General features: G+C 60.9%; 64 protein-coding genes and 1 pseudogene. 50 read left to right on the forward strand and 15 right to left on the reverse strand.

The genetic code is table 11. The annotated features are described in order from the left end of the window. The 8 genes from QZS13_RS01105 to QZS13_RS01140 form a co-directional block, all read left to right on the forward strand. Positions 1–646: threonine/serine exporter family protein (locus tag QZS13_RS01105; protein ID WP_295584409.1), on the forward strand; the 646-nt coding region annotated here is incomplete at its 5' end. Positions 647–661: 15 nt separating this feature from the next. Further along, positions 662–1126, forward strand: a complete 465-nt coding sequence (locus QZS13_RS01110) for a threonine/serine exporter family protein (RefSeq protein WP_295584411.1) — start codon at positions 662–664, stop codon at positions 1124–1126. Next, positions 1123–1824: a YjjG family noncanonical pyrimidine nucleotidase gene (locus QZS13_RS01115; protein ID WP_295584413.1), complete on the forward strand. Its 702-nt coding sequence runs from the start codon at positions 1123–1125 to the stop codon at positions 1822–1824. The genes QZS13_RS01110 and QZS13_RS01115 overlap by 4 nt, the downstream gene beginning before the upstream one ends. Before the next feature lie 22 nt (positions 1825–1846). Then, entirely contained in the window at positions 1847–2743 is an 897-nt protein-coding gene (locus QZS13_RS01120; protein WP_295584415.1) for a GDSL-type esterase/lipase family protein, read from the forward strand. Continuing rightward, positions 2740–3210 carry a DUF4358 domain-containing protein gene (locus QZS13_RS01125; RefSeq protein ID WP_295584417.1) on the forward strand — a complete coding sequence of 157 codons (471 nt, stop codon included), beginning with the start codon at positions 2740–2742 and terminating at the stop codon, positions 3208–3210. The genes QZS13_RS01120 and QZS13_RS01125 overlap by 4 nt, the downstream gene beginning before the upstream one ends. A 149-nt stretch (positions 3211–3359) precedes the next feature. Next, positions 3360–4301, forward strand: a complete 942-nt coding sequence (locus tag QZS13_RS01130) for a GDSL-type esterase/lipase family protein (RefSeq protein ID WP_295584421.1) — start codon at positions 3360–3362, stop codon at positions 4299–4301. A gap of 18 nt (positions 4302–4319) precedes the next feature. Then, on the forward strand, positions 4320–4811 hold the full coding sequence (locus QZS13_RS01135; protein ID WP_295584423.1) for an RNA polymerase sigma factor: 492 nt from the start codon (positions 4320–4322) through the stop codon (positions 4809–4811). Then, on the forward strand, positions 4808–5677 hold the full coding sequence (locus QZS13_RS01140; RefSeq protein WP_295584424.1) for a DUF3298 and DUF4163 domain-containing protein: 870 nt from the start codon (positions 4808–4810) through the stop codon (positions 5675–5677). Before QZS13_RS01135 ends, QZS13_RS01140 begins: the two co-directional genes overlap by 4 nt. A 53-nt stretch (positions 5678–5730) precedes the next feature. Here the strand turns inward: QZS13_RS01140 and QZS13_RS01145 are convergent, their stop codons facing one another. After that, positions 5731–6474: a zinc ribbon domain-containing protein gene (locus QZS13_RS01145; RefSeq protein ID WP_295584426.1), complete on the reverse strand. Its 744-nt coding sequence runs from the start codon at positions 6472–6474 to the stop codon at positions 5731–5733. A gap of 500 nt (positions 6475–6974) precedes the next feature. On the opposite strand from QZS13_RS01145, the pseudogene QZS13_RS01150 reads away from it, so the two are divergent. The 3 genes and pseudogenes from QZS13_RS01150 to acrA all read left to right on the forward strand — a co-directional run. After that, positions 6975–7364, forward strand: a pseudogene (locus tag QZS13_RS01150) (acyl-CoA dehydrogenase family protein); the annotation flags it as partial. Positions 7365–7382: 18 nt separating this feature from the next. Further along, positions 7383–8183, forward strand: coding sequence for an acryloyl-CoA reductase electron transfer subunit gamma (gene acrB, locus QZS13_RS01155; RefSeq protein ID WP_119347165.1), 801 nt, complete (start codon positions 7383–7385; stop codon positions 8181–8183). A 21-nt stretch (positions 8184–8204) separates the two neighbouring features. Further along, on the forward strand, positions 8205–9317 hold the full coding sequence (gene acrA, locus QZS13_RS01160) for an acryloyl-CoA reductase electron transfer subunit beta (RefSeq protein WP_295584430.1): 1113 nt from the start codon (positions 8205–8207) through the stop codon (positions 9315–9317). Between the two features lie 85 nt (positions 9318–9402). Here acrA and QZS13_RS01165 read toward each other — a convergent pair whose 3' ends face one another. Beyond that, a complete protein-coding gene (locus QZS13_RS01165; RefSeq protein ID WP_295584432.1) occupies positions 9403–9945 on the reverse strand; it encodes a putative ABC transporter permease in 543 nt (180 codons plus the stop codon). A gap of 152 nt (positions 9946–10097) precedes the next feature. Here QZS13_RS01165 and QZS13_RS01170 point away from each other — a divergent pair, with 152 nt between their 5' ends. From QZS13_RS01170 to QZS13_RS01180, 3 genes are all read left to right on the forward strand, one after another. Beyond that, positions 10098–10499: a Mini-ribonuclease 3 gene (locus QZS13_RS01170; protein WP_295584434.1), complete on the forward strand. Its 402-nt coding sequence runs from the start codon at positions 10098–10100 to the stop codon at positions 10497–10499. Positions 10500–10501: 2 nt separating this feature from the next. Then, positions 10502–12253: an NFACT family protein gene (locus QZS13_RS01175; protein ID WP_295584436.1), complete on the forward strand. Its 1752-nt coding sequence runs from the start codon at positions 10502–10504 to the stop codon at positions 12251–12253. A gap of 185 nt (positions 12254–12438) precedes the next feature. Then, positions 12439–13725, forward strand: a complete 1287-nt coding sequence (locus QZS13_RS01180) for a cation:proton antiporter (protein WP_295584438.1) — start codon at positions 12439–12441, stop codon at positions 13723–13725. A gap of 45 nt (positions 13726–13770) precedes the next feature. On the opposite strand, the gene QZS13_RS01185 is transcribed toward QZS13_RS01180, so the two are convergent. Then, a complete protein-coding gene (locus tag QZS13_RS01185; protein ID WP_295584440.1) occupies positions 13771–13995 on the reverse strand; it encodes a DUF378 domain-containing protein in 225 nt (74 codons plus the stop codon). Between the two features lie 144 nt (positions 13996–14139). On the opposite strand from QZS13_RS01185, the gene thrH reads away from it, so the two are divergent. The 5 genes from thrH to spoIIR all read left to right on the forward strand — a co-directional run bounded on the left by thrH (position 14140) and on the right by spoIIR (position 18027). Next, positions 14140–14739 carry a bifunctional phosphoserine phosphatase/homoserine phosphotransferase ThrH gene (gene thrH, locus QZS13_RS01190; RefSeq protein ID WP_295584442.1) on the forward strand — a complete coding sequence of 200 codons (600 nt, stop codon included), beginning with the start codon at positions 14140–14142 and terminating at the stop codon, positions 14737–14739. Positions 14740–14766: 27 nt separating this feature from the next. Continuing rightward, on the forward strand, positions 14767–16041 hold the full coding sequence (locus tag QZS13_RS01195) for a DUF1015 domain-containing protein (RefSeq protein ID WP_295584444.1): 1275 nt from the start codon (positions 14767–14769) through the stop codon (positions 16039–16041). 137 nt (positions 16042–16178) lie between these two features. Beyond that, a complete protein-coding gene (locus QZS13_RS01200) occupies positions 16179–16334 on the forward strand; it encodes a hypothetical protein (protein ID WP_295584446.1) in 156 nt (51 codons plus the stop codon). A gap of 105 nt (positions 16335–16439) precedes the next feature. After that, positions 16440–17312 (forward strand): 4-(cytidine 5'-diphospho)-2-C-methyl-D-erythritol kinase, encoded by an 873-nt coding sequence (gene ispE, locus QZS13_RS01205; RefSeq protein ID WP_295584448.1) that lies wholly within the window; start codon positions 16440–16442, stop codon positions 17310–17312. A 79-nt stretch (positions 17313–17391) separates the two neighbouring features. After that, complete coding sequence (gene spoIIR, locus QZS13_RS01210) at positions 17392–18027, forward strand: stage II sporulation protein R (RefSeq protein ID WP_295584463.1); 636 nt, start codon at positions 17392–17394, stop codon at positions 18025–18027. 48 nt (positions 18028–18075) lie between these two features. On the opposite strand, the gene QZS13_RS01215 is transcribed toward spoIIR, so the two are convergent. The 6 genes from QZS13_RS01215 to QZS13_RS01240 form a co-directional block, all read right to left on the reverse strand. Further along, positions 18076–18471: a thioesterase family protein gene (locus QZS13_RS01215; protein ID WP_295584465.1), complete on the reverse strand. Its 396-nt coding sequence runs from the start codon at positions 18469–18471 to the stop codon at positions 18076–18078. A gap of 73 nt (positions 18472–18544) precedes the next feature. Next, entirely contained in the window at positions 18545–19624 is a 1080-nt protein-coding gene (locus QZS13_RS01220) for a PotD/PotF family extracellular solute-binding protein (protein ID WP_295584467.1), read from the reverse strand. A 60-nt stretch (positions 19625–19684) separates the two neighbouring features. Then, positions 19685–20551: an ABC transporter permease gene (locus QZS13_RS01225; protein ID WP_295584469.1), complete on the reverse strand. Its 867-nt coding sequence runs from the start codon at positions 20549–20551 to the stop codon at positions 19685–19687. After that, positions 20548–21429, reverse strand: a complete 882-nt coding sequence (locus tag QZS13_RS01230; protein ID WP_295584471.1) for an ABC transporter permease — start codon at positions 21427–21429, stop codon at positions 20548–20550. The genes QZS13_RS01225 and QZS13_RS01230 overlap by 4 nt, the downstream gene beginning before the upstream one ends. Then, a complete protein-coding gene (locus tag QZS13_RS01235; protein ID WP_295584473.1) occupies positions 21419–22606 on the reverse strand; it encodes an ABC transporter ATP-binding protein in 1188 nt (395 codons plus the stop codon). Before QZS13_RS01235 ends, QZS13_RS01230 begins: the two co-directional genes overlap by 11 nt. Before the next feature lie 150 nt (positions 22607–22756). Then, the gene (locus tag QZS13_RS01240; RefSeq protein ID WP_295584475.1) at positions 22757–23719 is read right to left on the reverse strand and encodes an RluA family pseudouridine synthase; all 963 of its coding nucleotides are present in this window, start codon (positions 23717–23719) and stop codon (positions 22757–22759) included. Between the two features lie 102 nt (positions 23720–23821). Here QZS13_RS01240 and QZS13_RS01245 point away from each other — a divergent pair, with 102 nt between their 5' ends. The 7 genes from QZS13_RS01245 to QZS13_RS01275 all read left to right on the forward strand — a co-directional run bounded on the left by QZS13_RS01245 (position 23822) and on the right by QZS13_RS01275 (position 28612). Further along, complete coding sequence (locus tag QZS13_RS01245; protein ID WP_295584478.1) at positions 23822–24124, forward strand: hypothetical protein; 303 nt, start codon at positions 23822–23824, stop codon at positions 24122–24124. After that, a complete protein-coding gene (locus QZS13_RS01250; protein WP_295584480.1) occupies positions 24121–24594 on the forward strand; it encodes a hypothetical protein in 474 nt (157 codons plus the stop codon). Before QZS13_RS01245 ends, QZS13_RS01250 begins: the two co-directional genes overlap by 4 nt. 86 nt (positions 24595–24680) lie before the next feature. Then, positions 24681–25178 (forward strand): DUF177 domain-containing protein, encoded by a 498-nt coding sequence (locus tag QZS13_RS01255; protein WP_295584482.1) that lies wholly within the window; start codon positions 24681–24683, stop codon positions 25176–25178. Positions 25179–25238: 60 nt separating this feature from the next. Then, positions 25239–25433 carry a 50S ribosomal protein L32 gene (gene rpmF, locus QZS13_RS01260; protein ID WP_295584484.1) on the forward strand — a complete coding sequence of 65 codons (195 nt, stop codon included), beginning with the start codon at positions 25239–25241 and terminating at the stop codon, positions 25431–25433. 134 nt (positions 25434–25567) lie between these two features. Beyond that, the gene (gene der / locus QZS13_RS01265) at positions 25568–26893 is read left to right on the forward strand and encodes a ribosome biogenesis GTPase Der (protein ID WP_295584486.1); all 1326 of its coding nucleotides are present in this window, start codon (positions 25568–25570) and stop codon (positions 26891–26893) included. 4 nt (positions 26894–26897) lie between these two features. Next, positions 26898–27611 carry a glycerol-3-phosphate acyltransferase gene (locus QZS13_RS01270; protein ID WP_295584489.1) on the forward strand — a complete coding sequence of 238 codons (714 nt, stop codon included), beginning with the start codon at positions 26898–26900 and terminating at the stop codon, positions 27609–27611. After that, positions 27608–28612 carry an NAD(P)H-dependent glycerol-3-phosphate dehydrogenase gene (locus QZS13_RS01275; RefSeq protein ID WP_295584492.1) on the forward strand — a complete coding sequence of 335 codons (1005 nt, stop codon included), beginning with the start codon at positions 27608–27610 and terminating at the stop codon, positions 28610–28612. Before QZS13_RS01270 ends, QZS13_RS01275 begins: the two co-directional genes overlap by 4 nt. Positions 28613–28738: 126 nt before the next feature. Here the strand turns inward: QZS13_RS01275 and rpmB are convergent, their stop codons facing one another. Continuing rightward, positions 28739–28927: a 50S ribosomal protein L28 gene (rpmB, locus tag QZS13_RS01280; protein ID WP_295584494.1), complete on the reverse strand. Its 189-nt coding sequence runs from the start codon at positions 28925–28927 to the stop codon at positions 28739–28741. A 290-nt stretch (positions 28928–29217) separates the two neighbouring features. Here rpmB and hprK point away from each other — a divergent pair, with 290 nt between their 5' ends. From hprK to QZS13_RS01325, 9 genes are all read left to right on the forward strand, one after another. Further along, the gene (gene hprK, locus QZS13_RS01285; protein ID WP_295584497.1) at positions 29218–30162 is read left to right on the forward strand and encodes an HPr(Ser) kinase/phosphatase; all 945 of its coding nucleotides are present in this window, start codon (positions 29218–29220) and stop codon (positions 30160–30162) included. Between the two features lie 16 nt (positions 30163–30178). Further along, positions 30179–31102: an ROK family protein gene (locus QZS13_RS01290; protein ID WP_295584500.1), complete on the forward strand. Its 924-nt coding sequence runs from the start codon at positions 30179–30181 to the stop codon at positions 31100–31102. Between the two features lie 20 nt (positions 31103–31122). Further along, positions 31123–32043: a UDP-N-acetylmuramate dehydrogenase gene (murB, locus tag QZS13_RS01295; protein WP_295584502.1), complete on the forward strand. Its 921-nt coding sequence runs from the start codon at positions 31123–31125 to the stop codon at positions 32041–32043. A 14-nt stretch (positions 32044–32057) separates the two neighbouring features. Beyond that, positions 32058–32921, forward strand: a complete 864-nt coding sequence (rapZ, locus tag QZS13_RS01300; RefSeq protein ID WP_295584505.1) for an RNase adapter RapZ — start codon at positions 32058–32060, stop codon at positions 32919–32921. Positions 32922–32934: 13 nt separating this feature from the next. After that, positions 32935–33990, forward strand: coding sequence for a gluconeogenesis factor YvcK family protein (locus QZS13_RS01305; protein ID WP_295584508.1), 1056 nt, complete (start codon positions 32935–32937; stop codon positions 33988–33990). Positions 33991–34020: 30 nt separating this feature from the next. Continuing rightward, the gene (gene whiA, locus QZS13_RS01310) at positions 34021–34923 is read left to right on the forward strand and encodes a DNA-binding protein WhiA (protein WP_295584512.1); all 903 of its coding nucleotides are present in this window, start codon (positions 34021–34023) and stop codon (positions 34921–34923) included. A 27-nt stretch (positions 34924–34950) separates the two neighbouring features. Further along, positions 34951–35406 carry a C-GCAxxG-C-C family protein gene (locus tag QZS13_RS01315; RefSeq protein ID WP_295584514.1) on the forward strand — a complete coding sequence of 152 codons (456 nt, stop codon included), beginning with the start codon at positions 34951–34953 and terminating at the stop codon, positions 35404–35406. 33 nt (positions 35407–35439) lie between these two features. Continuing rightward, a complete protein-coding gene (locus QZS13_RS01320) occupies positions 35440–35742 on the forward strand; it encodes a hypothetical protein (protein ID WP_295584517.1) in 303 nt (100 codons plus the stop codon). Positions 35743–36529: 787 nt separating this feature from the next. Further along, positions 36530–40006: a DNA polymerase III subunit alpha gene (locus tag QZS13_RS01325; RefSeq protein WP_295584519.1), complete on the forward strand. Its 3477-nt coding sequence runs from the start codon at positions 36530–36532 to the stop codon at positions 40004–40006. Between the two features lie 73 nt (positions 40007–40079). Here QZS13_RS01325 and QZS13_RS01330 read toward each other — a convergent pair whose 3' ends face one another. The 5 genes from QZS13_RS01330 to QZS13_RS01350 all read right to left on the reverse strand — a co-directional run bounded on the left by QZS13_RS01330 (position 40080) and on the right by QZS13_RS01350 (position 43512). After that, positions 40080–40631 (reverse strand): DUF4364 family protein, encoded by a 552-nt coding sequence (locus tag QZS13_RS01330; RefSeq protein WP_295584522.1) that lies wholly within the window; start codon positions 40629–40631, stop codon positions 40080–40082. A gap of 145 nt (positions 40632–40776) precedes the next feature. Continuing rightward, positions 40777–41616, reverse strand: coding sequence for a hypothetical protein (locus QZS13_RS01335; protein WP_295584524.1), 840 nt, complete (start codon positions 41614–41616; stop codon positions 40777–40779). 110 nt (positions 41617–41726) lie between these two features. Further along, the gene (locus tag QZS13_RS01340; protein WP_295584526.1) at positions 41727–42806 is read right to left on the reverse strand and encodes a DUF3048 domain-containing protein; all 1080 of its coding nucleotides are present in this window, start codon (positions 42804–42806) and stop codon (positions 41727–41729) included. A gap of 89 nt (positions 42807–42895) precedes the next feature. After that, the gene (locus QZS13_RS01345) at positions 42896–43312 is read right to left on the reverse strand and encodes a hypothetical protein (protein ID WP_295584528.1); all 417 of its coding nucleotides are present in this window, start codon (positions 43310–43312) and stop codon (positions 42896–42898) included. Then, positions 43309–43512, reverse strand: coding sequence for a helix-turn-helix transcriptional regulator (locus QZS13_RS01350; RefSeq protein ID WP_295584530.1), 204 nt, complete (start codon positions 43510–43512; stop codon positions 43309–43311). The genes QZS13_RS01345 and QZS13_RS01350 overlap by 4 nt, the downstream gene beginning before the upstream one ends. A 154-nt stretch (positions 43513–43666) precedes the next feature. On the opposite strand from QZS13_RS01350, the gene QZS13_RS01355 reads away from it, so the two are divergent. The 15 genes from QZS13_RS01355 to mmuM all read left to right on the forward strand — a co-directional run bounded on the left by QZS13_RS01355 (position 43667) and on the right by mmuM (position 54274). Further along, positions 43667–44578, forward strand: coding sequence for a stage III sporulation protein AA (locus tag QZS13_RS01355; protein WP_295584532.1), 912 nt, complete (start codon positions 43667–43669; stop codon positions 44576–44578). Beyond that, complete coding sequence (locus tag QZS13_RS01360; protein ID WP_295584534.1) at positions 44575–45072, forward strand: stage III sporulation protein AB; 498 nt, start codon at positions 44575–44577, stop codon at positions 45070–45072. The genes QZS13_RS01355 and QZS13_RS01360 overlap by 4 nt, the downstream gene beginning before the upstream one ends. Positions 45073–45084: 12 nt before the next feature. After that, positions 45085–45279 (forward strand): stage III sporulation protein AC, encoded by a 195-nt coding sequence (gene spoIIIAC / locus QZS13_RS01365; RefSeq protein WP_295584536.1) that lies wholly within the window; start codon positions 45085–45087, stop codon positions 45277–45279. Between the two features lie 2 nt (positions 45280–45281). Further along, the gene (locus tag QZS13_RS01370; RefSeq protein WP_295584538.1) at positions 45282–45671 is read left to right on the forward strand and encodes a SpoIIIAC/SpoIIIAD family protein; all 390 of its coding nucleotides are present in this window, start codon (positions 45282–45284) and stop codon (positions 45669–45671) included. Continuing rightward, positions 45668–46750, forward strand: coding sequence for a stage III sporulation protein AE (locus QZS13_RS01375; RefSeq protein ID WP_295584540.1), 1083 nt, complete (start codon positions 45668–45670; stop codon positions 46748–46750). Before QZS13_RS01370 ends, QZS13_RS01375 begins: the two co-directional genes overlap by 4 nt. Further along, positions 46747–47226: a stage III sporulation protein AF gene (locus tag QZS13_RS01380; RefSeq protein ID WP_295584543.1), complete on the forward strand. Its 480-nt coding sequence runs from the start codon at positions 46747–46749 to the stop codon at positions 47224–47226. The genes QZS13_RS01375 and QZS13_RS01380 overlap by 4 nt, the downstream gene beginning before the upstream one ends. Before the next feature lie 34 nt (positions 47227–47260). Beyond that, positions 47261–47722, forward strand: coding sequence for a stage III sporulation protein AG (locus tag QZS13_RS01385; protein WP_295584546.1), 462 nt, complete (start codon positions 47261–47263; stop codon positions 47720–47722). A gap of 23 nt (positions 47723–47745) precedes the next feature. Continuing rightward, positions 47746–48348 (forward strand): SpoIIIAH-like family protein, encoded by a 603-nt coding sequence (locus QZS13_RS01390; RefSeq protein WP_295584548.1) that lies wholly within the window; start codon positions 47746–47748, stop codon positions 48346–48348. Between the two features lie 97 nt (positions 48349–48445). Continuing rightward, positions 48446–48823, forward strand: coding sequence for an Asp23/Gls24 family envelope stress response protein (locus tag QZS13_RS01395; RefSeq protein WP_295584550.1), 378 nt, complete (start codon positions 48446–48448; stop codon positions 48821–48823). A 45-nt stretch (positions 48824–48868) separates the two neighbouring features. Further along, positions 48869–49315, forward strand: coding sequence for a transcription antitermination factor NusB (nusB, locus tag QZS13_RS01400; RefSeq protein ID WP_295584552.1), 447 nt, complete (start codon positions 48869–48871; stop codon positions 49313–49315). Between the two features lie 77 nt (positions 49316–49392). Beyond that, positions 49393–50631 (forward strand): exodeoxyribonuclease VII large subunit, encoded by a 1239-nt coding sequence (xseA, locus tag QZS13_RS01405; protein ID WP_295584554.1) that lies wholly within the window; start codon positions 49393–49395, stop codon positions 50629–50631. After that, entirely contained in the window at positions 50606–50839 is a 234-nt protein-coding gene (gene xseB / locus QZS13_RS01410; RefSeq protein ID WP_295584558.1) for an exodeoxyribonuclease VII small subunit, read from the forward strand. The genes xseA and xseB overlap by 26 nt, the downstream gene beginning before the upstream one ends. 1 nt (position 50840) lies before the next feature. Continuing rightward, a complete protein-coding gene (locus QZS13_RS01415; RefSeq protein WP_295584560.1) occupies positions 50841–51722 on the forward strand; it encodes a polyprenyl synthetase family protein in 882 nt (293 codons plus the stop codon). A 158-nt stretch (positions 51723–51880) separates the two neighbouring features. After that, a complete protein-coding gene (locus QZS13_RS01420; protein WP_295584562.1) occupies positions 51881–53317 on the forward strand; it encodes a sodium:alanine symporter family protein in 1437 nt (478 codons plus the stop codon). Further along, positions 53318–54274 carry a homocysteine S-methyltransferase gene (gene mmuM / locus QZS13_RS01425; RefSeq protein ID WP_295584564.1) on the forward strand — a complete coding sequence of 319 codons (957 nt, stop codon included), beginning with the start codon at positions 53318–53320 and terminating at the stop codon, positions 54272–54274. The last annotated feature ends 79 nt before the right edge of the window (positions 54275–54353 follow it).

The following is a 54353-nucleotide window of genomic DNA, read 5'->3' on the forward strand; positions in this document are numbered from 1 at the left end:
GCCGCTGATCTCCGGCGGGATGGGGCGGTGCCGGGCCGTGCTGGTCTGCGCCGCCACCGGGGCCCCCACGGTGCTGGGGGCGGCGGCGGGGTACTTCCTGGGAACCCTGGGGCCCCGGGCGCTGTCCCTGGCGCTGAGCTTCGCCTCCGGCGCCATGCTGTACGTGGTGTTTGGGGAGCTGCTGCCCGAGGCGGGGGAGATGTGGAAGTCCCGCCTGCCCGCCCTGGCGGCGGGGGCCATGGAGTCCGTGGGCAGCATGCTGGGCCCCATCAGCATGATCATCATCGGCATGCTGATGGCGGGCGTGGACCTGAAGCGGGTGATCCGCATTCCGGGGGTGTGGAAGGTGACGCTGCTGCGGCTGATTGTCTACCCGCTGGTGATTCTGCTGGTGCTGAAGTACAGCGGCATCGCCTCCCTGCTGTCTCTTCTGCTGGTGCGGGCGGGTCTTGGGACCAATGTGGACCTGGTGACCATCGGCGTCCTGATGCTGCTGGTGCCGGGCGTGGCCCTGACCAACGCCATGCGGGAGATTGTGGCCGGCGACACCTACTCCGGACTCAGCCGGACGGCGGAGGCCATTCTGATCGCCATGGGCATCGCCCTGGGGGCCGCCGTGGGCCTGGGCATCGGGTACATTCTGTAAAGGGGATCTGCTTTTATGGATATCTGGTCTCAATATGTTCTGCCCTGCCTGTGTGCTTTCGCCGGCTGCATCGGATTCACTCTGGTGTTCAATATCCACGGCCCCGGCAAGCTGATCGCCGGCTGCGGCGGCGCTCTGGGATGGCTGGTGTATCTGCTGGCCGGCAAGACCATCCTGGCAGGCTTTTTCGCCGCCATGGCCATCAGTCTGTTCTCGGAAGTCATGGCCCGCATCCGCCGCTGTCCCGTCACCGGCTACCAGCTGGTGGCCCTGCTGCCCCTGGTGCCCGGCGGCGGCATCTACTACACCATGGAGCACGCCATGAGCGGGGAGACCTCCCTGTTCCTGGAATCTCTGCTCCACACCCTGGGCCTGGCCGGGGCCCTGGCGGTGGGCGTGCTGATGGTGGCCTCCCTGGCCCGTCTGGTCACCAACTACCAGAACCACCGGCGGTCCCTTCCCGGAGGAAAACAACCATGAAACGCTACGATTTCGTCCTGCTGGACGCGGATAATACCCTGTTCGACTTTGACCGCTCGGAGCATGAGGCCCTGCGCCTGGCTCTGGAGTCCTGCTCCATCCCCTGTCCCCCGGAGACCGAGGCCCTCTATGTGTCCATCAACAGCGCCCTGTGGGCCATGCTGGACCGGGGGGAGGCCAGCCGGGAGTGGCTGGTGGTGGAGCGCTTTGCCCGGCTCACCGCCGCCCTTGGGGTGGAGGCCGACCCCGCCGCCCTCAACCGCACCTACCTGGACCGGCTGGGGGAGCAGGCCTTCCTTCTCCCCGGCGCGGAGGAGGTCTGCCGGACCCTGGGGAAACACTGCACCCTGGCCATCCTCACCAACGGCGTGGCCCGGGCCCAGCGGGGCCGGTTTGACCGCTCCCCCCTGAAAGAACTCATTCCCCATCTTTTTATTTCGGAGGAGGTGGGGGCCTCCAAGCCCAGCCCCGCCTTCTTCCGCCCGGTGCTGGACGCCCTGGGGGTCACCGACCTGAGCCGGGCCCTGATGGTGGGGGATAACCTGACCTCCGACATCGGCGGCGCCGCCGCCATGGGGCTGGATACCGCCTGGTACAACCCCCGCCGCCTGCCCAATCCCGGCCCCGTTGCCCCCACCTGGGAGCTGACCCGGCTGGAGGAGCTGCCCCCTCTGGTGCTGGACGGCCCTGATCTCTAAACTTCAAACGAGGTGTTTCACTTTGTCCCGCTCCCTCTATTCCCAGCTCACCAAAAGCCCCCCGCCGCCCGCCCGGCGGCGTCTGCCCCTGGTGCTGGCAGCCATTGCGGTAGGCGTGGTACTGGTCACCGTTCCGGTGCTCAGCCGGTCCCCGGCCCAGGGCGCCGACCCCATCCCCACCGCCACCGTCACTCCCATCCCCACACCCGCGCCTACTCCCACGCCCATTCCCGCCTTTGACTTCACCCAGCCCGCCCCCAAGACCCAGCCGGTGGACATGGACTACTTCTCCGACGCCCTGTTCATCGGCGACTCCCGCACCCAGGGGCTGGAGCTGTACAGCGGCGTCAAGGGCGCCACCTTCTACGACCACACCGGACTGACCGTCTTTGGGGTGAACAACCCCGGCCTGGTGACGGTGGACGGCCAGGACTATTCCATTGTGGAGGCCCTGGAGAAGGGGCCCCAGTTCGGCAAGATCTACATAGCCTTCGGCATGAATGAGCTGGGTTATTACAATGAGGAAAACTATTTGCACACCTTCGGCGTCTTTATAGAGGAGGTAAAGGCCCTCCAGCCGGGCGCTGTGATCTATCTGCAAAATCTGGCCCCGGTGGACGAGGCCAAATGCAAGATCTACGGTCAGGCCTCCTGCATCACCAACGCCCGGGTACAGGTCTTTAACCAGCTCTTTGCCCAGCTGGCCCGGGAGCATCAGGTGGTGCTGGTGGACGTGTACAGCGCCCTGATGGGCGACGGCGATACCCTGCCGGAGGAGGCCACCTCCGACGGCATCCATTTCACGCGTCCCTTGTATGAAACATGGCTGACCTGTCTGATGGAGCACACCGTGGACCCGGCGGTCTATCAGGCCGGTCAGACCCATGCGGATGATATGGAAGGAGATAGAGAACCATGAAGAATCTGTTGAAGCGACTGCTGCCCGGCGTGCTGGCCCTGTGCCTGTGCCTGAGCGCCTGCGGAGGCGGCTCAAGCGCCAAGAGCTACGACCCCGCCGCCACCGCCAAGGCCCTGCTGGAGTCCACCGCCTTCAGCGACACCCTGGACACCCTGGACAAGGACACCGCCGCCGCCATGTACGGCATCGACCCCGCCACCATCACCGACTGCGCGGTGTACGCCTCCCTGTCCATGGGCGCGGAGGAGATCGCCGTGCTCACCCTCACCGACGCTGACGCCGCCAAGACCGCCAAGGAGGCCCTGGACAAGCGGGTCAGCGATCAGATCACCGCCCTGGAGAGCTATATGCCCGGAGAGGTGGACAAGCTCAACCACGCCATCGTGGAGCAGACCGGCAACACCGCCCTGCTGGTGGTGGCCGCCGACGCCGACGCCGCCAAGAGCGTGCTGGACGGCCTGAACTGAGTCCTACCCAAAAACGCCGGGGATACCCCGGCGTTTTTTCTGAAAAAATAAACTGCTACCCCTCAACTTTTCATTGACCCCCGCCGTCTAACAGATGCAAACACAAGACCCCCGGCCGGGTCCAGTTTCTACAGATTGAGGTGTCTTCATTGTCCCAGTCCTATCGTCCCAAACGGGTCAAAAACAACAGAAAAGGCCCCGGGGCCACCCTGCCCCTGCTCATTGCCGCGGCAGCGGTGTGCGTCTGTCTGCTGCTCATCCCCTCCGCGGGCAAAAGCGCCCCCCCGGCCGCCGCGGTCACCCCCTCCGTGCAGCCGGAGGTCAGCCCCTCCCAGGCCGTGACCGAGCCCTCCGCCCCTCCCTCGGAGTCTCCCGCCGCGGAGGCCACCCCCGAGCCCACTCCCACTCCCGCCGCTTCTCCCGCCGCCGTCTTTGACTTTACCCAGCCGGTGCCCCAGTCCGAGCCGGTGGAGATGGACTATTTCTCCGACGCCCTGTTCATCGGCGACTCCCGCACCGACGGCCTGCAGATCTACAGCGGCATCAAGGGCGCCACCTTCTACTGCTACAAGGGCCTGAACATCTTCGACATGAGCAAGCGCCAGGTGGTGGAGATGAACGGCGGCAAGTACACCGTGGTGGAGGCCCTGGAAAAGGGCCCCCAGTACAAGAAGATCTACATCTCCCTGGGCGTCAACGAGCTGGGCTATCCCGGCACCGACAGCTTCTACAAGGCCTTCAAGTCCTTCCTGGAGGAGGTCAAGTCCGCCCAGCCCGACGCCATCATCTACCTGCAGAACCTGGTTCCCGTCAACCCGGAGATCTGCGCTCAGAAGAAGCAGCCCTCCTATGTGAACAACGACCGGGTGGCCGACTTCAACGGCGTGTTCCCCAAGCTGGCGGAGGAGTGCCAGGTGGCCCTGGTGGACGTCAAAACCGCCCTCAGCGATGAAAACGGCATCCTGCCCGCCGAGGCCACGGTGGACGGAGTCCACTTTACCAAGGCCTGGTATCAGAAGTGGCTGGAATATCTGATGTGCCACACCGTTACCCCGGAGGCCTATCAAGCGGGCCAGACAGCGGCCCAATAAAAGGAGCGTACCCCGGCATTGGACAACAACATCCGGCAGCAGCTGAACGCCTATATCGTATCCCACCAGGAGGATTTCTACCGCCTGGCGTTCAGCTATGTCAAAAATCGGGACGCTGCCCTGGATGTGGTGCAGGAGAGCATTGTCCGCGCCCTGTCCAAGTCGGACTCTCTCCGGCAGCCGGAGTACCTGAAAACCTGGTTTTACCGCATCCTGCTCAACGAGAGCATGAACCACTACCGCCGGAACAAGCGGCTGGTCCCTCTGGAGGATTCGGTGGCCGACGGACCCGCCCCCGCCAGCGATCCGGCGGAGCGGCTGGACCTGTACGCCGCCATCGACCGGCTGGACCCCAAGGAGCAGGCCATCATCAGGCTGCGCTTTTTTGAGGACATGAAGCTGGAGGAGATCGCCCACATCACCGGCGTCAACCTGAACACCGTCAAATCCCGCCTGTACAAGAGCCTGCGCAAGCTGCGGGAGCTGACCGGAGAGGAGGTAACCACATGAAGGATTTGTGGGAAGAGGCCAGAGCGCAGTATCGGAACGCCGATACGCCCCCGGAGCTGGAATTTGCCGTTGCCTCCGCCCTGCGGGCGGGGGAGAAAAAGCGGCGGCAGCGCCGGGGCCTGCGGCGGAGCCTGTCCGCCGGGCTGGCCGCCTGCGCCTGCTTCGTACTGCTGATCAACGTCAACCCTACCTTTGCCCAGGCCGTGGCCGACGTACCGGTGCTGGGCGATCTGGCCCGGGTGTTTACCGTCCAGCAGTACACCGTGGAGGACCGGGACCATCTCATTGACGTGCGCCTGCCCGCCCTGGACCTGGCCGGAGACACCGATCTGGAGCAGCGGGTCAACACCGAGATCTCCACCCGCATCGACCAGGTGCTCCAGGAGGCGGAGGACCGGGCCCGGGACACCAAGGAGGCCTATGTGGCCACCGGCGGCGACCCTGACGACTTTATGCCCATCATCATCAGCGTGGACTATGAGATCAAGTGCCAGAACGACCGCTATCTCTCCTTTGTCATCACCAAGACCGAGACCCTGGCCAGCGCCTACACCGAGTATTACACCTACAACATCGATCTCCAGGCCGGGCGGGAGGTCACCCTCCGGGATCTGCTGGGCCCCGACTACAAGGAGATCGCCAATTCCGCCATCTCCGCCGAGATCGAACGCCGCAGTCAGGACCCGGATAACCTCTACTTCCTCCAGGGGGAGGGAGGCTTTACCTCCATTGCCGACGACCAGGCCTTCTATCTGGACGCCGACGGTACCCCGGTGATCTTTTTCGAGAAATACGAAATCGCCCCTGGCTATATGGGCGCCCAGGAGTTCCGGGTGCCCCTGCCGGAGACCGGCGGAAGCAAATAAAAAAGAATGGGACGCAAAACCTTGGTTTTGCGTCCCATTCTTTTTTATCATGTTTACAGGTTGGCGAAGATGCTGCTGAACATACCCACCGGAGAGCTCATCAGAGCGGGAAGCAGGCCCTCGCCCAGGATCAGCAGGGTCAGCACGATGGTGACAGCCACCACGCCCAGGTAGATCAGCCAGGACTTGCCGGACTCCAGCTCGGGAGCCACCATCTGGAAGGAGGACACGCCCAGAGCCACCCACAGGATCAGGGTAAGGATCATCACCCACAGGCCCAGAGGCATGGAGATGAGGAAGCAGAAAAAGTCAATGACCATCAGGATGGTGATGAAGATGGAGTGACAGCCGCAGGCGATCACCACGTCCTGGAAGGTGCAGCCGGACTTGAGGATCTTGGCGCCGCCGAAGAGCAGGCCCATGAAAATGATCACGCCAACGACTTCGCTCAGCAGACCGCCCACAAACCAGAACTGGAAGGGTACCTCCGCGTAGCCGTAGGTCATCATACCGATCTTGAGGGAGAAGCCCAGGAACATCAGGATGCAGGCGATGAGCTGAGCGCCCAGCAGGATCAGGGGGGTGGCCAGGTCGCCCTTGGCCAGGGTATTCCGGGTGGCCTGGACCGGGGAGGCAAAGTAGTTCTTCAGGAAGCCGCCCAGGCCGCTGAAGGCAGCGCCCGCCGCGGAGGGCTTGGCAGCGCCGCCGGGGCCGCTCATGGTGTTTACATTGGTGCCGCAGGAAGAACAAAATGCGGAACCGTCAGGGATCTCCTTCCCGCACTTGGGACAGAACATAACACAACACTCCTTCTCTCTGGCGGCAGAATGGGTTTCGCCGCCCGATGTGGCGCTCCGCTTCCCTACGGCGGAGCATACCGGTCCCCACAGAGATGGGGTCGGTTTGTCGAGATTATAACATAGCTGAAGAAAAAAGTAAATCGATGGAAGAGAAATTGTTTCCTTTCCCCCTCTTTTCTCTGTCGGATTGCCTATTGCCGCAGGCCGGTCCCCCGTGCTATAGTTATGTCAGAGACATTCCCGGCAGACCAGAAAAAGGCGCTGACCGGGTCATTTGCGCGCCGTCCGCTGCACCGGCGGCACCCGCGGGGCAGGATGGAGTCTCTCCATCCGCGGGGAGATTAAGGGAGGTATATATGGGGAAGGTATTTCGCTGCTATGTGGAAAAAAAGCCGGGCTTTGACGTGGAGGCCGGCCACCTGCTGGGGGAGCTGAAGGGCACCCTTGGCCTGGAGGGCCTTACCGGCGTGCGGGTCATCCGCCGCTACGACGTGGAGGGTGTGGAGCAGGGGGCCTATGAGGCCGCCGTGGAGTACGCCAAGGAGCGGGTCCAGTTCGGCAAGCGCCTCAGCCAGTTCCAGAACACCCAGTTCCAGCTGGCCGATATGCACACCCGGATGCAGGCCGCTCAGTACCTGGTGTACGCCGCTGCCATGAAGAAGGAGAAGCACGAGCCCTACAGCGTGGACGCCGCTATGGCGAAGCTGTTTGCTGCTGAGTCCGCCTCTGACGTGACCCGCCGCGCTGTCCAGCTGTTCGGCGGTTACGGCTACACCCGTGAGTATCCCGTGGAGCGCATGATGCGTGACGCCAAGATCACCGAGATCTATGAGGGTACTTCCGAGGTCCAGCGCATGGTCATCTCCCGTGCTCTGGGTGTGAAATAAGATAGGAGGCAGATGGAAATGAAAATCATTGTTTGTGTCAAGCAGGTCCCCGATACCTCTGGTAAGGTGGCCGTGAATCCCGATGGTACTCTGAACCGCGCCTCCATGGCTACCATCACCAACCCCGATGACCTGAACGCCGTCGAGGCCGCTCTGACCCTGAAGGAGCAGACCGGCGCCGAGGTCGTGGTCGTCTCCATGGGGCCCCCTCCTGCCGAGGGTATGCTGCGCGAGGTCATTGCCCGCGGCGCTGACCGTGCCGTTCTGGTCTCTGCCCGTGAGTTTGGTGGTTCCGATACCTATGCTACCTCTCAGATCCTGGCTGCCGCCATCAACAAGATCGGCGTGGGCGAGGAGGACATCGTGATGTGCGGCCGTCAGGCTATCGACGGCGACACCGCTCAGGTTGGTCCCCAGATCGCTGAGAAGCTGGGCCTGCCCCAGGTCTCCTATGCTGCTGAGATCACTAAGGAGGGCCGTACCCTCACCATCAAGCGTATGCTGGAGGACGGCTACATGACCATCAAGGTCAACACCCCCTGCCTGATCACCTGCATCAAGGAGCTGAACGCTCCCCGTTACATGAGCGTGGGCGGCATCTTCGAGTGCTATGAGAAGCCCTATGAGGTCTTTGATTACAACACCCTGAAGGACGATCCCCTGATCGACTCCACCACCATTGGTCTGAAGGGCTCCCCCACCAACATCTTTAAGTCCTTCACGCCTCCCCAGAAGGGTGCCGGCATGATGCTGGAAGGCGCCGACAAAGACACCTGCGACAAGCTGGCCGGCATTCTGGCTGCCAAGCATTTGATCTGATAGAAGGGAGAACGGAAGAATATGTCTACTTTTAACAGTGCTGATATCGCTGCCTTCAACGGCGGTGTGTGGGTATTCTGCGAGCAGCGTCAGGGCACCATGATGCCCACCTCCTTCGAGCTGATCTCCGAGGGCCGCAAGCTGGCCGACGAGCTGGGGACTAAGCTGTACGGTATCCTGCTGGGCCACAACATTGAGGGCATCGCCAAGGAGCTGGGCGGCTACGGTGCTGACGGCGTGTACGTCTGCGACCACCCCCTGCTGGAGAACTACACCACCGACGGTTACACCAAGGTGATCTGCGACACCGTCATGGAGTACAAGCCTGAGGTCATGCTGATTGGCGCCACCAACATCGGCCGCGATCTGGGCCCCCGCTGTGCTGCCCGTCTGCACACCGGTCTGTGCGCTGACTGTACTCATCTGGACATCGATGTGCCCAAGTACAAGCAGTTCCTGCGTGAGTCCTCCACTCTGGCCCCCGCAATGATCGACGGGATCCCCGAGGAGGACCGCAACCTGAAGATGACCCGTCCCGCTTTCGGCGGCCATCTGATGGCTACCATCATCTGCCCCCGCTTCCGTCCCGCCATGGCCACTGTGCGCCCCGGCGTGATGAAGAAGGCTGAGTTCGATCAGGCCAAGGCTGACGCCTGCGAGCTGATCAAGCCCACCATCGCGCTGACTGAGAACGACATGGAGACCCAGGTGGTCGAGGTCGTCAAGGCCGCCAAGAAGCTGGTCGATCTGATTGGCGCTGACGTGGTCGTCTCTGTGGGCCGTGGCATCTCCAAGGATGTCCAGGGCGGCATCAAGCTGGCTGAGGAGCTGGCTGCTGAGCTGGGCGGCGTCGTTGGCGGTTCCCGTGCCACCATCGACTCTGGCTGGCTGTCCGCCGACCATCAGGTTGGTCAGACCGGCAAGACCGTTCACCCCAAGATCTATGTTGCTCTGGGCATCTCCGGCGCCATCCAGCACAAGGCTGGCATGCAGGATTCTGAGTGCATCATCGCGGTGAACAAGAGCGAGACCGCTCCCATCTTCGAGATCGCCGACTACGGCATCTGCGGCGACCTGTTCAAGGTCACCCCGCTGCTGATCGAGGCGGTGCGCGCCGCCAAGGCTGCGAAGTAAGATTCGCATTGAAAAAGACTCCATCCGAGAGGATGGAGTCTTTTTTTGCGCAATTTGAAGAAAAACTATGTAAAGCTATATTACATTACATGATTGTAAGCAGAAGGTCTGCCAGGAATACAACCCCGGTAATCCCTGCGACCCAGGCCCTGCTGCGAAGAGAGAGAAGGCCGACAGCCCGTTCAAAAAGGGGCTGAAGCAGGAAGAGGAAAAATACGCCGCCCAGGCCGAAGCGAACGGAGGGGGAGAGGGCAATCCGTCCCTGGAAGTTGACGGCGTAGTCCACATAGGTCTGCCAGGGCCAGCTTCCGGTCAGCCATTCCAGCAGATAACTGGTGATCAGTTCAATTCCCGTTGCCACTGCCATACATCCGAGAAAAATCAAAAGTGGTTTTAAAATCCGCAGCCACCGGGGGCGCTTCAGGGCCATGAGACGGTGGAAGCAAAGCAGAAATGCCAGAGCTCCCACGCCGTAGACGGGACAGTAGGGGCCATGGAGTACGCCACGATCCGAGTAGCCCCAGCGATAGACTATTACCTCCAGAAACACCTCATAAACCCAACCGATGATGGAATAGAGCATAAAATAGAGGAACCATGCCTCCAGCGTCTGCAATCGTCGTTTCATAGGCACCTCACACAGCTGTTTTTCTTCATCATAACATGGAGAGCACAGTCAGGCAAGGGGACATGAGTGACAAGCGGAGGAATGTGTGGTATACTACCGCTGTATGACACAGGCGGCCGTTTGACAGCCTGTGCGGGCAAAAGGAGAAACATATGGAGAACTACTTTGAAAACGCGATGACCGCCGATCAGCTGCGTGCGATCAGCTCCATCGGCCTTGCGCATATGGGGGACGCAGTGTTTGAGATTCTGGTGCGGACCTGGCTGTGTACCCATGGCAAGGCTACCGGCAAGGGACTGCACCAGGCAACTGTGGCACTGGTGCGGGCGGAGAGTCAGGCGGAAAAAGCCCAGCGCATTCTGCCCATGCTGACGGAGGAGGAACTGGCAGTATTCAAGCGGGGCCGGAACGCGCAGGTGCACTCGGTGCCGCCTCACGCCAGCCGCGCACAGTACGGGGAGGCTACCGCGCTGGAAGCTACGCTGGGATGGCTGTGGCTTCAGGGCCGTACTGAGCGGATCAATGAACTGTTCTGCACGATGATGGAGGAATGACCATGGCACTGGATGCCGTATGTTTACAGGCTGTTTTGGAGGAGCTGCGGCCGCAGCTGCTGGGGCTGCGTATTGATAAGGTGCAGCAGCCTGCCCGGGATCAGGTGATTTTGCTGCTGCGGGGAAACCGGCGGCTGCTGCTCAACGCGGGGGCCAACGCGCCCCGAATCCAGCTGACGGAGCTGACCCGGGACAATCCGGCGGAGCCGCCTATGTTCTGCATGCTGCTGCGCAAGCACCTGGTGGGGGCGCGGGTGGCGGCGCTGACCCAGCCGCCGCTGGAGCGTCTGGTCCGGCTGGAGCTGGATATTACGGACGACTTTGGCCGTCCGGGCCGTCGGACACTGGTACTGGAGGCCATGGGCCGCCGCTCCAATTTGATTTTGCTGGATGAGGAAGGGCGGATCATCGACTGTCTGCGCCGGGTGGATGCGGAGATGTCCGCTGCTCGACAGGTGCTGCCGGGACTGTATTATCAGATGCCGGAGAGTACCGGGCGATTGCCGGTGGTAGAGGAGACGGAGGAGGGCTTTTTGGAGAAGCTCTCTTCGGCGGACTGCGAGCGGGCAGCGGACAAGTTTTTGCTGGATCAGTATTTCGGACTCTCGCCGCTGATGGCCCGGGAGGTGGTATTCACCGCTACCGGGGAGACAGATCGGCGCCTGTTTGAGATGGATGCAGGTGCACGAACTGCCTTGTGGTCGGCAATGGCTTCTTATATCGAGGCAATCAAGGAAAACCACTTCACACCATATTGCCTGCGGCAAAACGGGCGTCCCATGGAGATTGCCTGCGTTCCCATCCGCCAATACGGCAGTGCGGTGGAGCTGGAGCGGTACGAGAACTTCAGCACCCTCTTGGATGCCTTCTACGAAACCAGGGAGCGCATGGAGCGTACCCGCCAGCGGGGGGCGGAGCTGATTCGGGCCGCTACCACGGCCCGGGATCGGCTGCGCCGGAAGCTGGCCATCCAGGAAAAGGACTATGAGGCCACGCAGAAGCGGCAGCAGCTGCGGATCTGCGGGGATCTGATTACGGCCAACCTCTACCGGATGGAGCGGGGGCAGAGCCGGTTGGAGTGTGAAAATTACTATGACCCTGCCGGCGGGACAGTCACGATCTCTCTGGACCCGCTGCTTAACCCCCAGCAGAACGCGGCCAAATACTACAAGAAATATACCAAAGCCAAGACCGCGGAGCGGTATCTCCGGGAGCAGATGGCCATTGCCCGCCGGGATCTGGAGTACTTGGAGAGCGTGCTGGAGGAGATCGCCGAGGCGGAGACGGAGCAGGATTTCCTGGACATTCGGGATGAACTGCGCCAGGCAGGGTTTCTCCGCAGCCAGGGAAAGGGGAAAAAAGAGCTCAAGCGGGCAGCAAAGCCCCGGGAATTCCGGACCAGTTCCGGCTTCCGGGTCCTGGTGGGCCGGAACAACCGGCAAAACGACAAGCTGACTCTTAAGGATGTGGACCATCGGGACTTGTGGCTGCATACGCAGAAAATCCACGGTTCCCATGTGATTGTCTGCACCGGCGGCGCGGAAGTGGATGAGCAGACGCTGCTGGAGGCGGCGCAGCTGGCTGCCTACTATTCCCAGGCCAGGGAGAGCAGCAACGTCCCGGTGGACTACACAGCGGTGAAATATGTCAAGAAGCCCGCCGGCGGACGGCCGGGTATGGTCATTTATACCACCTGTCATACGGTATACGTGACGCCGGATGCAGCTCTGGTGAAACGCCTGCAGGTACGCTGAAAATGAGGAGAGCACGGCTGCTGGTTACCAACAGCCGTGCTCTTTTCATATTGCCAAAAAAACCGTTATTTCTTTGTGAAAAACGCCAATTGTAAACCGCGACAGAAGCGGTAAAATGAATACTCCACCAAATACAAACGTTTGCGAGCTATGGAAACTTTGTGAAGAGGGAAGGGTATTTACCGATGTCGTATCACTTTTTGCTGGATCTGGCGCTGATTCTGCTGAGCACCAAGCTGCTGGGGCTGGTTACCCGGAGATTTCAAATGCCTCAGGTGGTCGGGTCCCTGCTGGCAGGACTGCTGCTGGGACCATCCATGCTGAATGTGCTGCAGGAGACGGAATTTCTGGACCAGATCTCTGAGTTGGGCGTCATTGTAATTTTGTTTACGGCCGGCCTGGGCACCAATATCCAGGAGCTGAAGGAGTCTGGAAAGGCCGGCTTCCTGGTGGCACTTCTGGGTGTGCTGGCGCCGCTGGCCATGGGCACAGGCCTTGCGCTGGGCGCGGAGCGGCTGGGGATGATTCCCTCCGGCGGCTGGCTGGAGGCTGTGTTTGTAGGTACCATTTTTACGGCGACCTCCGTGAGCATCACCGTGGAGACGTTGCGGGAACTGGGAAAGCTCAATACCCGTGTGGGAAATACAATTCTGGCTGCGGCGCTCATTGACGATGTGCTGGGACTGGTGGTGCTGACGATTGTCAGCGGCCTGGGCGGCGGTGCGTCGGCCAGCGTGGCGGTGGTGCTGGGAAAAATTGTGCTGTTCTTTGTGTTTGCCTGTGCGGCAGGGTACTGCGCCACCAAGGTGTTTAGCTGGATGATGGTCCGGGCGGACGGACATAACCGCCGGCGCTTTACCGTGCTGTCCTTTGTGCTGTGTTTGCTGATGGCTTACTGCGCCGAGGCGTTTTTCGGCGTGGCGGACATCATCGGCGCCTATGTGGCGGGCCTGGCCATTTCCAGTACGCCAAAGGCCGCCTATATCCAGTCTAAGTTTGAGCCTGTGAGCTATCTGCTGCTGACGCCGGTGTTTTTCGCCAGTGTGGGCATCAGCGCAGATGTGCGGGGACTCAATCGCTCCGTCGTGGTGTTCACCCTGCTTTTGCTGCTGATGGCGGTTTTGTCCAAGCTGATCGGCTGCGGCCTGGGCGCGAAGCTGTGCGGCTTTTCCGGCAAGGAGAGTCTGCAGGTAGGCCTGGGCATGGCCTGCCGGGGTGAGGTGGCCCTGATCGTAGCCAACCGGGGCCTGGAGATGGGGGTCCTCAGCCAGACAATTCTGACGCCGGTTATTATCACGGTCGTGTGCTGCTCCATTCTGACGCCTGTGACGCTGAAGCTGGCCTACCGGGGCGAGGGCGACGGAAAGCTGGAGGAGAGCGGCCTGACAGACCGTGTGGTTCAGGCAGATCAGCTGGATATTCTGTCGGATGAGCTGCTGGAGCGGGACCAGGAGCTGAGAAAACGGAAGTGAGGCAGAAAAAAGGACGCCGGAAAGGCGTCCTTTTTTTCATCTGATTCAGGCGGTGTGGGGCGCGTGCCCGTTGGTCTCCTCGCCGTTCCGGAAGAGCAGCGTGATGCACCAGATGCCGGCAAGCCCCACCAGCGCATAGATTATCCGGGAGAGCACAGACAGCTGGCCGCCACAGAAAAATGCCACTGTGTCAAAGCCGAACAGGCCGATGCCGCCCCAGTTGAGGGCGCCGATAATCGCCAGGGTCAGCGCCAGTTTATCCAAAAACATTTTCAAACCTCCAGTCTGCCCCGCGGCAGGAATTTGAGCTTAGGATGGCCTGCGGTACAAAAAAATATACATGCGGATTGCACTGGTGGGATTTGTAGCGTATAATGAAAAAACATTGAATTGCAGAAAAAGGGAGGATTGGGTATGAACATTGTCTGCCTGGATATGGAGGGCGTGCTGGTGCCGGAGATCTGGATTGCTTTTGCAGAGGCAAGCGGAATTCCCGCACTCAAGCGAACTACCCGGGACGAGCCGGACTATGACAAGCTGATGCGCTGGCGGCTGGGAATTTTAAAGGAACACGGTCTGGGCCTGCGGGAGATCCAGCGGACCATTTCCACCATTGACCCGCTGCCCGGCGCCAGGGAATTTTTGGATGCGCTGCGCCGCAGGACTCAGGTGGTCATCCTCAGCGATACCTTTGAGGAATTTGCCATGCCGCTGATGGAGAAGCTGGGCTGGCCCACCATCTTCTGCAACAGCCTGGTAGTTGCGCCGGACGGAGAGATCACGGATTTCAAGATGCGCTGTGCCCAGTCCAAGCTCACCACGGTAAAGGCGCTGCAGTCCATGGGCTATGATACCATTGCCAGTGGAGACAGCTACAATGACCTGGGTATGATTCAGGCCAGCAAGGCGGGATTCTTGTTCCGTACCACGGAGTCTATCAAAGCCGCCCATCCGGAGATCCCCGCCTGCGAGACCTTTGACCAGTTGCTCCATGCCATTTGCGGGGCGCTGTAAGCAGTAAAAACGAAAAGAGGAAGTATCATGACAAGGGAATTGTTCGACGCTGTGGGCTTTTACCCGGCGGATATTCTGGTGCCCAAGGCGGCGGACATGACGCGGTGGGCGGTTATTGCCTGTGACCAATTTACCTCCCAGCCGGAGTACTGGCAGGCGGTGGAGGAGGCGGTGGGAGACGCGCCCTCCGCCTTGCATTTGATTCTCCCGGAGGCCTATCTGGAAAAGGCGGATGTGGCGGATCGGGTTGGGGCCATTCACGGGGCCATGCAGGCGTATGTGGACCAGGGACTGTTCCGCACGCTGCCTGATTCCATGATTTACGTGCGACGTACCCAGTCCAACGGCCGTGTCCGGCAGGGGCTCGTGGGTATGGTGGATCTGGAGCGGTATGATTTTACGCCCGGCTCCGGCGCCCTGATTCGGGCCACGGAGGGGACTGTGCTCTCCCGGATTCCGCCCCGGATGGCGGTGCGACGGGGCGCACCGCTGGAGCTGCCCCATGTGATGCTGCTGATCGATGACCCGGAGCGCACGGTGATCGAGCCGCTGGCAGAGGACGCGGAGATGGAATTGGTTTACGACTTCGACCTGATGCAGGGGGGAGGCCATCTGACCGGCCGGCGTCTGACACAAGGCCAGATGGACAAGGCGGCTCGGGCTCTGGGCAGATTGTGTGCCCCGCAGACTATGGAGCGGCGGTACGGCCGGCATGTGGATGCGCCCCTGCTGTTTGCGGTGGGAGACGGAAACCACTCCCTTGCGGCGGCAAAGGCCTGTTACGAGGAGAAGAAGGCGTCCGCACCCGCCGGAGCGGTACTGCCGGAGCGGTATGCCCTGGTGGAGGTGGTTAACTGCCACGATGACGCCCTGGAGTTTGAACCCATCCACCGTTGTCTGTTCGGCGTGGAGCCGGAGGCGGTGCTCTCCGCTTTGCGGGCGTACTATCCTGACACCCACGACGGAACAGGGGAGGGGCACACGTTCTCCTTTGCATGGGCTGGGGGCAGCGGGGAAATCACGGTGCCGCATCCGGCAGCACAGTTGGCGGTGGGAACACTGCAGACGTTCCTGGACGACTATCTGTCATCCCACCCGGGACGGCTGGACTATATCCACGGCCAGGAGGCGGCGCGGAATCTGGGCCGGGAGCCGGGAAATCTGGCATTCTGCCTGCCTGTGATCGGGAAGGAGCAGTTGTTCCCCACCGTGATGGCGGATGGTGTGCTGCCCCGGAAGGCATTTTCCATGGGAGACGCCCGGGACAAGCGGTATTACGTAGAGGCGCGGCGTCTGGGCTGAGCCGGAGCGAATCACAAATTTTGTGATTCGCTCTTTCTTTTTTGAACGGGAAGTGCTACAATTATACCAAGAAGAAACGAGCTTTGGCCAAGTGGGTTTGGCGAAAACGCCGAACAGGAGGAGAGAGGAGGCTCCTTATGGTACAGCTGCTGCAAGAGGCGTTTTACCTGGGCGGAAGTGTGGCGCTGGTGTGGCTGGTGCTGCTGCCCGCTGTGATTTTGCTGGTGGTCAGTGCGGTGTACATTCTGGCGGAGACGTTTCACAATTACTGGAAGCGGCGGGGATGGTTCTGATTCCCGCTGAAACGGGGCTTCGGTGAAATCCGAAGCCCCTCTTTTTTCCCGGGGCCGGGTGTGGTATACTGAGACAAATGACAGCCGGGCAGTCCCGGAGAGAGGATGAACGAGAACATGATCTGGAAGCGGGAGGCGCCGGCAAAGATCAACTTATCCCTGGATATTCTGGGACGGCGCGCGGATGGTTACCATGAGATGCGCATGGTGATGCAGACGGTGTCCCTGTGCGACACGGTGATACTGGAGGAGACGGCATCCGGCTTTTCCATGATGAGCAACCTGTCGATCCCCACGTGGAAGAAGACACTGGAGCAGCAGGCGGCAGAGGCATTTTTTCAGGCGGCAGGGCTGCCCATGCCGGGACTGCGGGTAGAGCTGACCAAGCGAACCCCGGCCTATGCAGGCATGGGCGGCGGCAGCGCAGATGTCGCGGCGCTGCTGCGGATGCTGCGGGACACATGGTGTCCCCACATGGGAGACGGGGAGCTGGAGGCCATCGGGCTGAGCGTGGGAAGTGATGTACCCTTCTGCCTGCGGGGTGGAACGGCTCTGGCGGAGGGAAGGGGAGAGGTGCTGACGGATCTGCCGGCCCTGCCTGCGTGCTGGATTGTGATCTGCAAGCCGGAGTTCGGAATTCCCACGCCCTCGCTGTTTGCCCGGGTGGATGACGTGCCAATGACGCGTCGTCCGGACACGGACGGGATGCTGGCTGCCCTGTCTGCCGGAGATCTGGACGGCGTGGCGCAGCGGCTTTGCAATGTGTTTGAAGAGGCACTGCCGTCGGAGTACGGTGCGGTGCTTGCCATCAAGGAGCGGCTCATTGAGCTGGGGGCCATGAACGCAGCCATGAGCGGCTCGGGGCCCACCGTGTTCGGATTGTTTCGGGAGGAGAAATCGGCCCGGCGGGCTGCAGAAATCCTGAGCCAGACCTATCGGGAGACGTTTTGCGTCTGCCCGGTTGGAAAGCTCTCCTGATTTTTTCAGAAAAGCGGTTTAAAATCCTGCACGCTTGTCCATGCTTTCGGAAAACGAAAACCGAAAGCGAGGGACAACCATGAAAACGATGCAGCGGCCCGCAAGAGGGCGGGGTCGTGCGGCGATGATTTTGCTGGCAGCACTGGTGACAGGGCTGCTGCTGACGGGAGTGGCGTGCTTGGGAACCCAGGCGGGCCTTGCACAGCGGGTGGTACGGCTGCATGTGCTGGCCAACTCTGACTCGGAGGAGGACCAGGCGCTCAAGCTGCTGGTGCGGGATGCGGTATTGGACCAGGCGGAAACGCTGCTGGAGGGAACGGGCAGCCGGGCAGAGGCGGAGTCGGTTTTGAACCAGGCACTGCCTGACTTGAAGAACACAGCCGCTTCCGTGATTGACGGGGCCGGCTATGACTACGATGTAGAGGTGCGGCTGGAGGAGACCGCGTTTCCCACCAAAGAGTATGACGGCTTTGCCCTTCCCGCCGGTGAGTACCTGGCTCTGCGTGTTCTGATCGGACAGGCGCAGGGACAAAACTGGTGGTGCGTGGTGTTTCCGCCTCTTTGCACCACGGCCTCCGAGGAGGTACCGGAGGCTGCTGAGGCCGCCGGGCTTACCGCGGGGCAGGTACGGCTGATTACGGAGGAGGACGGAGCCTACCGGCTGAAATTCAAGGCAGTGGAGCTTTGGGAGAAGCTGGGGACTCTTTGGAAATAAAAAAGCAGCGGAGACGTCCATCGGACGTCTCCGCTGTTTTTTCGGGTCTCAACCCTCCAGCTTTGCGTTGCACTTGTTCAGGAACTTCTCGTTTTTGATGATGGCCCGGGTGTGCGTGCCGGCGCCGATGGGGCCGCGGGCGTCCCAGGCGCGGACGGCGAAGTCCACCATCTTGCCGTTTTCGGACACAGCGGTGATCTCTGCCTCTGCCCAGACCTCCATGCCCACGGGCGTGGGAGCGTCGTGGGAGATTTCCAGATGGGTGCCTACGCTGCCCTGGCCCTCTTCCAGGAAGGCTTGGAGCGCCGTCATAGCGGCGTTTTCCATCAGGGCGCACATAAACGGCGTGCCGAACACCGGCAGGGCGCCGGAACCGACGGCAGAGGCGGTCAGAGCCTCGGTCACGGTCTCATGCAGCTGGCATTTCGTTCCGATGACGATCATAGGGATTCCTCCAAATTCAGCAGTATATAAGGAAACGGCGCTTCGGGGGGAAGCGCCGTTTTCCATAACGGGATCAGATGCCCAGCTGGGTCCACAGATCGTTGTAGAGCGTCAGCGTCTCAGCGGGCAGGTTCTCATACAGGGTGCAGCGGTCCAGCACGTCCTGGGGCGCGGCCATGATCTCATAAAGACCCATGTTCAGGGGCTCACCGTAGGTCTCCTCGTAGTACTCGGGATAGGTCTCGAGAGCCTCCTTGTTGGGAGAGGCGTACCAGATGTAGTCCATGTTGGCCAGGTTGGACTGGGTGGAGGCAATGAAGTTGATCCACTCCTCGGCCTCTTCCTTATGCTGGGCGTCCTTGAGCACGCACATGGCGTCCACGAACCAGTTGGAGCCCTCCTCAGGCACCACGTAGGCAAGGTCGGGGTTGTTCTCCAGCATGGTCAGGTAGTCGCCGGCGTAGTACATGGCGATGGCGGCGTTGCCGCCCTCCATCTTCTGGAACACCTCATCCATGACAAAGGCCTGATAGACGCCCTTTTCCTTGGCAGAGGCCAGCAGGTCATAGGCCTCCCGGATCTGGGATTCGTCGGTGGTGTTCAGATCGTAGCCCAGATCCAGCAGCGCGGCGGCCAGAGCGTCACGGGAGTTGCGGATCATGAGCACGTTGCCTGCATACTTTTCGTCAAACATGGCGTCCCAGCTGGTGATGGGCTCGTCCACCATGGTGGTGTTGTAGATGATGCCCAGAGTGCCCCAGGTGTAGGGGACGGTGTACTTGTTTTCCGGGTCAAAGCTCAGGCCCTTGTAGCGGTCGTCAATGAGGGCGTAGTTGGGGATGTTGTCGTAGTTGAGCTCGGCCAGCATGTCCTCGTCGATCAGTCGGGCGATCATATAGTCAGAGGGGACGATGACGTCGTAGTCTCCGGCGCCGGTCTTGAGCAGGGAGTAGAGGGCTTCATTGCTCTCGGCAGTCTGGTAATTGACCTTGATGCCGGTTTCTTCCTCAAATTGATAAATCAGATTCTCGTCAATGTATTCACCCCAGCTGCACACGTTGACGACCCGCTCATCTCCGCTGCTGCCGCAGCCGGTCAGGGTCATGGCGGCCACCATCATCATGGCAAGGGCCAAGGCAAGTGTCTTTTTCAATTGATCATTCCTCCAGTGTTTTGTTGCAGATTTATCTCAAGGCCGCAGGGCCGTGGGACCTCATATGCGCCGCAGCTCACGGCGGCGCTCCTGACGGGCTTCCCGCAGATTGACGATGGTCAGCAGGATCAGGACCGTCACGAACAGCAGCGTGGAGATTGCGTTGATTTCCGGGCTGACCCGCTTTTTGGTCATGCCGTAGATGGTCATGGCCAGGGTAGAGGCGGAGGAGCCGGCGGTAAAGTAACTGATGACAAAGTCATCGATGCTCATGGTGAAGGCCGTCAGGGCACCGGAGACGATACCGGGTTTGATCTCCGGCAAAATCACCTTGAAGAATGCCTGCATCCAGGTGCAGCCCAGATCCTGGGCGGCGTCTACCAGGTTCTTGTCCATCTGCCGCAGCTTGGGGCCCACGGAGAGGATCACATAGGGAATGTTGAAGCTCACATGGGCAATGAGCAGCGTGCCGAAGCCCATGGTCAGCCGGGTAGGCAGCTGGATCAGGGACTGGACGCCGTTGAACCAGGCGGCAAAGTCCCCCCAGAAGCCGAAGAACGCCACAAAGAACAGGCACAGGGAGACACCCGTGACGATATCCGCGTTCATCATGGGAATGTTGTTGACGGTCATCAGAGGCTCCCGCACCCGCCGGCGCATGGAGTAAAAGCCGATGGAGGCGAAAGTACCGGCCACGGTGGCAATGGCGGTGGCCAGCAGGGACACCAGCAGCGTGGTGTAGACGCTTTGCATAATGAGCCGGTCGTGGAGCAGCTTTTGGTACCAGGTCAGGGAGAAACCCTTCCAGACCGTGTTGCTGTTGCCGGCGTTGAAGGAGAAGATGATAAGCAGGATAATGGGTGCGTACAAAAAGACGAACACCAGCACCATAAACAGGCGATTAAGCAGAGAATTGTTCTTTTTCACAGCATCACCGCCTGTTCTTCGCCCTCACCGAAGCGATTCATGACCCACATGCACACGACCACGATCACCATCATCACAAGGGAGATGGCCGCGCCCAGCTGAGGGTTGTAGGCGTTGCCCATGAACTGCTGCTCGATGAGGTCGCCCAGCAGCAGCTCCGTGCCGCCGCCCAGCATTTTGCTGATGGCGAACGTGGATACGGAGGGGACGAACACCATGGTGATACCGGAGAGCACGCCGGGCAGGCTCAGCGGCAGGATCACCCGCCGGAACACCTGGAAGGTGTTGGCGCCCAGGTCCCGGGCCGCCTCAATGAGGGAGCGGTCCAGCTTGATGATGACCGAGTAGATGGGCAGGATCATAAAGGGCAGATAGTTGTATACCATGCCCAGCACCACCGCACCCTGGGTATTGAGCATCTGGAAGTGGGTGATGGGCTCATAGCTGGCCGGGTTTGCGGCAAAGTGCACGGCAATCTTGTTGTAAAGATCAATGAGGCCGATGTTTTGGAAGAACTGGTTCAAAAGACCGTTGTTTTCCAGAATGGACATCCAGGAGTAGGTCCGCAGCAAAAAGTTCATCCACATAGGGAGCATGATGAGCACCATGCCCACCCGCTGGAACTGCCGGCCCTCCTTGCTCATGATATAGGAGATGGGGTAGCCGATCAGCAGGCACACCAGCGTGGCGATAATGGCCAGCTTGAACGAACGGGTGAACACCACTGCGTACGTGCCCATCCGGGTGAAGTTTGCAAGCGTGAAGCTGCCGTCGGCGGTGGAGAAGGCGTAAATGACCACCATGATGATGGGCGCCACCACAAAAATCGCCATCCAGACCACGTAGGGGATCGCGAACCAGGTGTGCTTATTCTGCATCCTCGTTCTCCTCCTCGTCGTCCGGCTCCAAAGAGGCGTCATCCAGCTCGTCGTATTCCTCGGAGAAAGAGGAGTAGTCGCCGAACATGCCGGAGTACTGGCTCTTCTTCATAACGTGGATGCCGTCGGGATCGATCTTGATGCCGATCCGGGAGCCCTCGGGGCAGTGGTCCGTGGTCTGGATGAGCCACTTGAAGCCCCGGAAGTCCACGATGATGTCGTACTGCATGCCCTTGAAGGTGACGGAGGTGACGGTGCCTACCAGCTGGCCTTGCTCCACGGGGACAATGTCGATGTCCTCAGGACGGATGACCACATCCACAGGCTCGTTTTCTGCGAAACCGCCGTCCAGGCAGGGAAATTCCCGGCCATACATCTTTACGCACTTGTCCCGCACCATAATGCCGTCGATGATGTTGGACTCGCCGATAAAGTCTGCCACGAAGGCGTTTTTCGGCTCGTTGTAGATGTCCTCGGGGGTGCCGATCTGCTGGATGGAGCCCTTGTCCATGACTACAATGGTGTCGGACATGGTCAGGGCTTCCTCCTGGTCGTGAGTGACATAAATAAAGGTGATGCCCACCTGCTGCTGGATGCGCTTGAGCTCAATCTGCATGTCCTTGCGCAGCTTCAAGTCCAGGGCACCCAAGGGCTCGTCCAGCAGCAGCACCTTGGGGCGGTTGACCAGGGCGCGGGCAATGGCCACCCGCTGCTGCTGGCCGCCGGAGAGAGCGTCGGGCTTGCGGTTTTCAAAGCCCTTGAGGCTGATGATCTCCAGCATTTCCATGACCCGCTCCTGGATCTCCTTTTCCGGAATCTTCACTTTTTTCTTTCCGGAGGGATCGGCGGGGTCAGGGCGGCGCTGCATGCGCAGGCCGAAGGCGATGTTTTCAAAGACGTTCAGATGGGGAAACAGGGCGTATTTCTGGAACACCGTGTTGATCTGGCGCCGATAGGGCGGAACGTCATTAATCCTCACACCGTCGAACAGCACGTCTCCCGACGTAGGCGTCGCGAAACCGCCGATGATCCGCAGCGTAGTGGTCTTGCCGCATCCGCTGGGTCCGAGCAATGTGAGGAATTCTTTATCGTTGATATAAAGGTTGATGTTGTTGAGAACCGGCTCGTCGTCGTACGCCATGGAGAGATCCCGCAGGCGAATCAACTCTTTGGACATATATCCTCCCCCATTTCATCGTAAAAAATTGATTTAAAATGAAACGCCTCTTTTCTCTGTTGAGGGGGAACCTTTCTCGTCGAAATTCAGCAATTATGAATGATATCGGAAGCGTCCGGAAATGTCAAGAGATTGGGGGAAAATCCCCTGTTAAATGTGGGGAAAATATTTTTCCCGGAAGGGAATCTCCGCCACGGTGAACTCCCGGCCCCGCAGGTAGTTGAGGATGCCGGCGTCGGTGGGAAGAGGAAAGGAGAGCTTGTAGGAATAGAGGGCCTGGCGGGTCTCGTGGTACCGGCGGTTCACCTCGCCCCGGCCGTACTTGCCGTCTCCCAGCAGCGGACAGCCCAGGTGGGCCATGGACACGCGGATCTGGTGGGTGCGGCCGGTGAGCAGGCGGCACTCTACCAAAGAGAGCGGCCCCCGGGTCTCCAGAGTCTTGTAGAGGGTAACGGCGGTCTTGCCGCCGGGAACGGGACGGGTGTGGAAGTAGACCTGCTTTTTCACCTCATCTTTAAAAAGAAAGCCCTCCACCTTCCCGGCGGCGGGACTGGGACGGCCTACCGTGATGCAAAGATAGGATTTTTCCAGTTCGTGGTCCCGGATCTTCTCATTGATGATCCGCAGCGTCTCGGCGTTTTTCGCAGCGATGACGATGCCGCCGGTGTTGCGGTCGATCCGGTTGCACAGAGCGGGGGCGAAAGCGTTTTCCCACTTGGGATTCCACTCCCGCTTTTGATAGAGGTAGGCCTGGATGTGGTTGATGAGGGTGTTGACCTTCTCCGTCTCGTCGGCGTGGACCACCAGGCCGGGACGCTTGTTCACCAGCAGCAGGTTCTCATCCTCATAGACGATGTCCAGCTGGGGAGAGAAGAGCGTGAGGAACATGTTTTCCTCAGAGGGCTTGTCAAAAAACTCATCGTTGATATATAATTGAAGAATATCGCCGGTCGAGAGCCGCGTGTCCCGCTTGGAGCCCTTGCCGTTGACCTTGATCCGCTTGAGCCGGATGTACTTTTGCAGCAGGGCGGGCGGCAGCAACGGCAGGTTTTTGGCCACGAAGCGGTCAAGCCGCTGGCCGGCGTCGTTTTTCCCAATGGTGAATTCCCGCATGATGTCCTCCCGATGGAAAGTTTCACTTTATCATACCCGTTTGACGGCGGGTTGTAAAGCGATGGGAGCAAGAATTTTCCGGAAAGAAAGCGAGCGAGACCGATGAACCAGAAAAAGCATGACAAAAAGCAGACCGGCCGGGTAAACTATATCTGGGTGCTGGGCGGCGGATATCTCATCTATATCGCCATCAAGCTGTTTTCCAACCTGCCCCAGGCGCCCCAGCCGGCGGTGAATATGATTGGCGGCGCGGTGTTTACCGTGGCGGGGGCGTGGATGCTGTGGCGGGAGTGGAAGGCCTACCGCTACGGAGCTGAGCATATCGACGACCCGGACACTTGGTCGGATGAGCCCCTGGAGCAGGAGGAGCCTGCACAAAAGCCGGAAGAGGAGGATCGCCCGTGAATGTGGAGGAACTGTGCCGGGCTGTGTGGGAGGCGGACAAGTGGATGTCCCGTTTTACCCGTCGGGAATACCGGGATGCTTTCCTGGCTTACAAGGAGCAGTTTGGACCGTTGTACGCCCAGGCTGTCCGGGATGCCGACGGGGAGGAAGCGGCACTCCGCGCCCTGGCTGTCTCGCTGGTGGACGCTCTGGAAGCGGGATGGAAGCGGCAGCGTTTCTGGAACCGAAAAGCAGTGCGGGTCAGCGAAAAGCAGATCCTGGTGAATTATCTCTCGCCCATGCTGCTGGACCTGCCGGACCCCATGTGTGGACGCCTGGCCGGTATGATGCGTCAGGAGTGGGAGGACCGCTGGCCAGAGGATGCCTACCATATCACCACGTTTGAGGTCATCCAGAGCGGATTCCGCTTTGCCATTATGGGCATCGACCTGGAGCGCAAGCACCTGGACCCCAAGAAGGACCGGCAGTAAAAGAAATCCGGAAGAAATTGAAAAAATTGTTTGACAACGAGTGGCCCATCTATTATAATACTACTCGTGTCATTGCGAGGTAGCTTATGCTTTTAGATGTAAAACCTGTTCTGCGCGATCCGGAAGTGCACCTGCCTTTCCGGTTTTCCATGGATCTGTCGGATCTGGAGTTCGGCGGCCGGTATCCGGTCAGCCGTCCGGTGACGGTGGAGGGAGAGGTGTACAGCACAGCGGATGTGCTGCAGCTGAACCTGGTGGCCCGCACCACACTGGATGCGGTGTGCGACCGTTGCGGAAAGGCGTTTTTGCAGGAAAAGGAAGTGCCGTACAGCTGCATGCTGGCCCAGGAGCTCCAGGACGAGGAGAACGATGAGATCGTACTGCTGGAGCAGGACAGGGTGGATGTGGCGGAACTGGCGCGTACTGCGTTCATTCTCGGAATGGACACTAAGACTCTGTGTTCGGAAGATTGCAAAGGACTGTGCCCCAGATGCGGCGCCGACCTGAACCTCGGCCCGTGCTCCTGCAAAAAGGAGCAGGACCCGCGGCTGGCAGTCCTGGCCAAGCTTTTGGAGAACAAATAAAGGATAAAATAAGGACGGGCTTGACCTCCCGCGCCTTTGAAAGATCAAGGAGGTGTCATAATGGCAGTACCTAAGGGAAAAGTATCCAAAGCAAGACGCGACAAGCGGCGCAGCTCTCACTGGAAGCTGGATATGCCCGGTCTCGTTGCATGCCCCAAATGCGGTGCGCTGCACCTGCCTCACAGAATGTGCCAGGAGTGCGGTACTTACAATGGCCGTGAGGTCAAGGTTGTGAAGTCCGTCGTCGCGAAGTAAGGCACTTACGCATGCTTGCTTTAGGAGGGAAGAGAGTGCTCTTCCCTCCTTACTTTTTGTCTTGCTATCCCGCCGCAAGGCGGATATAATAAACTTGGATTTTTATGAGAACAAAGGAAAGGAAGTGAGAGCCGATGAAACCTGTGGTTGCCATTGTGGGACGGCCCAATGTGGGCAAGTCCATGCTGTTCAACAAGCTGATCGGCAAGCGGCTTTCCATCGTGGAGGACACCCCCGGCGTCACCCGGGACCGCATTTACGGAGAGACGGATTGGAACGGCCGGAAATTCACCTTGATCGACACCGGCGGCATCGAGCCCCGCACTGATAATATGATTCTGGAGTTCATGCGCCAGCAGGCCCAGATCGCCATTGACAACGCCACGGTCATCGTGTTTTTGACGGATATCAGGACCGGCCTCACCGCCTCCGACCAGGAGGTGGCCGCCATGCTGCTGCGCAGCGGCAAGCCCATTGTGCTGGCAGTGAACAAGATGGACTCCACCGGCGTGCCCGACCCGGATTTTTACGAGTTCTACAACCTGGGCCTGGGAGATCCCATTGCTGTTTCCGCTGTTCATGGCCACGGTACCGGCGACCTGCTGGACGCCTGCGTAAAATACTTCCCACCGGAGGAAGAAGAGGAGGAAGAGGACGACGCCATTAAGGTGGCCGTCATCGGCAAGCCCAACGCGGGCAAATCCTCTCTCATCAACAAGATCCTGGGGGAGGAGCGGGTCATCGTCTCCGATGTGGCCGGCACCACCCGGGACGCCATCGACTCCCGGTTTGAAAATGACAAGGGTTCCTTTGTGTTCATCGACACCGCCGGGATCCGCCGCAAGTCCAAGGTGGAGGAGGAGATCGAGAAGTACTCTGTCCTCCGGGCCACCATGGCCATTGAGCGCAGTGACGTGTGCCTGATTATGATCGATGCCACCGAGGGCGTCACGGAGCAGGACACCAAGGTGGCCGGGCTTGCCCACGAGGCGGGCAAGGCCAGCATCATCGTCATCAACAAGTGGGACCTGGTGGAAAAAGACGGCAAGACCATGGACAAGATGCGGGAAAAGGTGCGTCAGGACCTGGCGTTCATGACCTACGCCCCCATTTTGTTCATCTCCGCCAAGACCGGCCAGCGGGTGGACCGGCTGTTCGAGCTCATCGACTACGTGTCCAACCAGGCGTCCACCCGGATCACCACCGGTATGCTCAACAATGTGCTGGCGGACGCCCAGACTCGGGTGCAGCCGCCCTCTGACAAGGGCCGCCGCCTGAAGATCTACTATATGACCCAGGTGGGCATCCGGCCGCCCCACTTTGTCATTTTCTGCAACGACGCCCGCCTGTTCCACTTCTCCTACCAGCGGTATATTGAAAACTGCATCCGCAATACCTTCGGCCTGGAGGGCACGCCCATCATTCTGTCCATTCGTCAGAAGAGCGACAAGGAGGAGTGAGATCATGCTGGATTCCTTCTACCTGGATCCCAACGCGGTCACAGGACCTGAGCCCCTGGGCATTCTCCTGGTGGCGGTGGTGGCCTACTTCTGCGGCTGCTTCAACGGGGCGGTCATCGTTTCCAAGTATATCCTGCGGGATGACGTCCGCAAGCACGGCAGCGGCAACGCAGGGCTCACCAACTTCTACCGCACCTTTGGCGGCCCCTTGACCATTGTGGTGATCCTGACGGATGTCCTCAAGGCGGTGGTGGCCATTTTGTTCGGCAGTTGGTTTTTGGGTTACTTTGCCGGGGCTAACGGCTATGCGGCCAGCGTCGGGATCAGCACTATGTGGGCCCTGTTCGGGAAGTATTGGGCGGCTCTTTGGTGCCTGCTGGGCCACATGTTCCCCTGCATGTTCCACTTCAAGGGTGGCAAGGGCATCCTCTCCGGCGGCACCATCGCCATCATGCTGGACTGGCGGATCGCGCTGGTGGTGTGGGGCGGCTTTTTGATCCTGGCCATCGTGACGAAGTATGTCTCCCTGGGGTCCGTGTGGGCCGGGGCCAGCTTTCCCTTTATCTCCTGGTACTGCTACCCTGATCCGGTGATTGTGGTGCTGGCCTTTATCATTGGGGGACTGGTGGTCTGGCAGCACCGGGGCAATATCGGCAGACTGATTCACGGCAATGAGAACAAGTTCAGCTTTCACCATAAGAAGGAGGGGTCCCAATGAAAGCGGTAGTCGTCGGCAGCGGCGGCTGGGGCACGGCGCTGAGCCAGGTGCTGTGTGACAATGGCCATGATACCTGGCTCTGGTCCCACAATCCCGCCAAGGCGGCGGAGATGGAAAAGACCCGGGAGAACCCTCTGCTCAAAGGGGTGAGGCTGCCGGATGCCCTGCATATCACCGGGGATCTGGAGTGCCTGACCGGTGCAGATATCGTGGTCTGCGCTGCGCCGTCCTTCGCTGTGCGGGAGACGGCTCGGAAGATCGCACCATACCTGACGGAAAAGACGGTGCTGGTGAGCGTCTCCAAGGGCATTGAGCGGGACACGAACCTGCGTATGAGCCAGATTCTCCAGGATGAGACGAAAAATATCTGTAAAGTGGTTGCACTTTCCGGCCCCTCTCATGCGGAAGAGGTGGGCATCCGCATGCCTACCGGCTGCGTGTCCGCCAGCCCGGACCGGGCGGCTGCCCGATTCGTGCAGGACGTGTTCATGAATGATTACTTCCGCATCTATACCAGCTATGATATCGTGGGCGTGGAGCTTTCCGGCGCCATGAAAAATGTGGTTGCCCTCAGCTGTGGCATCTGCGCGGGACTTGGGTTCCAGGACAATACCAAGGCACTGCTGATGACCCGGGCCATGGCGGAGCTGACCCGCCTGGGCGAGCAGTTGGGCGGTACCCGCCGCACCTTCGGAGGTCTTGCGGGCATGGGCGACCTGATTGTCACCTGTACCTCCATGCACTCCCGGAATAACCGGGCGGGCATCCTCATTGGCCAGGGAAAGACGGTGGAGGAGGCCATGAAGGAGGTGGGCGCTGTGGTGGAGGGCTACTATGCCGCCGAAAGCATTCGTCAGCTGGCTCAGCGGGAACAGGTGGAAATGCCGATCTGCGCCTGTGCATACGAGGTGCTCTATCACGGTAAGGACGCCCGCACGGTGGTCAGCGAACTGATGCGGCGCGCCAAGAAGGACGAGCTGCTGGAACGCACGTGGCTGTAAAAATGAAAAGGTCGGAGTCCATGAACGGACTCCGGCCTTTTTTGCTCCGGGTTGTGGGAGCGGGGACTGGGACGGCGGGGAAAAAAGAAAATCCCGGACTTTTGTCCGGGATTTTGTTTGTCCAAGTTAGACCGCTCTGGTGACCTTACCGGAACGCATACACCGGGTACAAACATACACATGGCGGGGGGAACCGTTGACAATCGCCTTCACACGCTTCACATTGGGCTTCCAGGGACGATTGGAACGCCGGTGAGAGTGAGAGACCTGAATGCCGAAGCTCACGCCCTTATCGCAGAACTCGCACTTAGCCATCCGTTGCACCTCCTTGCTGTTGCGTACTTCCGTGCCGCTTTTCACAAGCACAGCTGATATCATATCAGAAAGAAGAGAAAAATGCAAGAAGAATTTTCAAAAAAATATAAGGAATTTTCCAGCGGCCTTCAGACAGGGGGATGGGGGTGAAGGTATTGCGAAAACAGGGAAATTCATATATAATAAAAAGCAGTTTTCACTTGAATATTTTTTAACCTCCCAGCCGGGCGTTCGCATGTGCCGGAGGGAGGATCGGGGCGCTTTTGCGCCGGAAAGGTGAAGGATGCGCGATGTATGAAAAAGGCCTGAAGGTAACGGATTTTGTCTCTTTTTTCGGGCTTGAGGTGCTCAATCGCGGCAGCGATTATGAGACGGCCCTGCTGACCATCACGGATGTGAACCGTCCGGGGCTTCAGTTCCACGATTTTTACGATTATTTCGATCCCCGCCGCCTGCAGGTAATCGGAAAGGCGGAAGTGACATATCTTAAGAGCCTGACGGAGGAGCAGCGCCGCAAGTGCTTCGACGATCTGTTCCTCTATGATATCCCTGCGCTGGTGATCTCCCGGGGCCTGGATTGCTTCCCGGAGTGTCTGGAGAGCGCCGTGGAGCATGAGAAGACGATTTTGCGCACGGAAGAGACCACCGTGGACTTCACCAGCCATGCCATTGAGTATCTCAACCGGGCGCTGGCCCCCTGTGTCACCCGCCACGGCGTGCTGCTGGACATCTACGGCGAGGGTGTCATGATTACCGGCGACTCCGGCGTGGGCAAGAGCGAGACGGCCATTGAGCTCATCATGCGCGGCCACCGGCTGGTGGCGGACGACGCCGTGGAGCTGCGGCGAATTTCCAACCAGCTGATCGGCACAGCGCCGGAGGTAATCCGCCACTATATCGAGCTGCGGGGCATCGGTGTCATCGACGTGCGGCAGCTGTTCGGCATGCGGACGGTCAAGACTGAGTCCCAGTTGGATCTGATTGTGCATCTGGAACCCTGGGACCAGACCAAGTTCTATGACCGGCTGGGGATTGAGGACCACTTTACGGAGATCATGGATGTGAAGGTACCCATTGTTACCATCCCGGTCCGGCCCGGACGGAACCTGGCCAGTATTGTGGAGGTGGCGGCGTTGAACAATCGCCACCGGCGCTATGGCTACAATGCGGCCCAGGAGCTTGCCCGCCGGGTGGACCAGCGGGCCGACGCCGGCAGCCGCCGGCAGGACGACTGAGAGGAGGAGACGGCGCATGGCATACATTGGAATTGATGTGGGCGGCACCAACCTCAAGGCCGGACTGGTGGACGAGAGCGGGAAAATCCTGGCGGTGGAGCGCACGCCGCTGGACTTTCACGGTGCGGAGGACTTTGCCGCCACCCTTGCATCTCTTGCACGGAAGGTAGCCGGGGATGCCCGCGCGGACTACGTGGGCGTGGGTCTGCCCGGTGCGGTGGACGGCGGGACCGTCCGTTTTACCACCAATATCCCGATGGAGAACGTGCCCCTGGAGACATTGTTCCGCAGACATCTGGACCTACCGCTGCTGCTGGGCAACGACGCCGACTGCGCGGCGGTTGGAGAGTACTTCGGCGGTGCCGGGCGCGGAACCCGGGACTTTGCAGTGGTCACGCTGGGGACCGGCATCGGCGTGGGACTGATTTTGAATGAGAAGCTGCGCTGCGGGGATGCTTCCAGCGAGGGCGGGCACCTGAGCGTGGTACACGGGGGAGCGCTTTGCAATTGCGGCCGCCGGGGTTGCTGGGAGCGCTATGCTTCCGCCACGGCCCTGATTGAGCAGACGAAGGCGGCCATGGCCGCCCATCCCGAGAGCATGCTGCACGCGCTGGCTGAGAAAAACGGCGGCGTGGAGGGCCGAACGGCCTTTGAGGCGGCCCTGGCCGGGGACGAGACGGCACTGGCAGTGTGCCGGACGTATGTGGAGTACCTGGCAGACGGCGTGGTGAGTCTGGTGAATATCCTGCGGCCGGAGGCAGTGGCCATCGGCGGCGGTGTGGCGGCGGCCCCGGAGGCGCTGCTGCTGGAGCCTCTGCGGCGGATTGTGGAGACGGAGAGCTTTGCCCGCCACGGCGGCCGGAGCACACGGATTGTGCGGGCGGAACTGGGCAACGACGCAGGGATCATCGGCGCCGCGTTCCTGGGCCGCGTACTTTAAGGAGAATACAGGAGACCAGTATGGAATGGTTTGAACAGTTGGATCAATGGGCGGCATCGTATCTGCCGGACCTGGAAATAGTACGGGAGGAGCCCATGAGCCGCCACACATCTTTCCGCATCGGCGGCCCCGCCCGGCGCATGGCATTTCCCAAGCGGCCTGAGCAGGTGGTGCTGCTGGCGGACTATGCACGCCGGTGCGGCGCTCGCCCCCTGGTGATCGGCAACGGCACCAACCTTCTTTGCCCGGACCGAGGACTGGACCGGTTGGTCATCAACCTGTCCGCCGGGCTGACCAAGCTGGAGCGGGGAGAGGAGCCGGACACCATTGCCGCAGAGTGCGGTGTCTCTCTGGCGCGGCTGGCCAATTTTGCCTGCGATCTGGGGCTGACGGGGCTGGAGTTTGCCCACGGGATTCCCGGGACGCTGGGCGGCGCTCTGGCTATGAACGCCGGCGCTTACGGCGGCGAGATGCGTCAGGTGGTTAAGGGCGTCCATGTGCTGTTCCCGGACGAGGGAATCCGCTTTCTGACAGGCGAAGAGATGGCCTTCGGCTACCGTACCAGTCTGCTGACGCAGCACCCGGAGGCGGTGGCACTGGATGCGGTGGTCGCCTTGCAGCCCGGGGACAGGGATGCCATCCGGGAGACCATGCGGGAGCTCATGGGCCGCAGAAAGGCCAGCCAGCCTCTGGAATACCCCAGTGCCGGCAGCACTTTCAAGCGGCCTGCGGGGCATTTCGCGGGGACGCTCATCGACCAGTGCGGCTTGAAGGGGCTGACCGTGGGCGGCGCTCAGGTCAGCGAAAAGCACGCGGGATTTGTCATCAACCTGGGCGGCGCCACCTGCGCTGATGTGCTGGCGCTGATGGAACAGGTGCGCCGACGGGTACTGGATGCCACCGGCGTCACGCTGGAGCCGGAAGTGCGGATCGTGGAGTAAGGAGGCACGTTTTTTTGGAAATTCTGATTATCTCCGGCCTCTCCGGCGGCGGCAAGAGCAAGACCGCCTCGTTCCTGGAGGACATGGGTTTTTATATCGTGGATAATATGCCCGCCGCCATGATTTTGAAATTTGCGGAGTTCTGCGCCGGCGGCTCCAGCCGCTATCAGCGGGTGGCGCTGGTGTACGATGTGCGCACTGCCAGCTCCTTTACGGAGCTGTTTGACGTGCTGGATAAGCTCAAGAACATGGAGGGTCAGTGCCGGATGCTGTTTCTGGAGGCGTCTCCGGAGACGATCATCAAGCGGTACAAAGAGACCCGCCGCCGCCACCCGCTCAGCGACGGTACCGCCTCTCTGGAAGAGGCGGTGGAAAAGGAGCGGAAGCTGCTGGCTCCCGTGCGGGAGCGGGCCGACTTTGTGATCGACACGTCCAAGACCTCCACCGCCCAGCTGCGGATGGAGCTTCTGCGGATTTTCGAGGGGAAGGACGAGAAGGGGGGGCTTTCCGTAACGGTGGCCTCCTTCGGCTTCAAATACGGACTGCCCCTGGAGGCCGATCTGGTGTTTGATGTGCGTTTCATGCCCAATCCCTTCTACATCGATGAGCTGCGCCATCAGACAGGACTGGATGCACCGGTTTCCGACTATGTATTCAGCTTTCCCCAGACGGGCAGCTTCATGAAGCGGCTGGAGGATCTGCTGGCGCTGACGCTGCCGCTGTACGCCGAAGAGGGAAAGACCACCCTCTTTATCGGTGTGGGCTGTACCGGGGGACATCACCGCTCTGTGGCGGTGGCCCATGCACTGACGGAGTTCATCCGCCAGCAGGGCTACCAGGTGCAGGAGACACACCGGGATATCAGCCGTGAAGGCTGAGAAGGGAGACGCGATGGAAGGAAAGCGAAGTTCATACCGGCTCCCCAAAGAACATGGACCACGGGTGGTGGTCATCGGCGGCGGACACGGCCTTGCCAACATGCTGCGTGGCCTGAAGCATTATACAGAGAACCTTTCTGCCGTGGTGACCGTAGCGGATGACGGCGGAGGGTCCGGCATGCTGCGCCAGGACCTGGGTATGCCGCCGCCGGGAGATATCCGCAACTGCATGGAGGCACTGGCCAATACAGAGCCGCTGATGAGCGAGCTTCTGCACTATCGTTTTACGGAGGGGTCCCTGGCGGGGCAGAGCTTCGGCAATCTGTTCCTGGCAGCCATGAACGGGATCTCTCCGTCCTTTGACGTGGCGGTGAGCCGCATGAGCGAGGTGCTGGCCATTACCGGCAGGGTGCTTCCTGTGACCACCGCCGACGTCCAGCTGGAAGCGGAATTTGAAAGCGGCGCCACGGTGGTGGGGGAGTCCAAGATCTTCTACTGCAAAAAGCGGGAGGACTGCCGCATCCGCCAGGTGCGCCTGGTGCCGGAGCACCCCAAGGCGCTGCCGGACGCACTGAGCGCCATCCGGGAGGCCGACATGGTGGTGCTGGGGCCCGGCAGTCTCTACACCAGTGTGATCCCCAATCTGCTGGTGGACGGCATCGTAGATGCCATCCGGGCCAGCGATGGCCTGAAAGTCTATGTGTGCAATGTGATGACGCAGGAGGGGGAGACGGAGGGCTATACGGTCTCCGACCATATCCGCGCCATTTTCGAGCACTCGGCGCCGGGGCTGTTCCACCTGTGCCTGACCAACTCCTCCCCGATTCCCAAGGGCGTGGCCGCCCGGTACGCCGAGGAGGGGGCGGAACTGCTGCGCTGCGACCGGGAAGAATGTGCGGCGCTGGGGGTGGAGGTTGTGAACCGGCCGGTGGCCACGGTGAAAAACGGCTATGTCCGCCACCACCCCGGACATCTGGCGCGGGAGCTCATTTTGCTCCACGCAGAGCGCAGTGTCCGAATCGCCGGGGAGGGAAGAGCCTTCCAGGACGATATCTACCACATCGAATGAACCGCCGTGTACATCAGAGAGGAAACCGCCATGTCCTTTTCCTATGAAACCAAAAACGAACTGTGCCGGCTTCCGGTCCAGCGGCTGTGCTGCGCCCGGGCGGAGGCCTACGGAATTTTGCTCTATTGCAGCACGTTTCACCCAGGCGAGGTGCGGGTGGTGACAGAGAATCCCAACTTTGCTGCCCGGCTGCCCCGCCTGTTCCATCGGGCCTTCGGGCTGCGATTCGACCGCCAGCCGGAGCCGGAGCAGCAGGAGGGCAAGCGAGTCTTTCAGCTGACCGACGGAAAGAAGCTGGACCACATCATCAATCTCCTGGGCTATGATCCCAGGCAGAATCCCGTCCTCCACATCAACTTCGGCATGCTGGAGGAGGAGTGCTGCCGGGCCTCTTTCCTGCGGGGCGTGTTCTTTGCCGGCGGCAGCGTTACGGACCCGGCCAAGCGGTACCATCTGGAGCTGACCACCTGCCATATGCAGGTGAGCCGGGAACTGGATGTGCTGCTGCGGGAGTGCGGATATCCGCCCAAAAGCGTCAGCCGCAACGGCAGCTTTGTGACTTATTTCAAGCAAAGCGACCAGATCGAGGACTTTCTCACGCTGATCGGCGCGCCGGTGGCGGCCATGAACGTCATGACCGCAAAAATGGAAAAAGACCTGCGCAACAGCGTCAACCGCCGCCTCAACTGCGACAGCGCCAATCTGGGCAAGGCGGTGGGGGCGGCCCAGGAACAGCTGGAGGCCATCCGCCGTCTGGATGCGGCGGGCCTTCTGGAAAAGCAGCCGGAAAAGCTCCGGCAGACAGCGGATCTCCGCACCGCCAATCCGGAACTGACGCTCTCGGAGCTGGCGGAGGAATTCGATCCGCCCATTACCAAGTCATGTCTGAACCACCGGCTGCGCAAGCTGGTGGATTTGGCAAAAAATCTGTAATCAATATACAAAAGGAGAAAAACAATCATGGATCGTTGTGCAAAGGCATTTGAACTTCATAAGCAGGGATATAACTGCGCCCAGTCTGTGGCGGGCGCTTTCGCGGATCTGCTGGATCTGCCCATGGATACCCTCATGGCCGTGGCCGGCGGCTTCGGCGGCGGTGTAGGCGGCAGCCACGAAGAGGTCTGCGGCGCCATCAGCGGCGGCGTCATGGTGCTCAGCCTCCTGCATCCCCATACCGACGGTGCCGACCGCGCCGGCAAGGTGCACACCTATGCGCTGGCCAAGGAGTTCCGCCGCCGCTATGAAGAGGTGTTCGGCCTGACCCGCTGCGGCGATCTGCTGCGGGCCCGTCCCGGCGTGACGGACAAGAACCCCGCTGCTCAGCGTCTGGGGGTTACCGCTCACTGCGACAACATGGTGGTCACCGCCACGGAGATCCTGGAGAAGATGCTGGAAGAGGAAAAAGCGGAGCAGTAATCAAACCGCAAAAGCGGCAAAGGAGGATGTGCCGTGAAAAAGCTGGATTCCCTGACACTGCACCAGGTCATGAGGCTCTCCAACGTGCTCTCTATTGCCGGTCTTGTCCTGCTGCTATTGGGCGGGGCGGCAGAGTCGGGAGCGACCTCCATGGCTTGGATTGCGGCGCTGTGCATTCTGGCGATCATACTGGTCATCGCCGGGCTGGTGCTGGCTTATGGCTATCTGCGCTGCCCCCATTGCGGAGCATCCCTGTGCCTGGACGGCCGCGTGCCTATCAGGTTGCCTCTCTACTGTCCCCAATGCGGCAAGCCGCTGGATGAGGATGACTGCTGAACTGGGCGGCAGAGAACAGAAAGCGAGGAGCGACTGAGATGGGCCGGGGAAAAGTGCGGAATGGAAGCGGTCTGGTCATCCATGTGTGGCATACCGCCCTAAGGAAAGAACAGGTGTCAGCACGTCTGCAGGCTGGGGGGTGGTCCTTTGGGTCAGATTGGTGGTTGGAATGGAAGAATCTTCCGAACGGATACCGGCTGTGGCTCCGATCTGATTTACCTATATTTCGGGTACGGGGACAGATACCTCTGCGCCTGTGGGTGCGGGCAGAGAAGGTCGGATGTTGTGTAGTCGGTGTTTTTCTGCCCCCTCTGTGGTCGGTGGCTGTTGATGCGCTGACGCCGCTGGCACTGACGGTAGCTTTTTTTAACAAAAGTGCCCGAGCAGATTCTTGGTGGGTCCCGGCGACTCTGACTGTGTTCATGCTGTTGGCTCCTGGTCTATTTACTGCTTGGGGGCGGGATCGGAGACTGCTGGAGTGGGTTGGTGCAGGTCTTCTGAACAGTGCGCTGGAGGATATTGTGGATGCGTAGCCATTGGAAAAGAGAGACAAGTGAGTTGAAGGGGTTGTAGAAACTATCCTAACATCAAATTTTGCAAATCATCGTCCTGATTTTCTTTAACTTGGCAGTAGCTTGGCAGTGCTGAGCATTCTGCTGTGCGAATTGTGTCCCTGGCGTTGACTGATGCCCTGACCTCTGAGAAACTGCGGTACCCTGCTGTTGTTCTCTCAATGAGGTGGGGGGAAGTAACGCTCCGCTATTACGATACAGGAAAGGAAACGACTATGCCCTTCGTCCATCTACATGTCCATACGGAATACAGCCTTCTGGACGGCGCCTGCCGCATCCGGGACCTGCCGGGGATCGTCAAGTCCATGGGGCAGGACGCCTGCGCCATCACGGACCACGGCGTCATGTACGGCGCCATCGACTTTTACCGCTCCTGCAAGGCGGAGGGCATCAAGCCCATCATCGGCTGTGAGGTGTATGTGACGCCCCAGGGCCGCTCCCGGTTTGATAAGATCCACGAGTTCGATGCCGAGAGCCGCCATCTGGTGCTGTTGTGCGAAAACGAAGAGGGCTACCGGAACCTCTCTTACCTGGTGTCCATGGCCTGGACGGAGGGCTTTTACATCAAGCCCCGCATCGACCTGGAGCTGCTGCGCCGCCACAGCCGCGGCCTCATTGCCCTGACGGCGTGCCTGGCGGGAGAGATCCCCCGACGGCTGCGGAACGGAGAGTATGAAAACGCCAAGGCCTATGCCCTGGAGCTTGCGGACATCTTTGGCCCGGAGCACCTGTATCTGGAGCTCCAGGACCACGGCATCCCGGCCCAGCAGGAGGTGAACCGGGGCATCCTGCGCATCCACCAGGAGACGGGATTGCCCATGGTGTGCACCAACGACGCCCACTACCTGCGCAAGGAGGACGCGGAGGCCCACGATGTGCTGCTGTGCATCCAGACCGGCAAGCTCCTGGAGGACGAGAACCGTATGCGCTACGAGCCCCGCAACTTCTACCTGCGCAGCGGGGAGGAGATGGAGTCGCTCTTTGCCGGGTATGAGGGAGCGGTGGCCAACACGGAGAAGGTGGCGGCCATGTGCAACCTGGAGTTCACCTTCGGCAAGTACCACCTGCCGGAATTCCAGCTGCCGCCGGGCTATGACAGTTTCTCCTACCTGAAAAAGCTCTGCGACGAGGGGTATGTTCAGCGCTACGGCGCGGATGAGAGCCACCGCCAGCAGCTCCGGTACGAGCAGGACATGATCGAGAAAATGGGCTTTACGGACTATTTCCTCATTGTCTCCGACTTCGTCCGCTACGCCAGGGAGGCAGGCATCCCGGTGGGCCCGGGCCGCGGCAGCGCCGCCGGCAGCATGGTCAGCTATTGCCTGCACATTACGGACATCGACCCGGTGAAGTACAACCTGTATTTCGAGCGGTTTTTGAACCCGGAGCGGGTGAGCATGCCGGATATCGACATGGACTTTGGCGATACCCGCCGGGGCGAGGTGGTGGACTATGTCCGCCGCAAGTACGGCGACGACCATGTGGCCCAGATCGTCACCTTCGGCACCATGGCGGCCCGGGGCGTCATCCGGGACGTGGGGCGGGTCATGAATATGCCCTACGCCCAGGTGGATCAGATCGCAAAACAGGTGCCCGGCGGCCCCGGTGCGCTCCATATCACCCTGGACGATGCCCTGCGCCTGAGCAAGCCGTTGCGGGAGCTCTATGAGACGGACGGGCAGGTAAAAAAGCTCATCGACACGGCAAAGGCCCTGGAGGGCATGCCCCGGCACGCCTCTACCCACGCTGCCGGCGTGGTCATCACCCGGCGGCCGGTGTATGAGTATGTGCCTCTTTCCAAAAACGACGAGTCTGTGGTGTGCCAGTACGTGATGACCACACTGGAAGAGCTGGGCCTTCTGAAGATGGACTTCCTGGGCCTTCGGAACCTGACGGTGCTGGACGACGCGGTGAAGATGGTGCAGAAAGAGCAGCCGGACTTCCGTCTGGAGGACATTCCCGAGGACGACCAAGCCGTGTTCGACATGCTGACGCAGGGAAAGACCAGCGGCGTATTTCAGATGGAATCGGCGGGTATGACCGGTGTGTGTGTGGGACTCCGGCCCCAGACCATCGAGGATCTGACCGCTATCGTGGCCCTCTACCGCCCCGGCCCCATGGAGTCCATTCCCCGCTTCATCGCCTGCAAGCACAATCCCAAGCTTGTCACCTACAAGCACCCGGCCCTGGAGCCCATTCTCTCCATCACCTACGGCTGCATCGTCTATCAGGAGCAGGTCATGCAGATCTTCCAGCAGCTGGCGGGCTACTCCCTGGGACAGGCCGACATGGTGCGCCGGGCCATGAGCAAAAAGAAGGCAAAGGACATCGAACGGGAGCGGGGCGCCTTCATCAATGGTGACAAGGAAAGAAACATTACAGGCTGCGTGGCAAATGGAATTCCGGCGGAGACGGCGGAGGCCATCTATAATGAGATCTACGATTTTGCCAACTACGCGTTCAACAAGGCGCATGCTGTCTCCTATGCGGTAGTGGCCTATCAGACGGCGTATTTCAAGTACCATTTTCCCAGAGAGTACATGGCGGCGCTGCTGACAAGCGTACTGGACAATTCTGATAAGGTGGCCGGCTACATCGCCGAGTGCCGCGAGTGCGGCATTGCGCTGCTGCCGCCGGATATCAACCGCTCCAGTGACTGTTTCACCGTGGAAGAAGGCGGTATCCGCTTCGGCCTGGTGGCCATCAAGAATATTGGCCGGGGCTTTGTCCAGTCGGTGATGCACCAGCGGGAGACCGGCGGCCCGTTCCGTTCCCTGTACGACTTCTGTACCCGCATGGTGGGCAGCGACATCAACAAGCGGGCGGTAGAGAACCTGATCCGCGCCGGCGCATTCGACTCCACCGGCGCCCATCGCTCTCAGCTGGTACAGGTATATGAGTCCATCATGGATTCGGTGGCTGCTCAGCAGCGGCAGAACCTGGAAGGACAGCTGGACTTTTTCTCTATGGGAAGCGGCGGTTCTCCCAGTGAAATACGTGTAAAGGAAACACCCTTGCCGAATATTCCGGAGTACAGTGCCCAGGAACTGATGATGATGGAAAAGGAGACCACGGGGCTGTATCTTTCCGGCCACCCCATGGACCAGTACCGGGAACAGGTACGGGCCCTGGGAGCTCCTGCCATCGGCGCGGTGCTGGAAGATTTTGCCCAAGAGGGAGGACCGGTCCGTTTCTCAGATGGTCAGCGTGTGACGCTGTGCGGCGTGGTGACGTCCAGCAAGACCAAAACCACGAAGAATAACTCCCTCATGGCCTACGTGACGGTGGAGGACGATACGGCCTCTATCGAGCTTTTGTGCTTTTCCCGGGTGCTGGACACCTGCGGCCCGTATCTGAGGGAGAATCAGGCAGTCATGGTAAAGGGGAAGCTGTCGGTCCGGGATGAAAAGGCGCCTCAGATCATGTGCGACAGTGTGGAGCCGCTGGAGCGGGTCGGGCAGGGGGCACCGCCTCCGGAGAAACCCAAGACGCTCTACATGAAGTTCCCGTCTCTCCAGGATCCTGCTATCCGGCACATGAAACTGGTATTTGCCATGTTCCCGGGGACCGACCTTGTCAAGATGGTCATGGCGGATACCCGCAAGGTTTACGCCGCCCATGTGCTGCTGCATCCGGCATTGGTGGAGGAGGCAAAGGAGACACTGGGGCAGGACAATGTGGTGGTCAAGTGACCGGTGTGAGCCGAAAGGATGGAGAAAGCAGAACCGCCCCGGGCCAATCTGGCCTGGGGCGGTTTTACTGGGGTTATTCTACGATGTCGTCCTCTCCCGGTTCGGAGGACATGAGCACCCGCATGATCTCACTGTACAGCCGCTCCGGATTTTTCCGGAACCGGTCTGCCAGCTCCTTGGCCATGTCCTCCCGGGGCATAGCCAGACGCAGGTCCATGACACTGCCCATATCGTCGTCCAGCGCCAGGGCCACGGTGTAGGTACCGTTTTCCCGCTTTTCACACCCGGCGCGCACCTGGCTTTTCCTCCGGAGCTTGCGGTTGCAGGAGGCCAGGTTCTTGTCGCACTGGAGCCGGACGGAGTAGGGCAGGCTGGACTCGCAGATATGGCTGTTGCGCAGACCCTTCTCCGTAATGGCGTACAGCCCGTCCTCAGAGAGGGTCAGGTGCTCTGTCTTTACCAGGTCGGCAAGGCACTCGGAAAAATCAAAATAGTCAATGGCGTCGTCGCACAGTGTCAAATCCAGCACCGTGTCAAATGGGACCGGCTCCACCAGCCGGGCAGTGATATATAAAATCAGAAATTTGATTTCCAGCTTGTCGTGGATGAAACCGCGTCCCGCCATAGGCGTACACTCCTTTGCAGATGAGATAGAGAGGCGGGCCGTGCCCGCAGGAACCGTGCTTTGAAGCTATTCTATATAATTATAACGCATTTTGGAACATGTGTACAGCAAAAAATGTGGAGGCCGCATTTGCGGCCTCCGTTTTTTATTTGCAGCAGGAGCAGAGATTTTTGGTTTCCTGGTAGTTTTCCGGCTTGTGCACGGTGTTGGGCGGGAAGAATTCGCCCACCGGGAAGGAAATGTTGCGGAACACGCAGCACGGGTCCTCGCTGCCGGCGCCGCAGGAGCATTCCTTCTCCGGCATGCAGTAGTCGTACACCGGAATCAGCAGCTGAGAATCCCGCTCCAGCCGCACGATGGAGAACTGACCCAGCGTCACATAGATCCGGCGGGCGTCATCGCCGCTGGACAGATCTCCGTCAAAGCACCCGTTGATGAAAGAGGGCACCTCGCACAGATCGCAGTCGCAATCCCGCTTGCCGCAGCTGTCCAGAATCCGGGCGTCCAGCACGATGGGGTCCACGGCCTCTACCACCGCCACGGGGGCATTGGCCCGGCGCAGCTCCTGGATATCCGGCTCGCCCACCCGCATCTGGGAGGAGAAGATCTTGGCGTTGCCCTCACTGCCGAACAGGATGACGCGTTTGTCGAACACACACAGTCCCTCCACCGGCACCGGAACGGGGCAGGAGAGGTAGGCCTGGAGGGTCACGGCGTAGAAAAAGCGCATATCCACCGTGTAGAACCCCCGGTTGAAGCTGACGGGCTCCACATCCACATAGACATAGAGCAGCTTGGCGCTTCCGCCCTTGACGGACAGAGCGCGGTTGATGACGTCCGTATACTGCATTTTGGGATAGAAGCGCAGATCCTCCACGCAGTCCTTATCCCGGCAGGAGTCGTAGATTTTCCGGGTATGGATGCACACTGCCTCCCGGACATTGCCGCACTCCGACACGGGGCCGGGCATGATCTTATCAGGCATGACAATACCTCCTAGTAAGTAGCTGAAATGAAAGAACGTGTCTTTCAATCCAGTGTATGGTGCCGGATGGCCGGGGGTGCAAAAAAGCGGCGGATTTTCCGCCGCTTTTCTTATTCATAGGTCAGGGTGCTGGTTCGGGGACTTACAATGCAGACGTAGCTGGAGCCCTGCCCCAAAGCCAGGGGAGTACCGTCTGTCAGCGTATAGACGAAGGGACTGTTCCGGTCTGTCTTGCTCCAGCGGATGGGGACTGCCTTTCCGCCGCAGAAGAACATACCGTCTCCGCTGCCGGTGAGCGTCACCCGCAGACGGCCTGCTGTGTCGCCGGGAATCACGGAGATGGAAGTCTCCAGAATGAGCACGTTGGTGGCGGATACCTGCCGGCCGGTGGCTCCGTCCACATAAGGTGCACCGTACTGGCTGGCAAGGTATTGGCCGCTTTGGGCATCGTAGTCGAACTGACCGGTTTTATAGCTGGTATAGTGCAGCGTCACGGAGACGGCGGGTTCCCCGCCGGACGGAGTACCGTCCGGAACAAAGGTCTGGGTGTAGGTGTAGCCGTCTGCGTGCTCCGTGGGAAAGTGCCCCTGGGCCAGGTAGTCCCCGATGGCAGAGGCGGAGGTGAGCATGCTGTGCTCGTATCCCATGGACTTGCGCCGGTCCGCGTCCCGCCAGAAGATCTTGGCGTCGGAGCCGCCGTTGACGCCGTCCATGTTGTCTACGCCCCAGGCGGAGATATCATCATAGGCGTCCGGGCTGCCGCCGGCATGCACCAGCAGCGCGTCGTGTCCCAGCGCCAGCTCCAGGTAATAAGGGCGGGTGGAGCGGATGCTGCCCAAATCCCCCACGCCCTCCAGGGTCTGGTAGACGGCCAGCATGCGGGTGATACCGCCCTCGGCGGGCACCTCATAGATGATGTCCGCCTGGGAGATACCCAGCTGGGGCTGGGCGATCTTCAGGTTGTTGAACATGACGGCCACCGGGCGGTCGTCCTCAAACTCCGGCTCCATGGGCTCTCCGGTCAGAGGGTTCATCCCGGCGGGAACATAGGGCTCCGGCTCCGGTTCCGGTTCCTCTACCGGAGGCGGCGTGACTTCCGGCTCCGGTTCTGGCTCCGGCTCCTTGCCGCAGCCTGCCAGGCTCAGCAGCAGCGCCGCCGAGAGAAAGAGGACTCTGATCCGCTTATCCATGTCTCCGCCGCCTTTCCGGTTTCGTTTTCCTTATGATACCAACCGCACGGGCAGGCCGTCAAGGCGGAAAACGCCCTTTTTCGACAAAACTACATCTGCTTGCGGTAGTGGAAAATCAGGAACAGGTCCAAAAAGGATTTGGCCAGAAACACACCCACGGCGGCTACCGTTACCCACAGTGGCGCGTCCAGCCCGATGGAGACCCACGCCGCCACCAGGACCGTCCATTGCAGTACCTCACCGGACACCGCCTGGGCACGGCGGCGGATGGCGATGTTGCGTTCGTCGTTTTCCTCGATCTGTGCTCTGTGCATGATTTCGGGCTCTTTTTCTTCCCACCGCAGTGTGCGGAATTTGGAAAAGCCGAAAGCAAACAGTCCCATGCCGATTGCGGTACCCGTAGCGCCCACCGTGTCCGGGATGCGGTGCTCCAGCACCAGACTCACCATGGCCAGCAGCAGCCCTGCGGTGCCTATGGCCAGATAGCCTTTTGTTTTGCGTCTCATTTGGCATCCTCCTCATAGATGAAAATATCCTCGATGGCAAGGTCGAAGTAGCGGGCGATTTTGAACGCCAGCAGGATAGAGGGGTTGTAGCGCCCGTTTTCCAAAGAGCCGATGGTCTGCCGGGAGACCTCCAGCGCCTCGGCCAGCTCCTCCTGCCTGATGCCCCGGGCCTTGCGCAGTGCCTCCAGATTGTTTTTCATGTGCACATTCCTCCTGAAATGGAAAGCGTCCTTTCCATAGCTTCACCATAGCACGCGGCTGCGCAAATGTCAAGCAAGCTTTCCATCAAATTGGGGGCATAACCGGGGACAACCTCTCATACAGTGGAGTAACAAAAGAAAGGGGGCATGGCCCTTGGAAGAAGAGCGGACGGACACGCGCTATGAGGAAGCGGTGGCGCTGCTGCCGGAAGAACTGCGGCGGGCGGCGCTGACACTGCCGCCGCCGCTGCGGCGGCGGACAGAGGAACTGCGGTTCCGGGCGGGACGGCCCATGACGGCGCTGCTGGGGAACGAAGAGCGGCCGCTGCCGGTGACGGTGACACCACGGACTCTGGAGACGCTGTGCGACCGGGCGGCGGAGTACTCCCGCTATGCGGCGGCGGAGACCATCCGGCAGGGCTACCTGCCGGTCCGGGGCGGATTTCGGCTGGGCCTTTGCGGCTCGGCGGTAATGAAGGGCGGAGAGAGCACCGGCATGACCCGGCTTTCTTCGGCTGTGCTGCGGATCGGGCGGGAAAAAGTTGGGATTGGCCGGGCATTGGCACCGAAACTGTTCCGGCAGGGGCGATTTTTGAGTACGCTGATTTTGTCACCGCCCGGCGGAGGCAAGACGACGCTGCTGCGGGATCTGGTACGATGTCTCTCTGACGGAGACGGCTGTCCGGTCCGGCGGGTATCCCTTATTGACGAGCGGGGAGAGGTGGCTGTCATGTGGAACGGCTGCCCCCAGATGAATGTGGGCCGACGCACCGATGTGCTGGATGGCTGTCCCAAGGCGCTGGGAATTCCCATGGTGCTGCGGGCCATGAATCCTCAGGTCATCGCTGTGGACGAGATTACCTGTCAGCGGGATCTGGAGGCTATGGTGCTCTCGGCCGGGTGCGGCGTGGGATTGCTGGCTACCATCCACGCAGCGGACCGGCGGGAGCTGGAGGAAAAGCCCCTGTACCGCCGGCTGCTCGCAGAGCACGTCTTTTGCCTGGCGGTGTGCATCCGACGGCAGGAAGACGGGGCGAGGACCTATACCGTGGAGGAACTGGGATGAACAAGATTTTGGGGGCGCTCTTTGTATTGGCGGCGGGACTTTGGGCCCGGTGGGCGGAGCTCTCCGAGCGCAGGCACCGACGGGACATGCTGGCATCTCTGGCAGACGCCCTGGACCGAATGGGGGAGGAGATCCGCATGGCCCGCACGCCCATGCCGGCGCTGCTTGAAACCATGGGGGAGCGCTGCAAGGGAGAGACGGGTGCCTTCTTCCGGTGTGCTGCTGCCGGACTGGATGCGGGGGAGCGGCTGGGAGATGCCTGGGAGCAGGCGGCTTCGTGCATGATGCTGCCCCGGGAGGAACTGACGGCGCTGACGGCGCTGGGCTGGCATCTGGCCGGCGACGAAGAGGCCGCCTGCCGGGCTCTGGCGGGGGTCGGGCGGCAGCTGGAGCGGCTTTTGGAGGAGTGGGACCGGCAGCGTCCCGAGGCGGAAAAACGGGCCACGGCGCTGTGGCTGTCCGGCTCGGCGCTGCTGGTGATCTTGCTGATATGAGGGATGCGGCTTATGGATGTGGATTTGATTTTTAAAATTGCCGCCATCGGGATTCTGGTGGCGGTGCTCAATCAGCTGCTGGTTCGCTCCGGCCGGGAGGAACAGGCGATGATGACCACCCTGGCGGGGCTGGTGGTGGTGCTGATGATGATGGTGCGGCAGATCAGCGACCTCTTCGAGCTGATCCGCACCCTGTTCGGATTTTGAATATGGAACAGGCCATTCAGGTGACGGGGCTTTGTGTGGCGGGGGCTGTGCTGGCACTGACCATCCGCCGGGGAAGCCCGGAGACCGCGCTGCTATTGAGCATCTGCGCGGCGGTAACGGTGCTGCTGGCTGTGGGACAGGCCCTGGGAGAGCTGCTGGATTTTCTGAAGGAGCTGGCGCAGCGCAGCGGCATCCCCAACGGGCTTCTGGTGCCGCTTTATAAAACGGTGGGCATCGCCCTGGTGGTACGGGTGGGCGCGGGACTGTGCACGGACGCGGGGGAGTCGGCCCTGGGGAAGGTGGTGGAGACGGCGGGCGCCGTCTGCGCACTGACGGCGGCGCTGCCCCTTCTGCGGACAGTGCTGGAACTGATGATGGAGCTGATGGCATGAGACGATGGATGATTTTCGTGGCGGCGGCGCTGCTTTTGTTGACGGTGCGGGCCAAGTGCGTCCAGCTTCCGGAAGAGGTGGAGCGTGCACTGCCGGAGGGAACGGAAGAGATCCTGGAGGATGTGGAGCTCACCGACGGCGCCGGGGCACTGGGGAGCGGACTGAGCGGTATTTTGGACTCTGTGACAGAGCAGGCGGCAGACGTGGTGCGCCAGCGGCTTCGGGGAGCAGCGGCCGTACTGCTGACGGCGGTGCTGTGCGGCGCGGTGGATGGGTTTCACCGCGCTTCGGGCGGCAGCGCACTGCCCTTTTTGCCCATGGTGGGAGCCGTGTCTGTGACCATGGTGACCACCGGGAGTCTGGGGGATCTGATCGGCCTGGGGGCGGAGACCATCCGGAGTCTGGGGAACTTTTCCACGGTGCTGCTGCCGGCTATGGCGGCAGCTACCGCCGCCTCCGGGGCTGTTTCTTCCGCTACAGCCCAGCAGGTGAGCGCCGTCATTTTGGTGGACCTGCTGCTGCGGCTCATCAACAGCGTGCTGATCCCGGCGGTCTACCTCTACACGGCGCTGCTGACCGCCGCTGCGTGTCTGCCGGGCAACCGGCTGGAGGTGCTGGCGGGAGGACTGAAAAAGGTCATCGTCTGGCTGCTGACCACGCCGCTTCTGGCCTTTACTCTGTACCTTTCTGCGGTACGGGTGGTTTCCGGCGCAGCGGACAGCCTCAGCGTCAAGGTGGCCAAGACGGCCATTTCCGGCGTGGTGCCGGTGGTGGGCGGGATCATCGCCGAGGCGTCGGAGACGGTGCTGGCCGGAGCGGGTATGCTGCGGGGCGTCATCGGCGTAGGAGGAATGCTGGCGATTCTGGGGGCTTGTGCCTATCCTTTTTTGCAGCTGGGCGTCCAGTACCTGCTCTATAAACTGGCCGGATTTTTTGCAGCCATGGTAGGCCCGCCGGAGCTGTGCCGCCTGATTGACGGCCTGGGCGGCGCGTTTGGGCTGGTGCTGGGCATGACCGGTGCATGTGCACTGCTGCTGCTGATCTCTCTTCTCTCTTTTGCCGGGGCGGTGGTGCCATGATAGAGGGACTGCGGCAGTGGATGATCTCCCTGGTGGCCCTTTGTATGCTGCTGGCTGTGGTGCGGGTGCTGGTACCGGGCGGAACCATGAGCCGTGTGGCTGCATTTATCGGGGGATTGGTGCTTCTGGCCGCGCTGGCGCAGCCGCTGGCAAAGCTGGGGGCCGTACGCTTTGCGCTGCCGGACTACGCCGGGGAGATGGAGCGGCTGGAGCGGCAGCTGGAAGAGGAGAACGAAACGGCTCTGGCGGAAGGCATAGAGGAGCGGACGGAGGCATATATATCGGACAAAGCCGCTTCCATGGGCCTTGCGGGCACTTGCCGGGTGGAGACGAAACCGACGGAGGAGGGCGTCCCGCTTCCGTGGTCGGTGGAACTGGAAATGCCGCGTTCGGCGGAGCTGGCGGCGTGGATCGAAGGGGAGCTGGATATCCCCGCGGAGAGGCAGGTTTGGCATGGAGCGGAAGGGGAAAATTGAAGGAGTGCGAAGGCTATGGGACAGATACAAATTTGTGGGTCTGGTGATGCTGATCGGCGCCGCGCTGCTGTTATGGCCGAGTGGGAGAGGCTCCACCGCCAGTCCCAGCGGCAGCGACGGGCAGCAGGAGGAGGCGGAGACGCTGGCCCGGGAGCTGGAGGAAATTCTGGGAAAGATGGACGGCGTGGGGCAGGTGCGGGTGCTGCTGACGGTACAGGACGACGGGCAGCGCCAGCTTGCAACGGATGGGGAACTCTCCTACAGCGGGTCGCCCCAGGCGCCCGACGACTATCAGCGTACCAACGAGACGGTACTGGTGGACGGGGCACAGGGCGACGAGCCGGTGGTGACCCGGCAGTGGAGCCCCACGTACCGGGGGGCGCTGGTGGTGTGTCAGGGGGGCGGCCAGGCGTCGGTGCGGCTGGCGGTCACGGAGGCGGTGACGGTTCTGACGGGGCTCACCGCAGACCGCGTCACCGTGGCAAAATGGCAGTGATTATCTGGAGGAGGAGAGGAGAAATGAAGGGCAGATTCAAACGCAACGCAGTGGTGGTGACCATGGCGCTTCTGGTCTGCGCGGCAGCGGCGCTGAACTGGAAGTACACGGGGCAGCAGGCGGCGGACGCCGTGGAACAGCAGGCCCAGAGCCAGGAGGACGGTACCAAGATCCTGGGCGAGGCGCAGCTGGTATCCGGCGTGGAGGGCGACGATCCCGAGGCGGCTTCTGCCGCAGGTGATCCCACGGGGGAGGAGGCCGTGTACACAGGCTCGGACTACTTTGCCTCCGCCCGGCTCACCCGTCAGCAGGCCCGGGACAGCGCCGTGTCCCTTTTGCAGGAGGCAGCGGAGCAGGAGGGGGCCGGTGAGGCGGCGGCCACAGAGGCTTCCGAGGGCATTGCCGTCCTGGCAGGCTACACCATGAAGGAGGCCCAGATCGAAAACCTGGTGACGGCCAAGGGCTACACGGACTGTGTGGCGTTCATGGGCGACGAGGGCGTCAGCGTGGTGGTGGCCACCGACACCGGGGAGCTGACGGAGGAGGATGTGGCCAAGATTACGGACATCACCGTCAACGAAACCGGGTATCCTGCCAGCAGCGTGCGCATCATGGCGGCAAATTAAAGGTTGTAATTTTCCCGCCTTCATGGTAAAATAACTATCCAGAAATGCAGGGAGACAGGCGTGCCTGGTTCCCAAGGATGGATAAGGAGAAGATACCATGGGCGAAAGCAAGGAATATATGACCCTGCCGGAGGAGAACGGCAGCATCAACATCTCCGAGGAGGTCATTGCCGCCATCGCCGTGGGCGCCGTCCGCGAGGTGGAGGGTGTTTCCGGCATGATGACCAATCTGGGCGGCAGCGTCACCGATCTGGTGAACAACAAGAAAAACGCCCAGAAGGGGCTCAAGGGCGTCAAGATCGACATGACCGGCACAGCACTGACGCTGGATTTGTACCTGACGGTGCAGTTCGGCCACCCCATTCCCGAGGTGGCGGAGAACGTGCAGAAGGCTGTTGCCTCCGCCGTGGAGGCTATGACCGGCTGTTCGGTGGGCGCTGTGAATATCCATGTGGGCGGCGTGACGCTGGCCTGAGCCTGCGGCGCTTGTTTTACGAGAGAGAAAAGGACGATTTGATTTATGGTACGGAATACCGCACGGGAAATAGCAATTCACCTCTCCTATGAGCTGAGCTTTACAGACCGGCCCATCGATCAGCTGCTGGATGAGCGGCTGACGCCGGAGACCTTTGCCACACTGGCGGCGGAGGATGAGCTGTATGCCGAGGCCCCCAACGCCAAGCAGGCCGAGTATATTCGGCGGCTGGTCAAAGGCGTGGCACAGCACGGCGCTGAACTGGACGGCTATATCGCAAAATACGCAAAGGGCTGGAATTTTGCCCGTATTCCGCTGGTGGCGTCGGCTATCATGCGGGTGGCCATGTATGAGATCCTCTACATGCCGGACATCCCCAACGGCGTTTCCATCAATGAGGCGGTGGAGATCGCCAAAAAGTACGAGACGCCGGAGACGGTGAAGTTTATCAACGGAATCCTGGGCAGCTTTGTGCGCCAGGAGATCGTCTGAGCGAGCACACTGGCAGAGCGGGACGCGGCAAAGGCCGCCGTCCGGCTCTGCTTTTGTGTGGAGGCAAGGGAGGCGCTATGGAACAGCATATCTTCGGCGTGGCCGAGGTCAACCAGCTGGTCAAACACTTGCTGGACGGGGAGCCCATGCTCTCGTCCATCTGCGTGCGGGGCGAGCTGTCCAATTATAAAATGTATCCGTCCGGGCACCATTACTTTACCCTCAAGGACGCGGAGGGAGCACTGCGGTGCGTCATGTTCAAGGGCGCTGCGTCCAAGCTGCGCTTCCGGCCGGAAAACGGCATGGCGGTGGTGGCTTCCGGCCGCATCACCGTCTTTCCCCGGGACGGAGCCTACCAGCTCTACTGCAATACGCTCTCGCCCCTTGGGGCGGGGGACCTGGCGGTGGCCTTTGAACAGCTCAAGGCCAAGCTCCAGGCGGAGGGACTCTTCGACCCTGCCCATAAAAAGCCGCTTCCGGCCTACCCGGAGCGGATCGCGGTGGTCACGTCCTCCGCAGGTGCCGCCGTCCACGATATGATCCGGATTCTCCGGCGGCGCTATCCGCTGGCCAAGGTGATCTTGCTGCCGGTGCGGGTCCAGGGAGCGGAGGCTCCGCCGGAAATCGCCGGCGCCATCCGTTACGCCGACCGCTGGCATATCGGCGACGTGATCATCACGGGCCGGGGCGGCGGCTCTATGGAGGATCTGTGGGCATTCAACGACGAACGGGTGGCCCGGGCCATCTATGAGTGCCAAACGCCCATCATCTCCGCCGTGGGCCATGAGCCGGACGTGACCATTGCCGATTTTGTGGCGGATGCCCGGGCTTCCACCCCGTCCAATGCCGCGGAGATCGCGGTGCCGGACCGGATGGAGCTTGCCCGACAGCTGCATGAGATGCAGATCCGGCTGGAGCAGGGGCAGATCACCCGTCTGGAGACGCTGCGCAGGCATCTGGAGACGCTGGCGGACAAGCGGTGCCTGCGGGACCACGGGGCGTATATCCAGGATAAGCGCATGTCGCTGGTGCATCTGCAGCAGCGGCTGGGGGATCTGGCTTCCGCCCAGACGGCCCGCAAGCGGCAGCGGTTTTCCGCGCTGGCTGCATCGCTGGACGCGCTGAGTCCGCTGGCGGTGCTGGGCCGGGGCTATGCCGTAGCCCGGAACGAACAAGGTTCCATTTTGAAAAGCTGGCGGGATGTGGCTGCCGGCGAGACCGTGACTGTGACACTGGGCGAGGGCGGCTTTACCGCCCGGGTAGAGAAGCCCTATGGGAAGGAGCAAGACGATGAGCGAAGAGAAGCGGACGTTTGAGCAGAAGCTGGGCCGGCTGGAGGAGATCGTGGCGGCTCTGGAAAAAGGGGACGCACCTCTGGCGGATTCTCTGGCGCTGTTTACCGAGGGAACGGCGCTGATTGCCCAGTGCTCCCAGGAACTGGACCAGGCGGAACAGCAGGTGGTCAAGCTGATGAAAGGCAGCGACGGCGCACCGGTGGAGCTGCCGTTTGAGGAGGAGACGTAATATGGAGAAGTCTTTGTTTGACCAGCGGTACAGCACTTACCGCCAGGCGGTGGAAACCTATCTTTCCGGGCTGTTTTCTGAAAAGCCCCACTGGGCGGATCTCTACGAGTCTATGCGCTACAGCCTTCTGGCCGGCGGCAAGCGTATCCGGCCGGTGATGACGCTGGAGTTTGCCCGGCTGGCGGGGCTGGAGACGTGGCAGACGGCGCTGCCGGTGGGCTGTGCGCTGGAGCTGGTACACACCTACTCCCTCATCCACGACGACTTGCCCTGTATGGATGACGACGATCTGCGCCGGGGCAAGCCCACCAACCACAAGGTTTACGGCGAGACGCTGGCGGTGCTGGCGGGTGACGCTCTGCAGCCGGAGGCGTTCCGCCTCATTTTGACGGCGCCGGGGCTGGACGACGGCCGCCGGGCTGCCTGCGCTCTGGAACTGGCCCGTGCCGCCGGAGCCGACGGCATGGTGGCCGGCCAGGTGCTTGACACGCTCCACGCCCCCAAGACGGAGGAGGAGCTGGGGGAGGTACACCGTCTCAAGACCGGTGCCATGATCGCGGGTGCCTGCCGGATGGGCGTCCGGGCTGCCGGCGGCAGTGAGGCGCTGCTGCGCGCCGCCACGGAGTATGCCCAGCAGCTGGGCATGGCCTTCCAGATTCGCGATGACCTGCTGGACGTGATTGGAGACGCGGCCGTATTCGGAAAGCCCATTGGATCGGACCGGGAAGAGGGAAAGATCACATTCGTGGATCTCCTGGGCGCAGACGGCTGCTCTGCCGCAGTGGAGCGGTGCACTCAGGCTGCCAAGGATGCCGTGGCCAGTATGGACACGGACGGTTTCCTCTGCGCCTTGGCCGACAGCCTGGCAGTCCGGGACCGGTAATCGGGCCGCTGCCAAGGAGACCCCGGGAGGGGTCTCCTTTTTTTGTGAAGTATGCCGGTGGTAAATTTGCCGGGGTGCGTTGACGATTTCCGCCGTTGGATGCTATAATGTGGCAATTTAGTGTGTGAAAGGACACGAGCACCAAGGGAGGAATGTACATGCTGCTGCAAATCATCACCGCAATCTCGGACTTTTTGTGGGGAACACCCATGACAGTGGCTCTGGTGGGAACCGGGTTGTACCTGGGAATCCGCTTCGGCTTCCGTTATAATTTCCGCAAAGTCGGCTTCAACTTCCGCAATACATTTGGGAAGATGTTCCAAAAGGGGGAGGGAACCGGCACCGTCTCCGGCTTCGCCGCTGCCTGTACGGCCATGGCCAACACCATCGGCGTAGGAAATATCGGCGGTGTGGCCACCGCCATCGTTGCCGGCGGTCCTGGTGCCGTGTTCTGGATGTGGGTGTCCGGCCTCCTGGGTATGTCTACCAAGGCCTGTGAGATCATCCTGGGCCAGCGGTACCGGGTCAAGTATAGCCAGTCCATGGACGAGTACATGTGCGACCGCTCCTTTGTGATGAAAAACGCCCTGGGCTGGAAAAAGGGCGCCGTGGTGCTGTCGGTGGCCTGCTTTGTGCTGGGGCCCTGGACCTGCTGTGTACAGACGGAGTCAGTCACCAGTTCGTTGCAGGAGGGATTCGGCATTGACCCGCTGATCTCTGTGATCGTGCTGGGCGTCACCTGCTTTTTGACCATCGCCGGCGGCCTCAGGAGAATCTCCTCCATTATGGAACGGGTGGTGCCCATTATGGCCCTCTTCTACATCCTGGGAGGACTGGGCATCCTCATCATGAACTGGTCCGTCGTTCCCTCCGCTTTCGGCCTTATTTTCAAGAGTGCCTTCACCCCCATGGCGGGCGTAGGCGGCTTTGCCGGCGCCACCGTCCGGGATGCCATCCGCTACGGCATTGCCCGGGGCCTTTACTCCAATGACGCCGGTACCGGCTACGGCATCATCGCCCACGCCTCCGCCAAGACGGACCACCCCGTCCGTCAGGCGTCCTGGGGCTGGGGTGAGGTGTTTTTGGACACCATCGTGGTCTGCTCTGTTACCGCGCTGTCCCTGATCCTCACCAACGCCTACATCGACTACCCCGATGTGGACAGCGCCCAGCTGACCACCGTGGCTTTTAAGGTGGCTTACGGAAAATTCGGCGGCTGGTTCATGGCCATTGCCATCGCCATCTTCGCCTGGACCACCATCATCGGTATGTATTACAGTTGCGCCAAGTCCGTCAACTATGCCTTTGGTGACACCAAGGCCAACCGCCGGGCTACATGGGTGTATATGGTCTACTACATGCTCCCCTGTGTGCTGTTTTACAACATCGAGGCCGACACCCTGTGGGCCATGACGGACCTGCTCTCCGCCATCTATGTCATCATTACACTGCTGTTCATCTACACCAAGCAAAAGGAGATCTTCCGGCTGTTCCACGACTTCTGGGACCGTTTTGTGCCGGCCCAGGAGCGGGGGGAGAACCCGGAGCCCGTGGTCTACGGAGCGGTGGATGAAAAGGCGAAAGGAGAATTCTAAATGCGTGTTTCCCTGGAAGAAACCCTTGCAAAGACGAACATCATGGTCATTGACGGTTCCATGTCCACGGCCCTGGAGGCGCTGGGCTGCAATCTCAATGACTCCCTTTGGACAGCCAAGGCTCTGGCCGAACAGCCCGACCTGGTCCGCCAGGTGCATCTGAACTACTTCCGGGCAGGGGCCGACTGCGGCATCACCGCCAGCTACCAGGCCACTATCCCCGGCCTTACCGCCAAGGGCTACTCCCTGCGGGAGGCGGAGGATTGCATCGCCCGGTCCGTGGAGCTGTTTCTGGAGGCCCGGAAGAGCTGGTGGCAGCAGGAGGGCCGGGACAGCGGCCGCTGCCTGCCGCTGTGCCTGGGCGCCGTGGGCCCCTATGGGGCGTATCTGGCGGACGGCTCCGAGTACCGGGGAAATTACGGCGTCAGTGATGAGGTCCTCCGGGACTTCCACCGCCGCCGCATGGAGATTCTCTGGGAGTCCGGGGCCGACCTGCTGCTGCTGGAGACCCAGCCCTCCCTCCGCGAGGCGCTGATTGAGGCGGAGATCGCTGAGGAACTGGGGGCCGACTACTGGATCAGTTTTTCCTGCCGGGACGGAAGCCACATCCACGAGGGGGACCGGATTGCCGACTGCGCTGCGGCGCTCGCTCAGGGGCATCCCCATCTTCGGATGATCGGTGTCAACTGCACGCCGCCTCATTTTGTGGAGCACCTGATCGGGGAACTGCGGGGCAGCAGTACACTGCCGGTGGCGGTATACCCCAACAGCGGCGAGGAGTACGACCCTGTTACCAAGACCTGGCACGGCAGCCGGGACGGCGTCACCTTCGGGGACTACGCCCACCGGTGGATGCGGGCGGGGGCCCGGGCCGTGGGCGGCTGCTGCCGCACGGTGGACTCCCACATCCGGGAAGTTGCCCGGGCCAGAGAGATCTTCCTGAAGTTGGGACGCTGAATAAAATGCGCGGTTTCTCGGAATTCCGGGAAACCGCGCTTGCGTTTTTGGCTGGAAGAACAACGTCGGCACAAAAAAT

It is taken from the genome of uncultured Oscillibacter sp. (genome assembly GCF_900546705.1).
Taxonomy (GTDB): Bacteria; Bacillota; Clostridia; order Oscillospirales; family Oscillospiraceae; genus Oscillibacter.

What these genes read in the sequence shown, in the direction of transcription:
- QZS13_RS01110 (WP_295584411.1), top strand. Translation starts at nt 662, where the DNA reads ATGGATATCTGGTCTCAATATGTTCTGCCCTGCCTGTGTGCTTTCGCC.
- QZS13_RS01115 (WP_295584413.1), top strand. Translation starts at nt 1,123, where the DNA reads ATGAAACGCTACGATTTCGTCCTGCTGGACGCGGATAATACCCTGTTC.
- QZS13_RS01125 (WP_295584417.1), top strand. Translation starts at nt 2,740, where the DNA reads ATGAAGAATCTGTTGAAGCGACTGCTGCCCGGCGTGCTGGCCCTGTGC.
- QZS13_RS01140 (WP_295584424.1), top strand. Translation starts at nt 4,808, where the DNA reads ATGAAGGATTTGTGGGAAGAGGCCAGAGCGCAGTATCGGAACGCCGAT.
- QZS13_RS01145 (WP_295584426.1), bottom strand. Translation starts at nt 6,474, where the DNA reads ATGTTCTGTCCCAAGTGCGGGAAGGAGATCCCTGACGGTTCCGCATTT.
- acrB (WP_119347165.1), top strand. Translation starts at nt 7,383, where the DNA reads ATGAAAATCATTGTTTGTGTCAAGCAGGTCCCCGATACCTCTGGTAAG.
- acrA (WP_295584430.1), top strand. Translation starts at nt 8,205, where the DNA reads ATGTCTACTTTTAACAGTGCTGATATCGCTGCCTTCAACGGCGGTGTG.
- QZS13_RS01165 (WP_295584432.1), bottom strand. Translation starts at nt 9,945, where the DNA reads ATGAAACGACGATTGCAGACGCTGGAGGCATGGTTCCTCTATTTTATG.
- QZS13_RS01170 (WP_295584434.1), top strand. Translation starts at nt 10,098, where the DNA reads ATGGAGAACTACTTTGAAAACGCGATGACCGCCGATCAGCTGCGTGCG.
- QZS13_RS01175 (WP_295584436.1), top strand. Translation starts at nt 10,502, where the DNA reads ATGGCACTGGATGCCGTATGTTTACAGGCTGTTTTGGAGGAGCTGCGG.
- QZS13_RS01180 (WP_295584438.1), top strand. Translation starts at nt 12,439, where the DNA reads ATGTCGTATCACTTTTTGCTGGATCTGGCGCTGATTCTGCTGAGCACC.
- QZS13_RS01185 (WP_295584440.1), bottom strand. Translation starts at nt 13,995, where the DNA reads ATGTTTTTGGATAAACTGGCGCTGACCCTGGCGATTATCGGCGCCCTC.
- thrH (WP_295584442.1), top strand. Translation starts at nt 14,140, where the DNA reads ATGAACATTGTCTGCCTGGATATGGAGGGCGTGCTGGTGCCGGAGATC.
- QZS13_RS01195 (WP_295584444.1), top strand. Translation starts at nt 14,767, where the DNA reads ATGACAAGGGAATTGTTCGACGCTGTGGGCTTTTACCCGGCGGATATT.
- QZS13_RS01200 (WP_295584446.1), top strand. Translation starts at nt 16,179, where the DNA reads ATGGTACAGCTGCTGCAAGAGGCGTTTTACCTGGGCGGAAGTGTGGCG.
- ispE (WP_295584448.1), top strand. Translation starts at nt 16,440, where the DNA reads ATGAACGAGAACATGATCTGGAAGCGGGAGGCGCCGGCAAAGATCAAC.
- spoIIR (WP_295584463.1), top strand. Translation starts at nt 17,392, where the DNA reads ATGAAAACGATGCAGCGGCCCGCAAGAGGGCGGGGTCGTGCGGCGATG.
- QZS13_RS01215 (WP_295584465.1), bottom strand. Translation starts at nt 18,471, where the DNA reads ATGATCGTCATCGGAACGAAATGCCAGCTGCATGAGACCGTGACCGAG.
- QZS13_RS01230 (WP_295584471.1), bottom strand. Translation starts at nt 21,429, where the DNA reads ATGCAGAATAAGCACACCTGGTTCGCGATCCCCTACGTGGTCTGGATG.
- QZS13_RS01235 (WP_295584473.1), bottom strand. Translation starts at nt 22,606, where the DNA reads ATGTCCAAAGAGTTGATTCGCCTGCGGGATCTCTCCATGGCGTACGAC.
- QZS13_RS01240 (WP_295584475.1), bottom strand. Translation starts at nt 23,719, where the DNA reads ATGCGGGAATTCACCATTGGGAAAAACGACGCCGGCCAGCGGCTTGAC.
- QZS13_RS01245 (WP_295584478.1), top strand. Translation starts at nt 23,822, where the DNA reads ATGAACCAGAAAAAGCATGACAAAAAGCAGACCGGCCGGGTAAACTAT.
- QZS13_RS01255 (WP_295584482.1), top strand. Translation starts at nt 24,681, where the DNA reads ATGCTTTTAGATGTAAAACCTGTTCTGCGCGATCCGGAAGTGCACCTG.
- rpmF (WP_295584484.1), top strand. Translation starts at nt 25,239, where the DNA reads ATGGCAGTACCTAAGGGAAAAGTATCCAAAGCAAGACGCGACAAGCGG.
- der (WP_295584486.1), top strand. Translation starts at nt 25,568, where the DNA reads ATGAAACCTGTGGTTGCCATTGTGGGACGGCCCAATGTGGGCAAGTCC.
- QZS13_RS01270 (WP_295584489.1), top strand. Translation starts at nt 26,898, where the DNA reads ATGCTGGATTCCTTCTACCTGGATCCCAACGCGGTCACAGGACCTGAG.
- QZS13_RS01275 (WP_295584492.1), top strand. Translation starts at nt 27,608, where the DNA reads ATGAAAGCGGTAGTCGTCGGCAGCGGCGGCTGGGGCACGGCGCTGAGC.
- rpmB (WP_295584494.1), bottom strand. Translation starts at nt 28,927, where the DNA reads ATGGCTAAGTGCGAGTTCTGCGATAAGGGCGTGAGCTTCGGCATTCAG.
- hprK (WP_295584497.1), top strand. Translation starts at nt 29,218, where the DNA reads ATGTATGAAAAAGGCCTGAAGGTAACGGATTTTGTCTCTTTTTTCGGG.
- QZS13_RS01290 (WP_295584500.1), top strand. Translation starts at nt 30,179, where the DNA reads ATGGCATACATTGGAATTGATGTGGGCGGCACCAACCTCAAGGCCGGA.
- murB (WP_295584502.1), top strand. Translation starts at nt 31,123, where the DNA reads ATGGAATGGTTTGAACAGTTGGATCAATGGGCGGCATCGTATCTGCCG.
- QZS13_RS01305 (WP_295584508.1), top strand. Translation starts at nt 32,935, where the DNA reads ATGGAAGGAAAGCGAAGTTCATACCGGCTCCCCAAAGAACATGGACCA.
- whiA (WP_295584512.1), top strand. Translation starts at nt 34,021, where the DNA reads ATGTCCTTTTCCTATGAAACCAAAAACGAACTGTGCCGGCTTCCGGTC.
- QZS13_RS01315 (WP_295584514.1), top strand. Translation starts at nt 34,951, where the DNA reads ATGGATCGTTGTGCAAAGGCATTTGAACTTCATAAGCAGGGATATAAC.
- QZS13_RS01325 (WP_295584519.1), top strand. Translation starts at nt 36,530, where the DNA reads ATGCCCTTCGTCCATCTACATGTCCATACGGAATACAGCCTTCTGGAC.
- QZS13_RS01330 (WP_295584522.1), bottom strand. Translation starts at nt 40,631, where the DNA reads ATGGCGGGACGCGGTTTCATCCACGACAAGCTGGAAATCAAATTTCTG.
- QZS13_RS01335 (WP_295584524.1), bottom strand. Translation starts at nt 41,616, where the DNA reads ATGCCTGATAAGATCATGCCCGGCCCCGTGTCGGAGTGCGGCAATGTC.
- QZS13_RS01340 (WP_295584526.1), bottom strand. Translation starts at nt 42,806, where the DNA reads ATGGATAAGCGGATCAGAGTCCTCTTTCTCTCGGCGGCGCTGCTGCTG.
- QZS13_RS01345 (WP_295584528.1), bottom strand. Translation starts at nt 43,312, where the DNA reads ATGAGACGCAAAACAAAAGGCTATCTGGCCATAGGCACCGCAGGGCTG.
- QZS13_RS01350 (WP_295584530.1), bottom strand. Translation starts at nt 43,512, where the DNA reads ATGAAAAACAATCTGGAGGCACTGCGCAAGGCCCGGGGCATCAGGCAG.
- QZS13_RS01360 (WP_295584534.1), top strand. Translation starts at nt 44,575, where the DNA reads ATGAACAAGATTTTGGGGGCGCTCTTTGTATTGGCGGCGGGACTTTGG.
- spoIIIAC (WP_295584536.1), top strand. Translation starts at nt 45,085, where the DNA reads ATGGATGTGGATTTGATTTTTAAAATTGCCGCCATCGGGATTCTGGTG.
- QZS13_RS01370 (WP_295584538.1), top strand. Translation starts at nt 45,282, where the DNA reads ATGGAACAGGCCATTCAGGTGACGGGGCTTTGTGTGGCGGGGGCTGTG.
- QZS13_RS01375 (WP_295584540.1), top strand. Translation starts at nt 45,668, where the DNA reads ATGAGACGATGGATGATTTTCGTGGCGGCGGCGCTGCTTTTGTTGACG.
- QZS13_RS01380 (WP_295584543.1), top strand. Translation starts at nt 46,747, where the DNA reads ATGATAGAGGGACTGCGGCAGTGGATGATCTCCCTGGTGGCCCTTTGT.
- QZS13_RS01390 (WP_295584548.1), top strand. Translation starts at nt 47,746, where the DNA reads ATGAAGGGCAGATTCAAACGCAACGCAGTGGTGGTGACCATGGCGCTT.
- QZS13_RS01395 (WP_295584550.1), top strand. Translation starts at nt 48,446, where the DNA reads ATGGGCGAAAGCAAGGAATATATGACCCTGCCGGAGGAGAACGGCAGC.
- nusB (WP_295584552.1), top strand. Translation starts at nt 48,869, where the DNA reads ATGGTACGGAATACCGCACGGGAAATAGCAATTCACCTCTCCTATGAG.
- xseA (WP_295584554.1), top strand. Translation starts at nt 49,393, where the DNA reads ATGGAACAGCATATCTTCGGCGTGGCCGAGGTCAACCAGCTGGTCAAA.
- xseB (WP_295584558.1), top strand. Translation starts at nt 50,606, where the DNA reads ATGAGCGAAGAGAAGCGGACGTTTGAGCAGAAGCTGGGCCGGCTGGAG.
- QZS13_RS01415 (WP_295584560.1), top strand. Translation starts at nt 50,841, where the DNA reads ATGGAGAAGTCTTTGTTTGACCAGCGGTACAGCACTTACCGCCAGGCG.
- QZS13_RS01420 (WP_295584562.1), top strand. Translation starts at nt 51,881, where the DNA reads ATGCTGCTGCAAATCATCACCGCAATCTCGGACTTTTTGTGGGGAACA.
- mmuM (WP_295584564.1), top strand. Translation starts at nt 53,318, where the DNA reads ATGCGTGTTTCCCTGGAAGAAACCCTTGCAAAGACGAACATCATGGTC.